This is a genomic window from Fulvivirga sp. M361 (assembly GCF_007097395.1).
Classification (GTDB): Bacteria; Bacteroidota; Bacteroidia; order Cytophagales; family Cyclobacteriaceae; genus Fulvivirga.
Genome location: NZ_VKDC01000028.1, coordinates 1 through 57,671, shown reverse-complemented (window position 1 = coordinate 57,671; position 57,671 = coordinate 1). Strand labels below are relative to the sequence as shown.

The window sequence follows — 57,671 nt, the reverse complement described above, 5'->3', positions numbered from 1 at the left end:
TTCTCATGGTCCTCAAGGTCACCTGACAATCGTCCATTATGTGCAGAAGGAGGATTAACAGGCCATATACCGTCCAGATCAAAACCGTCCGCATTACCAAAAAACTGGCGGGGGTCAGAAATGTCTTTCACTTTTATGAACCGGGAAAAATCTAACCCTGCAGATGCAAGATCAAATTTTCCATCGAGGCAGGTAGTACCTAATGAAGTAAACTCCTCACCATCTTCGGAAACAAATACCTCTGCTTTTTCCGGGTAGAAATAACAAGGTATGTCTAACCTGCCAAAGGTACTTTCATATATCCTGAAATCATTGCCTTCCAGGTCGTACAGCTTTTCATCCAGGCGTAATACGATCTCACCGCCAAACCCAAGGCTTACAAAGTTAAAATAATAGTTTTCCAAAGGTCTTCCCAGTGCTTTGGCCGGATTGCTTCTCCACCATACTACAGGTCTTCCGTTTCTTCGTTTCCCCTGTTTGAAAGAAACAACCTCTACCGCCTGAGCTGTGTTGAAGGTTACTTCAGGAACAAAGCTTAAACGTATGGAGATAGGCAAATGGTCTGATGTGGTGAAGCTATAGTCATTATCATAAAACTCGTACCCTGCCCTGGCAGAACCTTCTAAAAACTCATCAAACAATTCATCGGACAAGCTAATGTGATCAATTACATTTTCTCTGGACACAAAAGAACGGAACCCTCTTTCGCTCAATATTTCGGTCACCGGATTGTAATTTGCAGTGTCGTTTACATATACTTCGTATGAAGTGAGCGTAGAAGGTATGTCAGCTACCGTAAAATCTACATCGTCATTATAGTCTCCCAGCAAAACAAGGTTCACGTCACTGTAAAAGGCATCTAAGGTATCTTTTAGTACTTCAACATCAAACTTCCGCATGTCGTAACGATTTTGGGCATCCCTGCCGCTGTTAGCTCTGGCGTGTATAGCTACCAGGTGGATCTTTTTGGTGATACCTGCTATCTCCACATCGGCCACCATCAGGAAAGGCATTCTCCCACTGGCCCAAAAGCGGTCCGGCTCACTTGGATAACCTATTAATGCGGACGCATCACCTCCGTTGTAAAGCGGATGGACGGCGGTCAATAACGCTTTTGTTTCTGTAGTATCAGGTGTAACCGTACTTGTTTTGTATACAAACCCTACACGCTGTTTGGCCCCGGGGTCATTCGGCCTTGAAACAAAATCGGAAAGTATGTAATCATATCCGGGCAGCTCACTCACCATTTGGGCAAAAAGCACATCGTCCGTAATTTCCTGCACGGCGATTACATCAGCATCCAAACCCAGGATAACTGTTTTTACGCTGTCTTTTTGGATCTGGTCACTGTCAGGGTCTCCGGCTGCGGGTGAATTACTTTCATCACCAAACCATTCGATATTCCAGGTAACCACGTCAAAAGTTTCAGACTTGGGTATGTTAAGGTCATCGCCAGTAGGAACAAATTCTTCGGCACACGGCAGGTCTGCCTTTAATCTTGGCAACAGTTGGATAAATGTCTCAAAGCGCCCTACCACACCTGTTACACTGGCGCAGGTTTCCGGCTGCGCTTTACCTACTAAATCTTCTACATCATTGTCAATTCTCAACTGGCCGGTACCACTGGCATCGCTTAGTTCGAAATTGGCATTACCAAAAAGTAAGTCTCCGGGTAAAGGGAATGAAGGATTTAAAACAGTCACCAATTCACCGGGATAATCCGGCAACTGGCTTAACGTTATTACCCTGGGTACAATGGGTTGGTTTGCGGTACCAAAATCTATCAAATTGGTCACATTTTCAAGTTGTGCCTGCTGTCTGAATTCATCTCTTACAGCAGTGATCTCAACAGAATCACCTATCTGAAACGCTACATTTCCCTGCACCTGCGAGTCAAATACGGCTATCCCTCCTGTAGCATCCTGAACATAAGCGGGTCCACCCAGCTCTCCTGCTACAGTCAGCACTCCTCGTACAGTAACTGTTTCGTTCAACATGGCAGCCCGGGCCTCAGCTATAGTAACCAGCTCCGGGGTAACAATAACATCGTTAGCCACCCCGGGCGTGGGGAACACAGCCTCAAATGAAGCTGTGTTCCTTGCTCCACCTGCTCCATTGGGAATACGTGCTAATGACTCAGTATCTTTTACATTATTAGCATTTTCATCTACCTGAACCTGACCTGCATTAAGCAAAGGAAGCAAACCGGCATCTTCCGGGTCACCTGTTCCATACACCACAGCATCCAGTATGTTGTCCAGGGATATTGGCGTATCATTCGGGAAATCAATCGCGTCCCCCTGGTAAACAACTACAGCATCAGGGCCATTTTGAAGTGAATTCGGGTTTGTTTCAAAATCAACATTGGCAACCCCGGCATTCCCAAGAACAAAATACCCTTCGGCATTAGTGGTAAATCCATCCAGGTCATATGCCCCATAGCTTTGATCATCGCTACCATTATAAAGTACTACTACCAGTCCATCCAGTGCAGTATTTCCAACACCTCCGTCAAACAACTCAATGAACTCTGCCGAATCAAGCCCATCTGTATCAGAATCTATTTCATTAATGAACAGATCAGCCAATGGTTCTGTAGCTACTTTATTGGGCAATGCCGGTGTATTAACGGCTTCACCCGCATCGGCTATTACTCCAGGAAATAAAGGCAATCCAGCTCCACTAAAGTCATTTCTTACCCAGTCGGTGGCATTGTTTGTATCAGCGCCGTCAGGAATTCTTGACGCGCCACCCACCGTAAACGAAATCCCATCGTATCCAGAACTAAGCACTGTTCCGGCATAGGTAATATCACCGCTGCCTCCGTCATTGACAGATATGTCATCTACCAGTGTATCCCAGGGTTGGCTATCCAGAACACCATCATTGTCTGTGTCCAGATCATCTCCCTCAGCGCCTGTGAAATTTTCAACCAATAATAAAGAAACGGTGCCATTTTCAATGGCATTGGAAAGAAAAGGGGTAGTCCAGAAACCCTGACTGTCCGTGCTGCCTATTGTTATTACTTCATCTATCAGGCCGGCTGCTGCACCATCTCCTTCAATTTCTAAGATAGAAAAAGTACTATAGTCTGTACTACCAGCTCCAAATATTTCTATAAACTCGTTGCTGTCCGTCCCATCATGATTAAAGACAAATTCGTTAATCAGCGGGGTCTGTAGTGTACCCGTGCCGAAAGTTTGTCCGTTATTTACGGCATTATATGTGCTAGGGGCAGGAGTCTGCCAGGTAAAATCCGTATAAACAGATCCGGTTCCTGCTAACTGTAAAGACTCACTCGACAACGTGGTACTGTTACTTTCTTCAACACCGATATCTTCACTCATGAGGCCGGAAGCAATCCCGTTAGTCGCTGTGACGACACCTTCGTAGCTCAGGAACTGGATGATGACATCAGAAGGGTTTACAAGGACGATTCCGTCAGGAGACCCATTCTGAAGACCGGTTGCATTGAAAAAGCGTGTACCTATGCCACCTTGTTGATTATTTAACACACCTGATAACGCAATGGTATTGTAGGTAGTACCACCACTGCCGTTGTAAAGCACCAATGACCATCCTGTAAGATCTGTACCGGCAGGTCCTGCTATTTCTATACCTTCGTTAGCATCTCCGCTTATATTATCGTAATGTATCTCATTAATAAAAACACTTTGTGCCGGTAGCCGGGTAAGTCCGAACAAAAGCAGCAAAAGGGTAAAATGAATTGGTTTAGGGTATTTTTTTTTCATTTGATTAGATAGGTTAATAATTTAATTATTGAAATTACGATGATTTAAAAAGGAAATAGAGTATTACATATTAATAAAATATAAAGTTTTCAGTCACTCTTTATCAGGACCTTATTGAAAATTGCATTTTGAGATCTTAAGGGAAGCACACAGGACGAAGGGCCGGATACCGGATGTTGGGACTAACGAGATAAACTGCGAATAAGTGTGGTGAAAATGGTATGACTCCGAATTTCGGTAACTGGTACTAAGGCCTGTTGATGAAATCTATCGACTGCAAATAATTTTTCTTCAAAAGAAAATGGACTGAGCCAGCCGATAGGTATTGGCATGAGCCTCTATGATCAGGCGAATATCCTCTGAATACCCTCCACCCATTGAGGCTACCAGTGGTATTTGGCATATTCTGGCTGTTTCCAAAACCAACCTGTCTCTTTGTTTACACCCTTCAATAGTAAGTGACAGGCGACCGAGCTTATCTGTTTCCAAAACATCTACACCTGACTGAAAAAAGATAAAGTCAGGTTTTAAACGAACCATTAATTCAGACAGTGTTTTATCTAAAAGGTCCAGATATTCTTTATCTTCTGTACCATCCGGCAAGTCTATGTCAAGATCACTCTTTTCTTTATGTCCGGGGTAATTTTTTGCTCCATGCATACTAAAGGTAAAAACTCCTGGTTCGTGTTGAAATATCTGTGCAGTGCCGTTACCCTGGTGTACATCAAGGTCTACCACCAGAATTTGTTCTGCCTGATGGGTATCAAGCAAATATTGAGAAGCAATTGCGATATCATTTAAGAGGCAAAACCCTTCGCCACGATCCGTAAAGGCATGATGGGTACCTCCGGCTATATTCATGGCTATACCATACTCCATGGCATAGTCGGCACAAAGCAACGTCCCGTGCATGATGTTGATCTCCCGGTCTATGAGTTGCCTTGAAAGCGGGAAACCTGTTTTTCTTATTTCAGACCTGGAAAGTGATAAGGTATTCAATTTTTGCCAGTATTCCGGATCATGGACCTTTGTTATATGTTTTTCAGCAATAGGTGAAGGAGGAAATAAGTTAGCACGCTCTATGGTACCTTCATGCAGTAATTGCATGGGCAGCAACTCATATTTGCTCATCGGAAAACGATGGTTTTCCGGTAAAGGATGTGCATAGATATCAGACCAGGCTATTTTGAGCATTGAAAAGTATATCAATTAAAAAACAACAATCTTTAAGAGACCTGGTTCTATTAATTCTTCGCCCGACGTCTTCTTTTATCCGAGTCAAATATCCTCATAATGCGTTTTAATCCATCATAGTAAAGGGATACATAAAGCAATAAGGTCATGCACCATATCACTGTAATATTGAATGCAAGCGTATCAAAGTACTTCCCTGCCAAATGTTTTTCCGGCACGAAAAATTTAGACCTTACATCCAGTAAATGCCCGGGGTCATGGTCTTCAAAATAGATAGGATAGATCTTCTGAATCAAACGATCTTCCACCTCAATAACACGATGGACTGAAGTGCGGTTGGTAAGTGTGGTATAAATAGCTTCGTTTTGATAAACGAACCTCATTGAATCAAAGGACTTCTTCGTCTGAGGCGTAGCAGTCAAAGAGTCGATGATATGGTCCTTCTGTCTAACGGTGTTTGCATATCGTTGACTATAAAAACGCTCCATGGTAGTTAAGAACCGGTTGGCCTCCATATAACCAAGGGAATCAAACTTATCAATGTAAAGTCGGTCCATTTGGGTAAATTTATCAGCGCCTACTATCTCCAATTCATCTTCTATTTCATTTCTTACGATACTGAGCGACTTACTAATTCGTTCTCTTTTTGGTGTAAGTCGTTCTTTTAAATTATTAAAAGCATAGACCAGTTTACTCTGTACCGTTGGAATATGATAGAGCTTCTTATATTCTGCAAGTGCAGCCTGACGGTCCAAATGATAAAACTGAGATTCGAAAGCATTGTCTTTAAACTGTGTGACCATAGCCGCCTCAAAAGCCCACCTGGATGCCATAAACTCCCCTACCAATGGTACGCCATCCAGTGTAGTCACTGATGGGTTAAACTTATCAAAATTGATCACCACCCCACTTAACAAGAGCTGTGGGATCAATAATAACGGGATCAGAATATAGATGGTAACAGCGGAATTGAAAGTAGCAGATATGTTCAGCCCAAGTAAGTTAGCACAAGCCGAACAGCTAAAAAGGATCATCCAATAACGTAGTCCCATTCCTTCTATTTGTAAGATCATATCCCCAATCATCACAAAACTGATCGTTTGTACGGCTGAGATCATGAATAAGACCAGTATTTTAGAAACCAGGTAACCGCTCTTGCTTAGGTTAAGAAACCGCTCTCTTTTCAATATACGCCGATCTCGAAATATTTCTTCAGCACTCACTGTCAAGCCCATAAAAAGCGCCACTATGATACTCATGAAAAAGTATATTGGGATATTCTCGTTTTGATAAAATGAATAGGTCCTTTCTGAATCACCAATGGTGGAATAATAGCGAACCAGAAAAGACATGAACATAGCCAGCAGTGGGGCCTCCAACAAGTTGATAGCCAGGTACTGTCTGTTGGACATTTTAGCGAGTATATCTCGTGTTATAAACACTTTCAGCTGGCTGAACCAGCCGGGAATATGTTGCCTGGTTTTGATCTTTTCTTCCGAGTGTCTGACCTTCGGGATCTTGATCGAATCTCTGAAAAATTGATACCACTGACCGGGTGAAATTTTACGCACATTCGTGAGACGTCCGAATTCATTGACCACCCTGGTTTCTATGATGCTGAAAATTTGCTCTGCATTTACATTACCACATTCGGGGCAGGCGCTCTGATTTTTATTGGCAGCATTGACTATTTCCTTGAAGTAAGTAACGGCTTCAATGGGATTTCCATAATAGATCTGCAGGCCTCCAATATCAAGAATGAGTAAGTTATCAAACATTTTAAAGATGTCTGACGATGGCTGATGTATGACGACAAACACCATTTTACCACGCAGTGATAGCTCCTTGAGCAAATCCATGATATTCTCAGAGTCCTGAGATGATAACCCGGAGGTAGGTTCATCTACAAACAATACACTAGGTTCTCTCAATAATTCCAATCCGATGTTCACCCGCTTGCGCTGGCCACCACTAATGGTTTTTTCAAGAGGAGACCCTACTTTGAGGTTTCTTATCTCTGACAGTCCAAGGTTCAGAAGCACTTTTTCAACTAACCGTTCGGTAGTCTTAGCCGAATATTGTTCAAAACAAAGGCGCGCAGCGTAGTAAAGGTTCTCAAATACGGTAAGCTCTTCAATAAGCAGGTCATCCTGAGGAATATAACCAATCACTCCTTCCACTTTTTCAGGATATTCATGAATGTTGACCCCATTGATAAGTACACGCCCACTCGATGGACGTTCCGAACCATTCAACACATTCAAAAAGGTAGATTTACCCGACCCGCTGGACCCCATGATACCTATTAGCTTACCACCTTCAACGGTCAGGCCAACATTTTGCAAGCCCGCCCTTCCACTTTTAAAGTGGTAGAAAATATGCTCTGCAGAAAGAGTAAGATTCGTTTCCACCTGCCCTATCAAAAACCGGCTAACGATGTCGCTGTAATAAATTGTGTTGATCTTAGAGCCACGTATCGTACTACCCGTAGGGAATATGTCTATTTTCCGGCTTTTTAACTGGATGCTATTCAAGTATAAAGTAGAGATACCCAAGTACTTAATAAAGTAGGTCTCAATATCAGGAAGTCTGAGAATAGCAATTAGTCCCGTCAGGTTCTTTGCCACCATACTAGGCCCCTCGATTTCCAAATCACCAGATCCTTCATCGATAATAAGGATATTGCGAGATGATAGTTCATCTGGATCCTGACCAATAATAAATGACTTGATCGTCATAATATCCCGTCTTCCGATCTTTAACGCTTCGCTGATATAAAAGATAAGATTTTCCTGGCGTTCTGAAATATCACCATCCGCATAAAGGAGTTCAACGATCTTAACGATCATTACTACTTTCTGCTGCATGGTTAAGGCCTCATTCACCTGTTTGGCAATGGCCATGATCTTTGCCCAGTCGTCAACGAAAGCCAGTGTCTCAGAATCCAGGTTTTCAAGGTCCTTCGCAGCTTCTACTTCATATTCACAGCAATAGTCATCGAATAGTTTCAGGTAATAACCAATCGCTTCCTGGTTAAGGTGGACTAATAGAAAATCTTTAATATTAGCACGTTCATCCTCTGTCACCCGTTCTTTGGCTACAATGGCAAACATTTGGATAACAGCCTTTAAAAGCTCCTCACTCATACACTACGCGGACTATTCTAATTGACAACATGAATTAATAAAAGGTTACTGTGGTATCCAACAACCACACAAAAAATTATTCACCTTTATCATCTTCAAGGCTTTCTTTACGCTTTAACTCACCCCAACTTTGTCGTACATTCTCTGATCTAAAAAGGTGGTCAGAAGATTGCAATAGCTTATTTTTCAAATCGGAACGATACTTATTATGGTCATAGAGAAACTGCCTGACTGCATCTTCAGCTTCTTCGGACTGATGGTTTTCTAACGTTCGGTCGAGCCATCTTTTAGGAAAAAAGATGTCTCCAGTCTCAGCTATTTCTTCCAATAATTCCAGGCTCTCCTTAATGTATTTTGCAGATTCCGAAGTCCTAAGGGGATGATGCAAATAATACAATGCTTCCAATACCCATTCTTCATTTGATCTGTTGACCACGTCTTTCAAGCTATTAAAAAATGTATCTCTATCCTGTTCATCAGCAGACAGGGCCTGCATTACAAACCGCATCCGGTCTCTCCTGTCCGGGTTTTCTATTTTTTGAAATCGATCTTCCATAAGTCTTTGACATCCTTCCACCTCCCTCACAGCAAGTTCATAAGCCAGTTTTATTTTATCGTTCTCAGAAAACAAAAGGTCCGGTATTTCCATTTTATCCAGGTATATGGAATGCAGAAGTTGGGTGCCTTTTGCGGTAAATGTAAACGTTGTCAGCGCTCGAAAATAGGTGGTCCTTAAATTATCATTTTCAGTGCTCAAAAGTCGGTTCAAAAGTACCCCTTCCAACCTCGGAATTATCATATCACGCTGATTATCATTAAGATAAATCCAAAAGGTTTGCTTAAGTACGTCCATCAAATAAGAAACTATCAACGGCTCTTGTTCTGTCACTATATTATTCATCAATGCCATGGCAAATCGCTCAGGGTCTACCTTACCATACAACATGTTTTCGTACAAACTCATCCAGACTGCCCCACGGATCACCTCATCCGTTTCTTCATGGATATTTTCCAGGTAGTATTCAATGCTAGCGGATTTCATGCTAAAATATCCATACCCGGCGCCATCTGAGTTGGTAAATACATATTCAGGAAAAGGAAGCCCTATCCCCTCAGCTACATTGAGTCGTCTGGACGTTTTATTAACTTCAATATGATGCGCACTATCAGCCCACCCTAGGAGCAACTCCAATTTCTGAGGCCACCAAATATTGGACTGTTCATCCTTGCGGTAGGTGAAAAGATCGAATTTATTTATGGTGTCTCTCTTTTGCCTCATGTTATATCTTATATGAGGCATCTCAGGACTTTTTACCCAATGATTATTCCACCTATCCAGTTTATAGTCTGTATTTTGAGATAATATTCCAATGAGATCGTCCCAGGACGCATTGGCAAACTGGTATTTTTCCAGGTAAGTTCTTATTCCTGTCTGAAAAGCTTGCTCCCCCATATTATCCTCCAGCATACGCATCACTATAGGGGCTTTTTGGTAAATAATGGCTCCATAAAGTGATCCCGCCGCCTTTAAATTATCAAGAGGCTGCTGGATAGGGTGTGAGCCCTGGGTCCTGTCTACCGCATAGGCGCCCGGATAATGAGACATTATAAACTGCAAGTCATGATTAATCTGCGGATAGTTGGGTTGAACAATTTTTGCAGCCATAAAATTGGCAAATACCTCTTTCAGCCATACGTCGTCAAACCACTTCATAGTCACAAGATCTCCAAACCACATATGCGCCGTTTCATGTGCTATGAGCCGTGCGCGCCTCAACTCTTCTGTCAACGTATGTGATTCATCCAAAAACAGACTGGAGGACTTATAAAATATCGCTCCGGGGTGCTCCATACCTCCGAATTGGAAAGAAGGCAACAGTACGAAATGAAATTTCCCAAAAGGGTATGGGATGCCGGTATACTCTTCCAACCACTCCAATGACTTAATATGCCAGTCAAAAATAGCTCCTGAATTACGTTCTACCCTATCCTGATCCGTTTCCCTATGATACATGGTGAGTTCCCTTCCATTGATTTCTTTTGTAATGGCTTGAAATTCACCTGCTGCAAAAGCAAAAAGATAACTACTGATAGGTAATGTTTCCTGAAAAGTGATTTTTTTGCGGTTGGATGAGCTGTCACTTACGTGGGAAGGTCCATTAGATATAGCGCTCCAAGCAGCCGGGACCTGCAACGTCAAGCGATATTTAGCTTTTATATCGGGCTGGTCAAATACGGGGAAACAGCTGGAAGCCTTCGCCGGTACAAATAAAGAATATAAAAAATTCTCTTTTCTGTTAAGCGATCGATCACCCGCAATGAACTTGATATAAAAATGATTATGCGATGCCAGCGCCTCTCTTTTTATTACAAGATGTTCATTCTGTACACTAAAAGGCACAGGCCCGTTTTCATCCTGTACCTCTTGGACCAACTCATCTCCGGCATTAAAATCCAACACCAAATCACGGTCTGTTGATGATAATGTGAAAGACAATTTCAACTCAGCATTTATGGCAACATCCGGATCCTCTGGTAAGTTAAAGTTGAGGTCATAAACAACATCAGAAATAACAGAATTACGGTATTCTGCTAATTCCAGTGAAATACCAGGAGTCAATTCTTCTGTATTTTCTGTACACGAGGAGAGGTAATTGATGGCCAAATAAGCGCAGATAAATAAACGTCTAAAGGTCATACCTTTAAACATACACATAAATCAATTAACTGCTAACGCGTAGGAAGAATATACTATAGTGGGCGTAGTGCAGACATCCCTCCATCCACTCCCAGTACCTGACCAGAGATCCATGAAGCCTGTTCAGACAGTAAGAAAGAAGCTACGGAAGCTACATCTTCAGGCCTCCCAACCCTTTTCAGAGGATGTCGTTCTCCTGATTTTTCTTTCTTTTCGTCATTAGATAAAAGCTTAGCCGCCAAAGGTGTGTCCGTGATAGAAGGAGCAATGCAATTTACACGTACCTTTGGAGCCAGTTCAGCAGCAAGTGAACGTGTCAGACCCTCTACGGCACCTTTTGAACTGGCAACTGATGCATGGAATGGCATACCCTGCGCAACAGCCACTGTACTGAATAAGATGATGGAAGATCCTTCCGTCTTTTTCAACGCTTTTAAAAAAGTCTTTATTGTTTTTACAGCGCCGATCACGTTGATCTGAAAATCATTAAGATAATCATTTTCGGAAAGGCTTTGAAAGGGCCTTAAATTGATCGATCCGGGACAATAGACCAACCCATTTAATTCTTCAAGATCATTTTCAGGCATTTCATTGAGCACATCTACCTGTCTGTATTCGATGTTTTCATCCCATACGTCATTGGAACTTCTTGACAGAACACGCACTTTATTACCTGCTGCTGAAAGAGAGTTGGCAATACTCAAACCGATCCCTGAACTCCCGCCTACTATTACATATTGTTTCATGAACATTGAACCGCTGCCCGTTGCTATTGTTTAATAATTCAGCTAAAATCTATTTTTACTGGGTTAGTTCTTCCAAGTCACCTATCATTGTATGTTTACATTCAGTAAATAGGTTAATCTACAAATCGATATCATGAAATTTTCTCCTTACCTGGTCACACTACTTTTAACTATAGGTTTTGTACAAGCTCAAACTGCTGAAACTATTCTCAGGAAACATATTGAAAATAGTGGAGGAAAAGAAGCATGGAATAAGGTAAAAAGCATCAGGATCATGACCAAAATGAGCCTACCCATGGGCGAGCTTAAAACCAAAATCGTACAAATGAAACCTAACTTTATTTATACGGAAACAGACGCTATGGGCCATAAAATAGTACAAGGTTATGATGGGACTGACGCCTGGATGATCAACCCCATGACAGGAAGTAATGCCGTTCAATCCATGCCGGAACCTATGACAAAGCAATTACTTCAAAGCCAGCAAAGCCTGGAACCGGATTGGATCTATTATAAGGAAAAAGGTTATGAAGTAATTCTGAAAGGTACAGAAGAAGTAGACGGTGTGGAAACCTATAAATTGCAGATCATAAAAGATAAAGACAGCGCAGAAAAGGTCTATTTCTACTTCGATAAAGAAAACTACATGCCTGTCTCTACTAGTTTAACTATGGCAAGCGAGACTGGTACCAGCACTTCAATACAAACTAAATTAAGTGATTACAAAGAGACGAACCTGGGAATTCTCATGCCTCATCGATATGAAACAAGTATCATGGGGCAAAATTCTGTGATCATTTTCGACGAAGTAGTTATGAATGAATCCATCGACAAAAACATATTCAAGAGGCCTTCGGAATAACGTTTCTTTCCCTGCTCTCAAATAATTTTAGTGTGTTCATGCAGTTGTCAACTCAAAGACACGCCTAATCCTTAATACCTGTGTAGTTTTAAGTAAACTTTCAACATTAGCAAATATAGAATTATGAAAAGATCCCTGACAGCTATATTATTAGTATCTATTTTGGCTGCTTGTACTTCCAGCACACCTGACTCAGAGAATACAACCGTCGAAAAAGAAGTTGCATCTACTGATACTCCAATAGATATGAGCGCTTATCCTGCGTTGTTCCAAAACGTATTGAAAGCGCATGGAGGCTTAGACACCTGGAAAGGTTATGTAAGTTTGACCTATGCCGTTAATTCTACCCTTGGAGGTGATAAGGTTGAGACGCATACAGTGGACCTGTGGAACCGTAACGTCCGTATTGAAAGCGAACAATATGTATTGGGTATGGATGGAAAAGAAACCTGGGTAACACCTTCAAAAGAAGCCTTTGGTCCATTGCCTCCACGTTTTTATCACAATCTCTTATTTTACTTCTTTACCATCCCTCCTGTACTGGCAGATGACGGTGCTATCTATGAAGATCTGGGAGAACGAACGATAGAAGATAAAACATACCGTGCCCTAAAAGTGGTTTATGGCGAAGGCATTGGTGACGCAAGTAAAGACTATTACATTGCACATTTCAATCCTGAAACATTTCAACTGGAGCTGCTTTTGTATACAGTCACCTACTTTACTGATCTGGAAACAGAGGAATACAACGTACTTCTGTACAAAGAATGGCAAACCGCTGACGGCCTGTTAGTACCGGCTTATATCGAAGGTCACTTTTTTAAAGATGGCAAGATCGGAGACCTGCGTTATAAAGTAAATTTCACTGATGTTAAATTTTCCGCAAAACGACCTGAACCCTCTCTATTCACTATGCCGGAGGGTGCAGAAATTGACTCTTTAATCGTGCATTAGTTTTTATTGCATATCACTTAGTTCGAGGTTTAATGCTTTTGTACTTATTTGAATCTCCCTAAGTGATATGCCTAATGATACCAGTAAGAACAATATGCTGGCGCCAAAAATATAATTCCCCCATTTTTCGTTCTCGCTGAATAGCATGAACATGCTCAGTACACACAGGAAGAAGCTTGAAATACCGAAAATCTGCATATTTTTTATCAGGCTCAACCTCGTTTTAAGGTTTCGGATCTGACCTGATATAACCCCATGGTCCGGATATTCTTTATGTTTTTTATGAAGTCCCCTGATCAACGTTGCTATAGCCAAAAAACGATTTGTATAGGCTAATAAAAGCAACGATATTGCAGGAAACAGTAAAGCAGGTGTAGTAATATTAATAGACATTATAGAAAATATTTTTATAGATTCGCAATAATACCAGTTGTACCTTGTAATCAAAATTACTTATGAATAAAGCTGTACGGTTCACTTCAATGCTGTCATTGATCTTAATTTTTGTCATCTCTTCAAATGTAAGTGCTCAAAACTACAAGAAGAACGCCATTCTATGGGAAGTAAGCGGTAACGGATTAGAGACTCCCTCCTATATAATGGCTATACTCAAGTTTGTACCTGAAAGTAAGTACAGCATCCCACAGGAAGGCCTGGAAAAGTTAAAAGCATGCAAAATTTTATCTACAGAAACACTGTTGGACCACCATGCCAAGCACGAATTAAACAAGGCTGCCCATCTGGAACACCATGAGTCTTTAAAGGATTACCTGACCAAAGAAGAATTTAAACAGCTTGAAAAACTGTTTCATGACAAGTTGGGCGTTGGTAAGCTAAAATTTGAGATGGTATACAGCAAATTTAAGCCGGTAATGTTATCCACTACCATCACACGTCTGGCCCAAAAGGAAAAGGTCAGATACTACGAATTAGAGTTACTGCAACTGGCAGAAACAAACGGATTGATCTCCTTAGGACTGGAAACCGTGGAGCGAGAAGTAGCAGCGCTGGAAAAATTCGCGCTCGAAGATCAGATCCATTCTTTGAAACATACGATCAACAACTTTGAAGAACAAGTAGAGGACTATGAAAAAGTAGTGGAATACTACAAGCAGGGGGATTTGCATAATACTTTGGAATATACATTACACCCGGTGGAAGGAAATCGAAATTTCAAAAAGTATTTTATTGAAGAACGAAATAAAGAGTGGTTGCCAAAAATGATAGGTTACATGAATCGGGCTCCCACCTTTTTCGCTATAGGTGCCTCACACCTGGCCGATGATATCAGCGTACTTAAGTTATTGGCTGATCAAGGGTATGATGTAAAGCCCTTACCTTCAAAGTAACGGAATATCTTTGAAGTTACTTCAAATTGAAAAGGTCCGTAACTCCTATGTTGCGGTTAACGGTAAACCCCTCACCATAGGCCACTCCTATTGAATGACCCAGTTCTTTCCCACGGCCTTCTATCATTTCCATAAATTGAGGAGATGATATATACGTATCAGGCTCATCATTATCCGGGTCATGGAACTGGGATTTAAAAGCGCGTATGGCCTCCATTTTCTTATCCCAATGCGCACTTACGTCTACGATCAGGTCCGGTGAAATGAATTGACTCTGAATATAGTGATAGACTACTTGCGGGCGCCATGGGGCTAGCAATTGTCCATCGTCATCCTTCACCTCAATTTTTACCAAACCAGATAAAAATGTAGCCTCAACGGCAAGCTTAGCACCTCTTCCATGGTCCGGGTGTCTGTCTTTTATGGCATTTGCAAATAGTATCGTAGGGCGGTATGTTCGAATGGCTCTGACTAATTTTAACTGGTTAGTCCGGTCTGCTTCAAAAAAACCATCTTCCATTTCCAAATTACTACGAACGGCTAATCCGAGTATCTCAGCTGATGCTTTGGCCTCTTTATCCCTTATTTCAGGCGTTCCACGTGTCCCTAGTTCACCCCGGGTAAGATCTACCACGCCTACCTTATACCCTTTAGCAATATGTGATGCCAATGTACCCGCACAACTCAATTCTGTATCATCAGGGTGAGCGGCAAAGGCTAAAATATCTAGTTTTGTCATCGTTTTATATCTTTCCGGCAAAAGTTATGGTGTCCAGGTAATATTTCCGGGACAAAAAATAAGACCGGAATAGCTCCGGTCTTCACATTTATTCTTTATTACAATTCTGAAACTGGTTTAGTTTTCAGAAACCAATTCCATTTCTTTTGCCTGGAGAAATCTTTCTGCATCTAAAGCCCCCATACATCCGGTACCTGCTGCTGTCACAGCTTGCCGATAAACTTTGTCAGCAGCATCGCCTGTGGCAAAAACTCCTTCAATATTGGTTTTAGAGCTACCAGGTATCGTTTTTAAGTATCCTGTCTCATCCATATCCAGGTAGTCTTTAAATATACCTGTATTAGGCGTATGGCCTATGGCTACAAAAAAGCCTTCCAGGGCTATCTCTCTTTTTTCACCTGTCTGAGTGTCTACCACGCGCATGGCATTCACAGATTCTCCATCCCCTAAGATCTCATCGGTCTGCGTATTCCATAACACTTCTATATTTGGTGTATTCAACACACGACTTTGCATGATCTTAGAAGCACGCATTTCATCACGTCTCACCAGTAAATATACTTTAGGACATAAGTTGGCCAGATAAGTAGCCTCCTCTGCAGCAGTATCCCCTCCTCCTACCACTGCCACTACTTTATCCTTATAAAAAAAGCCATCGCATATGGCACAGGCGGATACGCCTTTATTATAATATTCCTTTTCAGAAGGGATACCCAAGTGTTTTGCACTTGCTCCCGTAGAGATAATGACTGACTCCGCCGTGATCTCATGCTTGTCATCTACAACAGCTTTGTGAGGATAGCCTGAGAAATCCACTGACGTGACCTGACCAAATCGAATATCAGTACCAAATCTTTCAGCTTGTTTTTGGAAATCCATCATCATTTGTGGCCCGTTGACACCTTCAGGGTATCCAGGGTAGTTCTCCACATCATTCGTCGTAGTGAGTTGTCCGCCGGGCTGTCCGCCGGTAATCATAACAGGTTTCAAACCCGCCCTGGCAGCATAAACAGCCGCAGTGTAACCTGCCGGACCTGAACCTATAATTAGTACTTTAACTTTTTCCTCTGTCATAACAGTAACTTAATGCTTATTCTTCTTAACCTGCATTTAAGAGAATTGGTTTTAATAAAACCAATCTATTCTTCAAAATGTCAGTCATTTAGCAAATACTAAAAAAAGGTCTCGTTAGTTCACGAGACCTCGATCTTATTACTTATAGTCTTATCATCAACCTAAATAAGGTTTGAGCGCTTTACTCCTGGAGGTGTGCCTAAGTCTTCTTATTGCCTTTTCCTTGATCTGGCGGACTCTCTCACGTGTAAGGTTAAATTTCTCTCCTATTTCTTCCAGGGTCATAGAATGTTCTCCGTTCAGCCCAAAGTACAGTGTTATTACATCCGCCTCTCGTTGCGTCAATGTAGACAGCGCTCTTTGAACTTCCCTGCGTAGTGAGTCATTCATCAACTCACTATCCGGCTTCTCTTCCAGGTCATTTTCCAGTACATCCAACAGGCTGTTCTCTTCCCCCTGAATGAACGGAGCATCCATGGAAACGTGCCTGCCAGATATTTTCATCGTGTCCACTACTTCAGAAGTGGTCACCTCTAATACTTCGGCTAATTCGTCAGGAGAAGGTTCTCGCTCGTACTTTTGTTCCAATTCGGAGAATGTCTTCGAGATCTTATTTAAAGAACCTACCCTATTCAGGGGTAACCTTACAATACGAGACTGTTCAGCAAGTGCCTGTAGAATGGACTGTCTTATCCACCATACGGCGTAGGAGATAAATTTAAATCCCCTGGTCTCATCAAAACGTTGTGCAGCCTTGATAAGCCCGAGGTTTCCCTCATTGATCAGGTCTCCTAATGACAGTCCCTGATTTTGATATTGCTTAGCTACCGAAACAACAAACCTAAGATTCGCTTTTGTAAGCTTTTCGAGGGCCAGCTGATCTCCCTCCTTAATGCGCTGAGCAAGTTCCACTTCCTCATCAGGAGTTAACAGATCTACTTTTCCTATTTCCTGCAGGTACTTGTCAAGTGATTGACTTTCCCTGTTCGTGATCTGTTTACTAATCTTAAGCTGTCTCATTCAATCCTGTCCATTATTAGTTATAGAACCCAAGTTCATAACGATTTTAACGAATTACAGATCAAATGGCAATAATTCACGGGAAAATTAGCTAGCTTTTTCTTCCTTTTTTTCTGGCTTAGGTAACAAAACTTTACGAGATAATCTGAATTTGCCGGTTTTCTTATCTACCTCCACAAGTTTTACCTTTACTTGTTCTCCTACTTCCATTATACCTTCCATTTTCTCTACTCTCTCCCATTTTATCTCAGAGATATGCAATAGGCCATCTTTACCAGGCATAAACTCTACGAACGCCCCAAATGGCATAATGGACTTCACCTTACCGTCATATACTTCCCCCACTTCAGGTATGGCTACAATGGCTTTCACTCTTTTCAAAGCTTCATCCATGGCATCCTTGTTCACTGCGAAAATGCTTACGATACCGTTTTTATCATCTTCCTCTATCACCACTGTAGCACCGGTTTCTTTTTGTATTTCCTGTACTACCTTACCGCCAGGTCCTATAACGGCACCGATCATGTCTTTATCGATTTTGACAATCTCTGAGCGCGGTGCGCTAGGTTTTAGATCCGCCGCAGGCTCTTCGATCGTTTTCTTCATTTCATTAAGAATATGAAGTCTTCCTTCACGGGCCTGTTCCAATGCTTCTTTCAACACATCATACGAAAGGCCATCGACTTTAATGTCCATTTGAGTGGCCGTAATTCCTTTTTCAGTACCTGTCACTTTAAAATCCATGTCACCCAGATGATCTTCATCTCCAAGAATATCAGAAAGGATGGCAAATTTACCTGTTTCGGCATCTGAGATCATTCCCATAGCTATACCTGAAACCGGTCTTTCTATCTTGATCCCGGCATCCATCATGGCCAGTGAACCGGCACAGACCGTTGCCATGGACGATGAACCATTTGACTCCAGGATATCAGATACTATACGTATGGTGTAAGGGCTTTCTGCAGGTAAAACTTCTTTTAAAGCTCTCCATGCCAGGTTTCCATGCCCTACTTCTCTTCTCGCCGGACCTCTGTTAGGCTTCACTTCACCTGTAGAAAAACCAGGGAAATTATAATGAAGCATAAATTTATTGGAACCGGAGTACATTGCACCATCAATGAGTTGTTCGTCCAGTTTTGTCCCTAACGTAACCGTGCTCAATGACTGGGTCTCCCCCCGGGTGAATACAGCAGAACCGTGTGTAGAAGGAAGATAATTTACCTCAGACCATATAGGGCGTATTTCATTCATTTCCCTTCCGTCCAGCCTCTTACGTTCGTTCAACACGAGGTTACGGCATGCTTCTTTTTGGATGCCTTTAAAGTACGCGCCTATCAGTAGGGCATTTACCTCTTCCTCTTCGTCAAAACTTTCAACAAACTCTTCCTTGATCTTACTAAAAGACTCTGATCTTATCGTTTTATCAGCAATTTGTTGTTGTGCCACTGCATACACTTTATCATAAAGTTCTGCGTGCATGCGGCTTTTCAATTCTTCATCATGTACCTCATGCGAGTATTCACGTTTTTCTGTTTTTCCCGCTTCTTCCTGAAGTTCAAGCTGTACCTGACATTGGACCTTGATCGCTTCGTGTGCCACTTTAATGGCTTCCAGCATATCATCTTCAGACACCTGTTTCATCTCTCCTTCCACCATCAGGATGTTCTCAATGGTAGCTGCCACGATTATGTCCAGGTCAGCTTCTTCTTTTTGTTCTTTGGTAGGGTTTACGATGAATTCGCCATTCACTCGTCCTACACGCACTTCAGAGATAGGCCCGTTAAAGGGTATATCAGATACTGCTAATGCAGATGAAGCAGCCAGGGCGGCCAATGCATCAGGCAGTGCGTCTTCATCTCCTGAGATCAAAGACAAAGCAATTTGGGTATCCGCATGGTAGTCATCCGGAAACATGGGTCGTACCGCACGGTCAACCAATCTACTGATAAGAATTTCGTAATCAGACAGGCGTCCTTCTCTTTTCAGGAATCCGCCAGGTATCTTACCGGACGATGCAAATTTTTCCTGGTAGTCGACAGAAAGGGGAAGGAAATCCACATCTTCTTTGGCCTCTTTCTTAGACACCACTGTAGCAAGCAACATGGTATTGCCCATTTTCACTACAACAGATCCATCCGCTTGTTTCGCTAGTTTACCCGTTTCAATGGATACTGTTCTTCCGTCAGGTAGGTTAAAAGTTTTATTGATAATATTCAATTGCATAAAAATATATTTTGTATTAGAGCCTGATATGATGCTCTGTGAAAGGCAAAAAGGGAATCTTAGCGATTCCCTTTTAAGTTTATTTTCTAATTTTTAATTCAGCTATGATAGCTCTATATCTCTCGATATCTATTTTTTGTAAGTAATTCAGCAACTTTCTTCTCTTACCTACTAATCTCAAAAGACCCTGCTGAGTAGAGTAGTCTTTTTTGTTCTGCTTCATGTGCTCTGTGAGGCGCTTAATGCGGTAAGTAAAAAGTGCTATTTGCGACTCGGCAGAACCTGTATCGCTTTTTGCTTTTGACCGACCATGATTTTCAAACAGCTCTTGCTTTCTCTCTTTTTGTAAATACATGCTTAGTTCAACTAAATGATAAATAAAATAAGGTGCAAATTTAGGAATGTCATAACCAATAACCAAGCATAGTGAATAGAATAAAACTGTCTTTTAATGCTTTGAAAATAAGATCAGTGAAAATAGAAACGATCACTACTAACCGGCATCAATCATAACTCTGAGGATGCTTTACTTTTTTTACGGTTGTACCAACTTTTTACACGTTCTATGATCACATTGTAAAAATCCGCATCAAACAAACGTGCGTCGTTCCGCGCCTGTCTCAAAAACAGCAACCCGATAGGAAATAAAATGCCATTGGCCGCCCACATACCTATTAACGGGTCAATAACATCTTGTTTGGCCCATTTTTCACCTGTCATGCTGATCACATAAAAGATGATGAAAAATATAATAGACATTAACACTGGCACTCCAAGTCCACCCCTTTTGATAATAGCACCTAATGGAGCGCCTATCAGGAACATAATGATACACGCCACAGAATTCGCCAGGATCTTATGGAATTGAACAGCGAAAACGTTTTGCTCATATTTCATTTTTTTAATGGTGGTGTTTGACGTCTGCAACTTACTTTTCGCCTGACGTGATAAGCTAAGTGCCGATTGAACTGTTTTCAGATCCGGTTCCATTATTATCAGCTCTTCTACAACCTCAAGTGCTGTTTTGGAGGAATCATTCGCCAATGAATCCTTTTTTGCCATGGATTCCAACATTTCAACATCTACCAGGGGCGCTACTATTTTTGGGTTATCAGGGCTATTACCCTTTAAGACTAAATCAGGACTAGCGTTTAACTTAGCTGCTTTGGACAATCGCAGTTTCTTTCTTGCCTCAAGCTCTTCAATTCGCGCTTTATTTTCTGCTATTTTATCCTGCTCATCTGAGCTGTATTTCGTTAGCTTTTCTGACGATGCTTCTTCCTCAAGTTTCATCAGTGAATCCTTCTCTTCGTACTTGCGGATTTCAGCCCTGAGTTTCTCCAATTCCAATGAATCCTTTTGTTCCTGATGCATACGCAGGTATTCCGGAAGCTCTATGGTATCGTCCCTCATATGGAAATAAAAAGCATAGGGAGCTTCTGAGAACACCTTCGCACGTCTATCGAGTATGCGGCCTTTCATAGAATCTATGTCCGTGGTAAGCTGTGAGACATTTCGCATGATGCGGTTTCCTTCAAAAAGACTCTGGTCGGTCCTGTCCAGTCCAAAAGAGGACAAGTCAAGGACATATTCACTACGACTAAAACTACTACGCGAAAGTGTTTCTTTTTTGCTTTTCCTTCGATTCGAGCCTGCTTCCGAACTATTTTCAAAGTAGAAATTACCACTAAAAAGTTCTAATTTTAAGTACCTGTCATTTAGAATGGTATACATGGCTCCGGAATCTGCCAGTGTCACTTTTTTATTGCCGTTTTCATTACGATGATCATAGATAATGATATCTTCCAGGCGCTTACCATCTTCATTACGCTTGTTTACCTTAATGCTGAAGTCAGGGATACCATTGTAAAAAGCTCCTGGTTTTAGGTCCAGCGCCGGTTTCTTTTGTTTGATGTCATACAGAAGGCTATAAGCTTCAAGAGCGGACTTGGGCACAAAATAGTTGTTGGAGTAGAAAGCAAGTACCGTGAGGGCAAGCACAAAAATAAATATAGGTAGTAAGGCCCGCAATAGCGATATGCCCGCACTTTTAATCGCGGTCAGTTCAAAATGCTCTCCAAGATTTCCAAAAGTCATCAGAGAAGACAGTAATATGGCCAATGGGATGGAAATAGGTGTCATGAACACTGCAAAGTGGAAGAAGAGCTGTGCGAGCACATCCCATCCAAGGTCTTTCCCCACGATGTCGTCAAAATACTTCAACATGTGTTGGGTCAGCAGTATGAACACCACTACCAGGAAAGTCAGGAAAAATGGCCCCAGGAACGAGGACAGGATCAGTTTATCTATCTTCTTCATTGCGAAGCATCACATCAAAAAACCGGCCAAAATTATCACAATTTGAAAGAAATACTCACCCTCCAACGGTTTCTTTCAGATTATCTACCAACCCGCTCCACAAATCGTGCAACTCATCGGTGTCATCCATTTCAGAATAGTCGGTAATTTTGATAAAAACGGATTGAGTAAGTTCGTTCATATCCAGTCTTAACTCAAAGTAAGCCGGATCCTCTGCATCTTCATCGTTTTCCGGCACAAACTCAAATTTCACATAGTTGTTCGTTCTATGCGCTACCAGTCGTGCCCGGTGATCTTCATCATCCCAGATAAAATTAAAAACCTTATCTTCATCAATCGTAACATCGTCTGCCATCCACTGCGACAACCCACTCGCGCTGTGCAAATAAGGATACAGCATCTTCTTAGAGGCGTTAATTTCAAAATCAGTGGTGAATAAATGCTTACTCATGTATTAAATATTAGGTATTTTAAGATAGAGTATTTTTATCAGGTTACAAAATAAATAAAAAATTAAAAGCTTTTGGAATCTCTAAAACAAACTTAGTAAGTTTGCGCTCCATTTGCAGGCAGAAATACGCAGAGGAAAAGATTTGGCGAGGTAGCTCAGCTGGTTAGAGCGTCGGATTCATAACCCGGAGGTCGGGGGTTCAAGTCCCCCCCTCGCTACTTGTACATCAAGCAGTTACATTTATTTGTAACTGCTTTTTTATTTTATGTACAACATATGTACAACAATTGGCATTTTTATTAGAACGAAAGAAAAGAGGGCCGCTTGAGCTGTTTATGGCTCTGCTTCCCTCTTTTCTGTATCTGGTAAAATCACGGGTTAGCCAGTCTGATTGACAAGCTCCTTATACGCGATGGGCTCATGATTATCATTAGTGGCTGTTTTAATCGTACGAGTATTATCATTCGCTGTAATTTGACAGATTGGTTCTGGTGAGGGTTCTTTGGGTATAATCATAAGTTGACTTTTGAGCGCATCCGCCCAGCAATAGAGATGAAAAGCTGTCGGACTTCTCACACCGCACTCCCAATGACTGACCAGCCTATCGGCAACACCAAGCGCATGATTAAGCTGATCTTGGGTGATGCCAAGCCTCTTTCTACGCTCAATCAATTGTTTCACAACATCCCCAAGGAAGTCAGTCCTTACCTTATGTGGATAATCAAATTTTATATGCATGTATATTCCTTTCCGTTTTTTACTGGCATATATCCATAAGTTGAAAGGCGGGGAATTTATACTGACAGATAGAAGGTTTCCATATTAAAATGAAGTAGATGGGCTAATAAATACGATTGGGTGTAGTTACCCAATTATCAACTTGTGGTCTATCCTATGAGTATGATTTCCAAATAGGTGTTAGCGAGTTAAAAGCCACTGTAAATACATGTGTCTGATGTTTTTATTTAAAGATTTGCCTAAATATCTCACTTAGTTCACAAACTTCATTATTATCGATTCGAGTTTTAGGAAGGAATGTTAAGTCATCCATTTCCTTAATGAGATTTACAGCACTTAACGCCTTTGTTGGTTTATCATCTCCTGTCACTTCCGAGGGGTAGTAATCTTCTATTACTCCCTTACTCAAAATGAAAATATTGATTTCTCTCAAATCTCTTAATAGTTCATGTTTTAAGTCCAGATCCCCTTCGGAATACCCAAGAACTTGCCTTCTCAAATTATTAGATTCTTCAGCAAACAAATAATCAATATCCGATTTATCATTTTCAGATAAAGTATGCCCTTCTTTAACACATTCTGCGAGTTGTTTTAAACGCTCATATTTTTCCTTCCAAGTATATCGCCTCGTTAATTCCTTTATTTTAGATTTTTTTAGGTCTGCTTCAAATTCATTAGATTCAGCTATATGGTCTAATTTTGAAAGTAGTTCTTCTCGCTTTAGTAATATTTCTTCAGCAACTGAGTATTTATCAAAACCATCAATTAGCATATCTAAGTCCACCAATGAATACACCTGGACTTCAAAATGTTCGTAAAAATTAGTATACCGTTTGAGATTTGACTTACCACTCATACGAATAATTGGAATATTATGATTGTCAAAATTCCAGTTTGGATTCAGGGTGCTTGCCAATTCCTTCAAATAGATTAAATCTGAATCTCCCTCTACAAGTAGAACTTTATTAGCAAAGAACGCAGGAGTACAATTTTCATAGCAAAGTATTTGAAAAGCATCTTTATAGGCCAAATCTCTTTCCAAGTTAACGGCAATTAATTTACCGTAAGGTTTACCGTCAATTGGATATTCTTTCTTAACCTTTATAAATGAGCCGGTTGAATTTGCCGAGAAAAAAAGTGGAGAATGTGTAGTAACAAAAACTTGGTTTTGTTCGTTGGAAAGGCTTTCAAGCGCTTCAAACAATATTTTTTGAGCGTTTGGATGAAGGTAAAGTTCAGGTTCTTCAAAAAGAAATATATAAGGCTGAGAATTGACTTCAAGAGTTTCTCCCTCATTCTTTTCTTCGAACTTCTGTTTCTTATGCTCCTTAAGTTGATCTACATATGTTCTTAACAATGAAAAGGTGAGAGCTCTCTTTATGCCATCACCTTTTGTATCAATTGTATCCTTTACTCCGTCATCTATGAAAATTTTAGAATTACTAAATACTTGCTTTAACTCCGGTTTGGGTACGCTTATTTCAACTTGAACTTTAGGGAAGTTTTCCTTGAGATAATTTTCCATTTGGCGTTCAATTGTAATGATTTGTTGAATTCTATCATCTGATATACCTTCATCCGTTTCAACAATATTTAAAAGTCCATGCAACCTTTCAAATGAATTAGAAATTTCTTCAAATTCTTTAGTATTCTCTAGAAATCTCAGCAGGATACCAAGAAGCTTTCCAAAAGTCGTAGACTCTTTAGTTTTAACATCATCTTTTAAATCTTTGACAGCGGCAATATAAATTGGTTCAGGTAGAAAATTTGTTATGCTATTTTCGATCCCGGTCGGGAGATTTGTGATCTGCATTTCCAGATCATCAGAAGTCAGGTTATTTACGATAGACTCGATTTTTTCTTTCGCTGCTTTTTGAGTTTTTAAATCATTAAGCTGGGATTCATATTCTGGCAGCAATGTGATTAAGTTGCTTGAAATGTCTGCCCCCTTTTTTCCCTTCAACAAGTTATTTATGTTGTCCTCAGATAGCCTTGAGTCTTTTGGACCTAGCTTCTTACAATATAATTTTGATTTTCCATCTTGGTCGTACAATCTGACCAATGTCAATCTGCCATCAATAATAATTTCCTCAATTCTCGGCTTATGTTCTGGGGATAACCTTAGAAGATCTTCATCTGAAATATCGGTAAACTCGAGTTCTATATATACCTCATTCTCTATATTGTAATAATCAGATTTGGATATTGTACTTCCTGAGAAAAACAAACTTACAGCAACTAAGATAGTTGATTTGCCAGCATTGTTTTCTCCAATAACGCAAGTTAATGGAGATGGAAAAAAATGAGCCTCTTTAATTCCTCGATAATTGTCTATTCTTACTCTAGAAATATTCATACAAGTCAGTTGTAGTTAGAATCTAACCATCATCCATAAACTGGACTTTTCAAATTCTCACAAAAGTATCGGACAGGAAGTTTCCTTTGCAAATAGCTCAATTAGTTATAGATGATAGTGATTATTAGAACTCATTATTCTTTCGTCAAACTATCAGGAAGAGCCTCTATTAACTTCAAAAGTTTCTCTTCAAGTTCTTGGTTCTCTTTTGCCAAGGCATCTAATTTCTTTTCAATAGCAACCGTCTTTGCAGAAACTTTCAATTGGTTGTCAAATTCACCGATTTTTAGGTAAGATCCTAAATAACTTTCTGTAACTATGGAATAATCTGATAAATTACTGCTTTTCAAATAATCACTCCTCTCAGACTTGAAAGATTCTATATTCTGCTCCATTAGTTTAATTCTGCTTGAATAGGTATTATCCAGTTTCTCTTTCAGCCCGTCTCTTAATTGAGTTAAAGTTGAAAATGTATTTTCAATTCTGTCAGTGTAAAAAGATTGAATCTTAGGTCCCACAATATTCTTCTCGATTTCTTGTTCTTCCATATAACCATTCGAACGAACCTTCTTGATTACTCTATCATTAAAAGTTAGGTCACTAACGAAATTGTTTCTAACATACTTTTCAAAATTAGTCTTTATATCGTTCAGGTCATTTTTAGAGGCTAAAGAAAGAGTTTCCAGATCATCAAAAGAGACAATGTTATTAATGCTCTGACTTTTTTTATAAGCACTGTCAATCTCATTAATTTTACCCTCATGTTTTTTCAATAAATCAGATACTTGGGTTTCAATTTTCTTATCAAATTTATCAAAGCTATTTAGTCCAAAAATTCCTAAACCAAGTCCAATTAAGGGTCCTATAACATAGATGACTTGAATTCTGGATCTTATGTTAACAATTTCCTCCGAAAGTTTTTCGTCAGACAGAATAACATATGCCTCTCGATTCTTTAGAAATAACCAGTTGAACAAGGCAAATCCAACTATTCCACCAATAAATGCAGATAGAGTTAAAATTAGAAGTATCAATGAACTAGACATATACTTAACATCTAATATTTTTGACCAAAATTCAGAAACGAACTCTAACTATTGAATAATTGGACTCCCATTGTCCGCCTTTCAAACTCACTTGTAAAGCCCCTGAATTCAAATCGTACGTTAAATTTTAGTATTCAAAGAACAAACTATTACCTAGATTAAAAAATACCCAAGGTTGGGTATTTTTTAATGTCATTACTATGTCAGTAAGTAACTTCAAACGTCTAGGTTAATTCTTTTTCATCGAAAACTTTGAAAAGGAAATCACATGGTACAAACAATCGAAAATAATTCGGTTATTCTCATCGACCCGGAAGAGGAACCTAAGGTCGTTGCCGCACTTATGCAGAATATGTTTTTCTTTCCTCACTCATGCTCAGTTTGCGCTAACGATATTCTTCGTACAAACTCAATCTATCAAACACTCGGGAAAAGGAATTGAAATCTAAGGAGAGAGCATTTCTTTGGGAGTTCATCAAAAGAAATTACAAATGAGCGCGTCGGGCTCGTATCCGCCGATTGGCGGACACAGCTTGGTTAGCTTTGGCTCATTGATACTTTTGTAACTCTGTTTCTCTACCGGCATGAATTACCCGGATAACTTCAATTCCCTTGGAAATAGGGCGGTAATATATTACATATTCACCGAATGGCCAACCTCTCAAACTTGGCACATAAATGCCTCTCTCTGTACCCATACCGGGAGTTTCTGCCAGTTTGGAAAACTCTGTGTCTATTTTATCAATAAAACGTCGGCGTTAAGACGGCTTCTTTTTTCGACTGCGATATAATACCAGATTTCGAAAAGGTCTTCTTCAACAAGTGGCGTGCGCTTAACAATCGCCATTTAGTCTAAACCTAAATCATCGGCCCGTTTATGCGCCTTTCTCAAAAACTCGTCTTTATCCCAGGTTTCGGAAGCGCCGCTTTCTACCCCCCGCTTAATCTCTTTTTCCATTTCTGTGATTTTCAGTTCTTTTTCTTCAAGCAACCGAAGGCCTGCCCTTACAACTTCACTGGCGTTACTATACCTGCCAAATTTAAGCTGCCGGCTAATGAATTTTTCTAAATGATCATTTAAGGACACATTCATATTTAAAGATTCCCTTTTTACTAAAAACAAAAATAACAACAAATAACAACTATTGTTATTTTGGACAGGTATTTTTAATCGGCTCCTGAATAACTTACGATTAGGTAAGCACAACCGCTTCGTTTGTCGTTAATTAATTTTATGGCTGTTTCACCCAAGTAATGAGCAACAACCTCCATTATGAATATTATAAATAATTAATCATATAGTTGAAAAATTTTCAAGATACCTTGGAAAATATTAGCATTTCATTCAAGCCTAAAAAGAAAAGGTTCGATCACTCGCCCCTCGGCGCTACTTGTACATCAGGCAGTTACATTTATTTGTAACTGCTTTTTTATTTTATATGCGACGTGTTAACCTTCCGGATTGACGCGCTTCTTATATATTATTGGATCATTATTATCGTTCGTTGCGCTTTTCGATTCACTAGTATTATCATTCACTGTAATTTGACAAATTAGTCCTGGTGAATATTCTTTGAGTATAATAGCGAGTTGACTTTTGAGCGCATCCGCCCAACAATACAAATGAAAGGCTGACGGGCTTCCTTGAAAATTGTATCACTAATGGCATATACAATAGTGCGCTTTATAAAAAGCACTACAGGGAAACACATTTAATGAGACAGATGTCAAAATAATGCCTATTCAACAAGTGGCATTAATCAAAGTGTCATATTATTTTAAAATATTCCATAGGGATCATACATCATTGCAATGATGTATGATTGATGTATACAATCATTTGCCATTCGACTCAAAGCACTATTTCTGTCCATTTGATCTAAGCTATTTTCTACCCCTGATGTAGTATTGATGTACCTGATATCTTCAAAATAAACTGTGATAAAATTACATTTAAGTTTCGCAACCGATTGCGGAATGTTTCACCTAAACTTCTAACTTATGATACCTCCAAGTATATATTCCAAATGGCTTCACCCATGCAGTCAAATAAAGAGACTCATATTGATCTTAGCCCTCATCTCATTTCATGCTACTATGTATGCTCAGATAGGTCCACTTATCTGGGAAGATAATTTTAACACTTTAGACAATAACATCTGGCTCCCTGACATTGGTGACGGTTGTGATATTGGCCTATGTGGCTGGGGAAATGCCGAGTTACAGTCTTATCAGGCAGATAACGTATACATAGCCGATGTTCCTGGCGAACCTGAAAATAAAGCTCTAGTGCTGGAGGCTCGTAATCAGCAGGCAGGATCGCGCGCTTTTACTTCTGGTAAAGTTACTACACAGGGTAATCTTTCGGTTCATTACGGCCTGATAGAAGTGAGGGTGCGCGTACCTGATCTAAACATGGGGTTATGGCCAGCAGTCTGGCTACTGGGAGCAAACAATCTCACCTGGCCGGCCAAAGGAGAGATCGATATGATGGAAATGGGTTTCTCTCAAGCCGGACGGGATTATCAGCAAGAGCCCAATTCTACCGTAAACAATTATGTCGGTGCCAATGCCTTTTTTGCCACTGAAGATGGTGGCGTGGGAAATATAGCCTTCGATGTCGACTACAATCAGCCGTATGTTGCAGCCACCCCATTAAACGACCGATTCGTTACCTACAGGATTTATTGGGAACCTACACAATTGCGATTTACTGTGGTTGACAATTCTATAGAACGCGATCTTTATACTAATCCGTTACCAATAGACCCTGATGGTGTGACCGGCGTATTTTCCAGACCTTTCTATATGCTACTTAATCTTGCGGTAGGAGGCACTTTGCCAGATGTACTTATTAACAATGAAGTGACAGCCCCGCTACCAGGCAAAATGTATGTGGATTATGTTCGAGTTTACCAATGGAATGGCCATGGCAGTGTAGCATTCAATTATGATGAACTGACAGCTGAAGTCGGTACTTTCGGAGTGTATACGGATCAAACGCCTACCAATAATGAACTGACATTTGGCGCTGACGCTCAGATATACGCGTGGGGAGGCACGTTGGAAGACGGGATTATCCCACCTTACGAAGGAAGCAACGTAATATCCTGGAAGACTACCGCTGCCAATAGCTGGTTTGGTGGAGGTATCGTTTCGCTGAGTGGAAAGGATATGTCGGGTTTTGTAGAGGAAGGATCATTAAAGTTCCGTATCAAGATCCCCGGCAATGTTTCTTTCAGGATCGGACTTACTGATAATTTTACCAATGAAAAATACATAGAGTTTCCCGCCGGTCAGACTAAATATGGATTGGTAAGGAACGGCGAATGGGGCTTGGTAGAGATCCCTTTGGCAGATTTTAGCGGACTACTGGCTTTTCAAGACATCGGGTATATGTTTGCCATTACCAGTCTTGATGGGGCCTTACCTTCGTCTATATTCGAGTTCGCTATCGATGATATCATATGGGATGATGGAAAGAGTACGGGTCCTCCCATAGTGAGTAGTATAACTGTTTCCCCAGCCAGTGCTACTATAGGAGAAGGACAGACCGCACAGTTGCAGGCCAGTGCTTTTGATCAGTACGGTGCGCCTATCAATACCACTTTCAACTGGAGTACTACCGGTGGTAATGTTTCTAATACGGGCTTATACACCGCTACATCGCCCGGCAGTTTTACGGTAACGGCTTCCAGCAATACTGTCAGTGGAAGTGCCTCGATAACGGTCAATGCCGCAACCAGTGGCTTCACCATACCTGGTGTGGTAGAAGCAGAAGACTATGAAGATTATTTCGATACGACGAATGGAAATACCGGCGGAGCATATCGGTCGGATGATGTGGACATAGAAATCACCGGTGATGCTACAGGAAGTTACAATGTAGGTTGGATTGCCAGGAACGAATGGCTGCGTTATACGCTTAATGCCACAGCCGGTTCAGGTAATTACGATATCATTTTCAGAGTGGCTTCATCGAATGGCAACGGACGTTTCCGCATGGAAATAGATGGTAACAACATAACCGGCACGTTAGCTTCTCCCAATACCGGGGGATGGCAGAATTATGTGGATGTAATTGTAGAAGATATAACGATAGGTCAGGGACAACATGATCTGCGCATCTTCTTTGAAAACGCCGGGCTTAATATCAATTATATCAGCTTCACGGAGGCTACAGGGCCATCAACGCCGAATGCATGCAGTCAATTGGCAGCGAATGGCGATTACACTGTAGTATTCTCCAGTGATTCAAATAACCCTACGGTCACATTTGTTCCTTCTGCATCAGGAATGGGCACGCCCACATGTATTCTATACTACAGCACTAATCCTGGTGCTACCTTCCCTGGCTATCCGGTGTCGCCTGATACACCTTTCACAATTAATGCGCAAAATGGGGAGACGGTGTATCTCTATTACACCTATTCTGTACCTGAAGGTGGAGAAAGGAATACCTCAGCCAACAGGCACAGTTTTGTAGTAGGCAGTTGTAATACTAACACCACTGCGAGGAGGGCCTCTGACGGAAGTTCCGATAATGATATCACCAACCAGATGACATGGGTGAGCGTTTATCCTAACCCGATAGGATCAGAACTGACTATTGATATGCCTGCTACTGAGCATTTTGAAAAATTGGCAATCATAGATATGCAGGGTCGGGTAGTCATCGAAAGAGCTATTATAGGACAGCGCACGATCAAGATCAACACGCGTCAATTGCCCGAAGGTATTTATATGGTAGAACTGTCCGGTGCAGCGCAGAGAATAGTCCGTAAAATAGTCAAATAGATAGGTGAACTTTCTTTATTGACAAAGAAAGTGTTGACCTATATGGCCTGAGCGACTGTAATTATATACCAGATACTTTTAATCTGAGGGCCGTCTCTACGAAGAGATGGCTCTCTTTTTTAGTTTTTCCATGGACACCCAGCGAACCTGTTGTTTGTAATGGCAAAGGCTATTTCAGTAGCTCTTATTGTTTGGAAGGTTACAAAGGCATGTTTGAAATCTTCAATCAGTATATGAGGTGAGGTCTCCAACTTCACATTCTACCATGAATCTGTATTCAAAACACTATTTTAAATCTCTTTCAGAGAAGTGCCCTCGGCGCTATTCTGAAAATCAGACAGCCATCACTAAAACAGCTGTCTTTTCTATTTCTTTTAAAACAGACTACGAATTAAAGTTTTCGTTTTTAGTGAGTTTGGCGTAAACGAGCTTAACTTACTTTCTGATCAAAGGTAACAGGTGCACTAGGCATTAAATTTTGATTACTCTTTTGTATGTTATACCATCTGCGCTCTCGGAGATGAGCAGGTAAATGCCGGAGGCCAGGTCTTCCAGATCAAGTACGACTTCCTCTCCCCTTTTTTCACCGACCAAAACCTTCCCGGAGAAATCTGTCAGGTAATTTTTCGATTCCTTTGGAGTAATCACTCTTAGCCCACTGGTAACCGGGTTGGGAAACAACAGGATATCGGGAGCGGGGGGTTGATGATCATTTACGGACAGAATAGTCTCTCCCGAAACGAAGGAAACCTCATTGGTATAGCCGGAGTTACCCGTAGCATTAAATGCAGCTACTCGATAGGAATATGATTCATTATCCTGGGCAGTTTGATCTGTATAACTGGTGTTATTGACAGGCGTCCTGGCTATCTCTTCAAAATTATCAGATCCTGATTTTCTCTCAATAACAAATCCGTCTTCGAGGTCACCATTATCTGTCCATGACAATTCTATGCTGAATGGGTTTACCCGGTTGCCTGCCAAATTGGTCGGAGCTTCAGGAACGTCTACTTCAGATGCTATTACAGTAAAATTACGGTCATTTACATTAAAGAATACATTGTTTACAGCCTTCACCATGATCCTGGCCTCTGATGTGGCAATATTCGGTAGCTTGACTGTAGCCTCTCCGTCGTTGGCAGTACTTTCTGCCAGCACAATATCGAACTGTTTACCACCATCCGTAGCGTAAAGGATCGTTACGTTTTCGCAGTTTACAGGAGCGGCGTTCGTATTGGCTACCTCCCATTGCACATTCACGTTGCTGAATCCGTTATAAGACGGATCATCCAAGACAGTCGTTACTACAAAAGGCCCCGCTTGGTCTGTTGAAGAAAAAGAAATAATATCCGTCGCAATACCCGGTCCCAAGGGGCTATTATCCCGCACAGTAACCACAAAATTAAGATCCCGTGTCTTATGGGGTATTACCTCATTCCTTGAGAAGTCACTACTGCTTCCAATTTGATTGACAAGAATGGGCAGATCTCCATTCGGAACGGACAACAGCGTATTATCAAGTACGCTATTAAGCTGAGGGAAAAACCTTCGGTTATCAGTGGTAGGCTCAAAACTCTTAAACAAGGGGCCATCCCCTTCCCATGGAGCGAAAGAATGTCCAGGTACAACTTCGTCAGGATTGGTACTCTGGTCATATTGTTCCCAACTGTACGTAAGTGGGTCTCCATCTGCATCGTTTCCTTCGGCCTCCAACACAAATGGCGTATTGACAGGGATGACAAACCCTCCCTCGGGAACGCTCACCACGGGAGGTGTATTCCCTGTCTCAATAAGCTCAGCACAACCCGTACGCTCGGCGCCGTCTATGATTTCAATGATAGAACCCACATGAAAATAAGGAACCGGAGTCGGTGCACTGGGTTTCATAATAGTTTGCCCTAGAGCAAACTCAAAACGAGTATCACGTTCAAGAGCACCTCTTGCAGAAGAATGATTGGTACCGAATTGATGGCCTAGTTCATGCGGTAAAACGAAGGAAAGGTCTCCCTCTCGACCATTGTCCCTTTGAAATGAGACCCCCTGTCCTTTAACATCATCTCGACAAATAGATAACACAGTTGCCTTCCCTCCGACACCTATTGCCAGTAAATGTCCGATATCAAAATTTTCACTACCGATGATATCGGTAATTACGTTGTGACTTGCTTCAATAAATGTACTTCCACTGGTAGGTGTAGGATCTTCTTCTTCCGTAAGGAAAATGAGCTGGTCGTTGTTTTCCACCAATTCAAAAGTAATACTTGCATCTCGTTCAAATATACCGATCACGACATCCAGCAGGGATACGATATTGCTGAGCACTTCCTCCCTGGTTCCCCCGATGTATTCTGAGTATTCATGATAAGCAACAATCGCAATACGGTATTTTCTTAACACCTCGCCGGTGGAAAAGGGTGTAAAATCTGCCTCCATCTGCCTCGCTCGCGGTGTACGATCCGATGATGGGATTTGTATGGCATCCGATGAAAAGTGCTCTTCATGCTCGCAAAAGAAATGCGGCTCTTCGCTATCGAAAGTGCTTAAATAATCCTTTTCGAAATAGCTCACGTAGCGGTTACCAGCCTTGCTTTGCGGTTTCACAAGATAAGTTTCATGCCTGCTAAATACGGCCAGGTTTAATCCATTTGCCCCAACATTACCCCTTACGAGTTCTCCTTGTGTGTTGACGCCTTTAAAGGTCTGTATGTTAGGGTATTTTGCCTGGAGCCCGGGAGCCATGACATTACTAGGTACTACTTCAAACATCTGCTCTCCTCCCGAGGGATGGGGAATCGAGATGTTTGTAGCACCTTTCGATTTAAGTTCACTTAGAACAAATGAAAGTGCCTCTTTATTGAGCGTTTTTCTATTGGCTTTGATCGCACTCCACTGATCGGAGACCCTGGCATTGGTTCGTTGTTCTTGCCAGAGATTACTCTGGGCTTCCAACTTTTGGGAAATCAAAAAGGCAAAAAATATTGTAAAGACGATAACAATCCTTTTCATAATGTGTCTGTTTACTGGTTGATCTTCTTCAATTCATTTCCGCCATTACATTCGTCTATTTCATTGGTATTGTTTTGACCTTGTGGACCACACACGTAATGTTTGAGTAGATGCATTCAACTTACCATTTATCTGTCCTTACAGATTGACACCTTTATGTACAGGCCTTGGCAGTTAACTGCTGATTGAATAGAACAACAAAAAGTTAATCAATACAAAAAATCACTTGTAAACTTATCCGTATTCAGAGACTACATCCAGTTTTGCCGGGTGAACGGAATATCTGATGAGTAAACACACAACATGATGAGGTAGACTGCTACTAAATCTTATGCTTTTATCATCAATTGTAGCATGAGCACATTAATGACAAGGCTTTCTTTAGGCACTTGTTGAGGGAATAAAAATTTAATTTTACTATATACGCTTATAAGCGTTAAATGATAAATCTTGGTTGTTTACTAATACTATGTGGTCAGCATAGAGAACGGAAGTGTGCAAGGTGGGTTCACCATCTTCATTGCATAAGTAATGGTGGGTTTATTGGTGAAACAGACAACTGAGTGAGTAAAGGCCTTTAAAAGATCGTCAAACGACTCATAAAAGTTTTTTTGTAGGCTTTTCCGATGGGCAGGGGCCGACCATTAATAAAAACAACGCTGTGTTCAATGCGATCTATTTTTCTTAGATTGACGAGAAAAGTTTTATGAATGCGACAGTACCCCTGACTTGCCAGTGTTTGCTCTATGAGCTTCAGGGTTTGAGAAACCACATGATGCTTTCCTTCAAAATGGAATATTGAATAATTGTCTGACGCTTCGATGTAAAATACTTCATTGAAATCAAGCGGAACGATCGCATTTCTTTCCCGAATAAACAGCTCTAATTGATCAGTATCCGACTGATTTACAGGTTTGATCTTTGTTTTGACCAGGGCCATATCTACCGCCACCTTGATATCTTCGTCTTTGAAAGGTTTTACTATATAGCCCGAAGGGCGGGTATTCTTCGCACGTGAGATTGTTGTCTTGTCGTACAAAGATGAAATATAAATAAATGGAATATTTGTTTTTTGTTTAATGCACTGCGCGAGCTGGACTCCATCCCTACCTCCTTTTATTTTAATATCCAGCAGTGCTAAATCGATCGTGCTCTGATCCAATACAGCCAGCGCTTGATCGGCTGTATTACAGATACTTGTAACCTCATGTCCCATCTGACCGATGCAGATCGCAATATCATCTGCAATAATAGGCTCATCTTCCACAATTAAAACCTGCATTTTTTTACTCATTGGGGGAACATTAGTTTAAAGGTGGTACCTTTTTCAGCTTGATCAGACATAAGGATCGTTCCATTTAATCCACGGGAAATGGACCGTATGATCCGGTAACCATACGATTTTTCCAAATCATCCGGAGAATTAATCCCAATGCCATCGTCTGAAACTTCCACTTCATGAACATCGTCTTTTTTGATCAGTGACAAGCTGATGGTTCCATGCTTTTCCGCTGGAAACGCATGTTTCAATGCATTGGAGACAAGCTCATTGATAAGGAGGCCTACCTGTAGCGTCGTATCAATGGAAAGGTCGATGGACTCTATGTTGCTGGCAAGCTTAATCCGATCTTCGGATACATCATACGATTGAAACAATGTGTTTACAAGCTCTTCCAAATATTCTTTCACATCTATTTTGGATAGGTTTTCGGATTGGTACAATTTCTCATGTACCAAAGCCATGGACTGTATCCGGTCCCTTCCCTCCAATACAGCCTTCCTGGCTGACTCATCATTTAGATACTTGGATTGAATATTTAATAAGCTACTGACAATCTGAAGGTTATTCTTTACACGATGATGGATTTCCTGTAAAAGGACCTCGCGTTCATTCAATGTTTCTGAAATGGTTTTATTCTTATGCTCTAAAATGCCTCGAGCTTTTTTTCCCAGCTCATAGTAACGATAAATTACCACGGAAAAGATCACTGTGATCACCAATCCAAGTATGGTAAGGTATCTGAGGTTTCGTTGCCTTTTGAGGTTGACGTTAATGGCCAGCAGCTCTGCCTGTTTTTGATATTCCAATGAATCCCGCTCCTGCTCAAAAGCAAAATTAAGCTCCATCGTAGTCAGCCTTTCGGTAAGGTCTTCATTGAATAATTCTTCTTTCATATCGGTGCTGATTTCGAGAAATTCCAGGGCCTTTTTCTCATTTCCCACGGCTTTATAAAAATCATAGAGCTTATTAGCTACTTCCTGGGTTTTTTCCTTTAATTGATGCTGACTGGCCGTCTGAAAGCCCTTTAACAAAGCCTCTTCCGCTTGCTTCTTTAGCCCCTTTTTCATGTATGCCTGTCCCAGTCCTGATAACGCCATGCTTAACGTTGATTGGTCTTCGCAAGCTATTGCATCATTGTAGCTACTTCGCAGATACATAAGTGAGCTATCTAACCGATTCAGCTGCAGATAGCTATATCCTATATTATATGCCGACTGCTTCCGCTTGCATTTTATATCCAATGAATCGTAGATCTCATAGGACCTCTTACAAAACCGTAACGCCTGGGTATAATCCTCCCGTTGCATGTGAGTCATTCCAATATTTGATAAGGTGGAAGCTACGATACCCAGATCTTTTAATCTTTTGATTTCCAAGGCCTGGCTAAACCTATCCAACGCCTTATCATAGTTTTTTTGAATGTAATGGATAAGGCCGATGTTGTTGATGGTCTTTGCTGCTCGTATACTGTCTCCCTGAGCAAGTTTTATGGTCAAGGATTGTTGATAATTATCCATTGCTTTTGCATAATTGCCCAGGTTGTAGTAAACCCCTCCGAGATTGTTTAATGTACCTGAAATGCTTCGTTCATCATTTATCTCTTTCTTTATGGCAAGGGATCTCTCAAAGTATAGCAGGGCACTATCCAGTTCATGTCTGATGAAGTAATACGTACCAAAGTGATGCCATGCATAAGCAATCCCCTTTTGATATTTAATTTTAGTTGCCAACTTTAATGCCTTTTGTGCATAAAACAAGGTGGAGTCATCACCTGATAAGTAAAAAGATTGAGAAAGAAGATTCAATACACTCACTTCCGTAGTGTCACCGGTTTGTTTTGACAGCACCCCCTTCAAACTATCCGGCTTATCCTGCGCGTGTATAGGGGTAAGCACTGTTAATGAAAAGGTTATGAAAAAAAACCTGATAAATTGAATCATTTTCACCTTTGGTGCATTACAAAATCATAAAAAAATCGAGTAAATCTAAGTTTTAAAGGGCTTAATTCATCAACACGAAATACATTATTATTTGAGACTAACAGCATGCCATATCTCCTGACACAACATTTAAAACATACCAATTCAATAAAAAGAGAACCGGTTCAAAAGACCCGGCGCATTATGCGCTTACAAAAAACGGATGGATATTTCTAATTTTTCGTATTCAATAATCCATTCCACTTTCTGCGACTGACCGAGCATTTCATTTATCATTGTTACGCTAATTTATATTCAACATTTCGCCGTGGAGTTAAAATTCAGACCTGACCATCCCAACTTCGGAACAGACCAGGTAGTAACAATCAAAATAAACCATTATGCCAGTTTCGTTTCACAGTGCAATTGACGTTGAATATTAGAGGATGAATTCTATTTCCATATTGGGAAACTCTTGACCCGTTAGCAATAGACAAAGGGCAAAGAGCGTGGAGCAGAGGGTAAATTGAAGTACTAAAAAGTATAAGTTTTATTACACAATATTGCCGACTGCCCTTTGCTTACCGCCAACTTTGGAAAGGAGACCGAAAAAATAGTTTGAACGCTACTTGAGGTGTGACATGACACCAGTTTCCAGTGTAACTATATTTTGAAGGAATTGAAAGTTCTTAATAAATGAGGGTGGATGCCTGATAAATCGTTAAATTCCTGAGATTATAACACTTACAAGCGTTAAAATTGTCTAAAGTTTAAAATCGTCATAAAAGAAGTATGGATAACAAAGGACCGATAGGCGATCTTCTACACACACATGGTTTGAAGAAAACGTTCATCCGAACAGAGATGCTGGAGCTATTCATGGAGCATGATGTTGCACTTTCCGCCAGCGATATTGTAGCCAAAATGACAGCCAGGCATGACCGTGTAACAATCTATCGGGCCTTAAGCTCTTTTGAGGAACATGGTATCGTCCATCGCGCATCGGAAGACAGACAAGGTATCAAGTATGCGATGTGCAGCAGCCATTGCGTGAACGAGTCACATACTGATAAGCACGCTCATTTCGTATGCGATGAATGTCACCAGACCTATTGCCTGGAAGATGTGGAAGTACCTGAAGTAGAGGTATCCAATGAGTTTTCCGTTCACCGGATCAACTATACCATTGGTGGCGTATGCAAGGTGTGCAAGGCATGACTGAAACACCGGAATCTATCACCATAAGTGCTTCTACTCTATCAATTACTGCTCCTTAAACGACTGTTTGGTACCATTGATCCGGATATCATTAAAATTCTGTAAGTTTCACTGTATTCATCTCCCAGAGTCTTCTCTATACGGAAAAAGCCCTACGTCTCAAGAGCATCTTGCCATGAAGTTTCCGTCAGCTTTCCATCTACCTTGTATCCTCCCTGGTATTGGCACCCCTGATTTCCAACGATGCTTTCAGTAGCAGGAATTTATCGGCTTACCGCGTAAAAATCCTTATGCCCGAATAAGAGTAATTGATAATAAAATAATTAGGTCAAGGAAGTTTTTTATTGAATTAAATTATAAATGCAACCTTATTGCACTTATTGAATGTACAAGTATATTTGTATAAATAAAGCGATCTACACTCATCCCAGATCATGATAAAAACCTCTGGTATATCGAAGAAATTCATGGTCTATTGGGAGCTAAAGCTGCAGGCAGATCGACAATCATCAATAATGCTGCTACGTCATACCTGGCCAGCCCACTACTCATGAAAAATGCAAGTAGAAAAATGGAAAGCAGGAAAAAAGAAATGGTTAATAAAGAAAAATTTCTTCACTATATGAAAGTTTTCACCCGGCAATGAATTTTCCAAACAGTGTCTGTTTCATTTTGCTATGGTCATGCACCTGTTTCCTGGCATTTGCCCAGCAAAAAAGCTATATAATAAGCGGGACTATCAAAAATACAGATGGTGAACCCGTGCCAGGGGCGACCATTCAAGTTAAAAGGCTAGGGATAGGCACTATAACAGACGCTAATGGCAGATACCAAATTAATGGACTCAATGATGGTATTCATAACCTTCAAGTCACCCATATTGGCTATGAGCCCCAAACCAAAACGATCACATTAGCCGGAAATAACCTCGTGGAAAACTTCATGCTTGTCCCTTCTTCACTTCAACTGAAGGAAGTACGGGTTGACGCTGATTTGTTCAAATCCGGGCCGAAGGAACAATCTCTGACTGTTCAGACTGTAGACCGCTCCTTTCTGGAAAAGAGTGGTAGTAATACATTTGTGAATGCTTTACAGAAAGTCCCGGGCGTCAATGCTATCAATACCGGTGTAGGTATTGCCAAACCGGTGATCAGGGGAATGAGCTTTAATCGGGTCATCGTCACTGACCAGGGGGTGAAGCAGGAAGGTCAGCAATGGGGGGCAGATCACGGATTGGAGATTGACCAGTATGCTCCCGAAAGGGTAGAAATCGTTAAAGGCCCATCCTCCCTTTTGTATGGCTCCGATGGCATGGGAGGCGTGATCAATATATTACCTGCACCGCTGCCTCCTTCCAATACTTTGAGTGGCAGCTTTCTGGGGACTTATAAAAACAATAATCATCTGTTCGGCACCTCTACTATGCTTCAGGGCAATAGAGAGGGAAAGTTGTTTCGGCTCAGGTTTTCTACCCAGGACTTCGGTGACTACCGGGTGCCTGCGGACAGTTTTACCTATAATCGCTTTGTTTTACCGATTTATGATCAGGCGTTGAAAAACACTGCAGGCAGGGAAAGAAATATTACCGCCATGGCAGGCCTGGAAAAACATTGGGGACAAGCAACCGTCACCGTAAGCAATTTTCATCAAAAAGCCGGATTTTTCTCCGGGGCTTTGGGTATTCCAAGAGAATATCAGCTGACACCTGACGGAGATACCCGAAACATAGCGTTACCCCGGCAGGTGACGGATCATTTTAAAATAATTGCCAATGGTATTGTTCATTTTGAGAGAAACTGGCTAGAGCTTGACATGGGCTACCAGAATAACTACCGCAGGGAAGAATCTAACCCTCACGCTCATGGAAAAGGGCCAAGGCCAGAAGGAACACTGGCTTTAGGTCTTATGTTACAGACATTTTCTGCCAACGCCAAATTTAATCACCAGGTCAGTGATAAGATCAAAAGGATCTATGGCTTCCAGACACAGTACCAGCTCAATGAAAGAAGCGGGTTCGAATACCTGCTTTCGGATTTTACTTCTGGCAATGCCGGTATCTTTGTTCATGAAGAATATCAAATCAATACAACAACTTCGGTGAATGGCGGTATCAGGTTCGATTATGGTTACAGAAACATAGAAGAATATACAGAACCGGTCTATGATGATCAGGAAAATATTACCGGATATTCTACAAGAAGCGGTAACGTTGAAAGGCAATTCTCTAATTTCTCCGGAGGGATGGGTGTTTCATTTTACCCTCACCAACACTTTAACGCTAAATTAAACCTGGGAAGTAGTTTCAAAATACCCACTGCTCCCGAGCTGTCTGCTAACGGTATCCACCATGGTACCTTTCGGCATGAATTCGGGGACAGCACATTAAACACGGAAAGAGGGTGGCAGGCAGATCTGAACCTCACCTATCGTACAGAAAAGTTCTATGCCAGCTTCACACCGTTTTTCAATTTTTTTGAACAATATATCTATCTGGGTCCGACATCTCAGTTTTCCCCTTTACCTGAGGGAGGGCAAATTTATCGTTACCGTCAGGATGATGCCATTTTTACCGGTACAGAAGCCACCATTGAATATGCTTTTTTAAAAGGTTTTCACGTAAAAACCGCTCTGGAGTATGTATGGAATTACAACCTCAACACCCAACTGGCGTTACCTTTCACCCCTCCCCTTTCAATATTGGGAGAAGCCGAATATCATTTACCTCTGCAAGGAATATTTTCCAATCTATACTTGGGAGTGCTTGCTCAGTACTTTGCGTCACAGATGCGGGTAGACCGCAACGAAGAACCTACTCCCGGCTATACGCTGATGAATTTTTCTTCCGGTATTGACATTAACATAAGTAATCAGAGGATAGAACTGATGTTTTCTATTCAGAATTTATTCAACACCAACTATTTGAACCACCTCAGCAGATACCGTCTCCTGAATCTTCCTGAGCAAGGAAGAAATTTTAACATAACGTTAAAATTTCCTTTCTCGCTGGTGGAAAATAACTAACCGTTATTGAAAATCAATGGTATACGTTTTCTCTGTTAAATTATTATACCTGTCATAGACCAGGATAACAAATTGATGTTTTCCACTGGTGGCAAAATCCGGTACTTTGAAAGTCAGATCAACTGTAGCTTCGTCACCCTGCGAATCGGGAAAAATTTGTTGTACCGGAAAAAACTCAGCCCCTTCGGGATCTGTGTAAGTGATTTCAATCTTTCCTGTACCCAACGAATGGTTATCTTTGATCGTCCCCCGGAAATTGATTTCCGAACCTTTTGAAACAGTAAAATTATCAGAAGATGGTTCTGAAAGCATCAGTTCCGGTGGTATGTTATCAATAGAGTTTTCTACCTGTATACTGTAGATAATGGGTTCAGCTTCATTTCCGGCCCCATCTATACACAGGATTTGTAAATGATAGCCACCGGCCAAAGCATCTTCCGGTACAGCAAGTACTTCATCTAATACCACTTTTTTGCCTGAGACATTTTCTATTTTAAGCATCTGCCAGGAAGAGGTAGTCCTTCCATGTGCGTGGCAGTCAAAATTATTATGAACATCAATTTTGTACTGGGACAGGTCGCGATCATCAGAAAATATAAGGTTCAGGGTGAGCTCAGTACCTGTTGCAACACTAATAACACTTGATTCTTTGAATCCGCATATCACACCTTCCCCCGCCTGTGGCGTCGATGAAATCACTTCGATAAGGGGGGCTTGTTTATCGGGGCCTTCCTCCATAGACCCATCCTCAGTACAGGCCCACAACAAAAACAGCGGAATACATTTTAGAATCGTTGTATGTCTTCTATGTTTCATGGCTTTATCTTTTTCATCACTTTACGAACACCTTTCCTGTAAGCTTCATATTGTCTGACTCAACCCCATAGATATAAGTCCCACCGGGGAAATTTTGAATATTAATGCCTTGCTGATACTCTCCCACAGTTTGTACTCCCAGGTTTTTCCAATAGAGCTGCCTTCCCTGCAGATCGTGAATATGAATTGAAATATTTGAAGCCTTGCTCAAGGAATAGTTTATCGTGAACTCATTTGTGGCCGGGTTAGGATACGTTGGAAATAAAGTCAGTTGTTGTTGCGTCATCAGTGGTCGTTCTACTCCGGTAATAGTTCCGCCTAATTCAACCATTGGAAACAAAGCAAAATGAGTGGCAATGGGTGTGAAGTTCTGCGTATGAAAGTCCTTCCAATCCTCCCTAGCGTGATTATGAGCCTGAACAGCATTTCGACCAAAGTTTTTTAAATCACTTTCTTGCCGTGAACCAGGCTCTCCGGCCATAAGCCCCAGGGTATCCCCTTCAAAACCGCCATGCAAATAATCCAGCACGTTGAAAGTAACAAAAAAAGAATTGGCTACCGGTAATGGAGAAGCGAAAGTAACGGTCATCGCATTACCGGAGAGATCCAAGTCTTTATAAAAAAGTTGCCTCCCTCCAATACGTGAGCCGGGTAATCCGTTAGAGGCTACCTGATATACATTGAATTCCACATAATTTTCGGGGTTCTCATAAGTACCATTCAAATGAACGATCAGTCCTTTGACGATTGCCTCCCCTTCTATATCATATTTTTCAGCGAATTGTTGCCGGAAAGATGAATTTTGGCCTAATACATACCCCCACTGCCCCGGACCACTATATTCCGGGGAGTAAAGTGTATTACCGTCTGGTATGTTAGACAAAGTATCGATCTCCTGAGCATATAGCAAAGGTGTTATCAAGACTATTGCACCAACACAAATTAACTGTCTGATCATCCCTCCAATATTTTTATTTGCGAATCAGCACTTTACCACTTCTAACCTGGCTACCGGCCATAAGCTGAAAAGCATATACTCCATTCTCTAAACTGGGGTGCACAACCCACTGGCCTTGCCCTGCTACAAAGAAAAGTTCTTCCGTGTAAATCAGTTGGCCAGAGAGGTGAAATACCTGCAATGTTCCTTTTCCATTGAAAGAAGAGGGTAAAGCAAAGGTAGTCTGATAAGAGACAGGATTAGGAAATACTTTGGCTACCGAACTTTCTTTTTCAAACGGGAATAAAATTGAAGTAACCGCATCAAGATCTTCACCAAAATATAAAACGTTGCCATTGGAGCCTACTGCCCAACCTTTATCAGGTGCAATGAACAGTATATCGTTTAGCGAATTCCCCGAAGGAGTATCCTGCTCTTCCCATGTAAGACCACCATCTTCTGTAACCAAAACAAAACCACTCCCAGTGACAAAGCCATTATTGGCATCTAAAAAGAAACCGGAATTTAACCTGGAAGATTGACCACTCACTTGTGGTGTCCATGTGGTTCCTCCATTGTCGGTAAACAAGATTTGCCCGGAGTTCCCTACAGCATAACCTGTAGTTTCATTAATAAAAAACACATCGTTTAAGTGGGAAAGGACTCCGGCATCCTGAATCGTCCAGGTCAAACCACCGTCGGTCGTTGCAGCCACCAGACCTGACCTGCCCACCACATAACCCGTAGTTGCACTGGCGAAATGTACAGCATTAATATTATTTTCGGTATCGATCGTCGCCTGTGTCCAGTCCGTACCACCATTTGTGGTTTTAAATACAGCTCCTGCGTTTCCTACCACTACGGCATCTGTGTTATTCCAGGCATAAATTCCGTTAAAATTACCCGTATAATCAGTATCCAAAGCCTGCCAGGTTGCTCCTCCATCACTTGTTTTGAGCACGGTGCTATCTCTCCCCACTACCCAGCCGTTATTTTCGTCAATAAAACTTATGTCAGTCAGCGTGGAAGCGGTCGGTGTAGATATAATATCCCAATCCCGCCCGTCATTGGTAGAATGAAAAACCTCTCCTCCACTTCCTGACACAAACAACTCTCCTGCCACCTCATCTATGGCATTCCAGGTGTTTACAGGATCTACAGGTAATACCAGGTCAAAGGTGGTACCATCATTGGTAGTATAAATCTCCATCCCGGCAACCGCAATACCCTGATTTTGAGCATTAAACTGTATAAATGATTTGCGACCGGTGCCATAAGTTCCTTCACAGGTACGGCTCCAATTAACTCCACCATCCGCAGTCTTGTAGAGGCAACCGAAGCTGCTCACCCATCCCGTATTCTCGTTTAGAAAAAATACTTCCGAAAACCAATGCTCATTTTGCTCGTCTAAATCTGCATTAACCGTCGTTGTTTCCCATGATTTACCATAATCGACAGTTTTTAAGATATAAGCGTCAGGGCCAACCAGAAAACCGGTACTATCATTTACAAAATCTCCGCCTTCATAGAACCCCCCGGTAGATAACGGCAGGTGGGTGGTATCCCAATTTACACCGCCATCAAAACTACTGAAAAAAGTATTATCATAACCGGCACTAAACACGGTATCCGCGTTGATAGCTTCGACAAAGAACATTCCGTAAAATGACGCTCCGGCCCGGATGGGCAAGTCAGCCTTCTCCCAATTTCCTCCGCCATCGGCCGTTCTGAAAAGGACATTTTCTGCAAAGCCGGCATGCCCTACGGCATAGCCGGTATTTTCATCGTAAAAATGAATATCTTGTAGCTCTGGGCCTGAGGCATCTTCAAATTGTAGCGTCCAGGTAGTACCCCTATCGGTAGTATGCCATATTTCACCTTCGTTCGTAGCAGCCCAGCCTTTACTCGCATTGATGAAGTGAATTTCTCTTACCCTGGCAGTTGTAGGAATATTGGATGTTTCCCAGGTCGTTCCAAAATCTGCTGATCGCAAAAATTGCCCCTTGGTTCCCGAAACATATAGAGTTTGATCATCTATCCAGGCTACATCAGAATGGCTGTTCCCGGAAGGGAACGGATTTTGCCATGTCCAGGTAAGTTCTTGGGCATGCACGCTAATGGCTGAAAGCCAGAGAAACGTTACTGGTATAAGTTGTTTCTTGATTTTACAGTTTAGAAGTAAAAATTCGATCATATATATTTAAAGTTTTTATATTGTTTTCTATAGTTTCTGTGATCATTACCTGATACGCCTTCTGCTCTACCATTTTCGGTGCTTTCCTCGAGCTTAAAATCCTTTGTCAGGGAGTCGTCCGAAACAGAAATATTGACGACTGGCCCATCTGCCCGTTGAATCCGGTTAAGGTTACTGGACACAAAGCTCCGTGAATCGCTTTCAAGCCAAACAATAGGGTCCGTATTCATGGCGCGAATAGTCAGGTCTGTAAAAGTCCAGGTAGAATCATTCCATTTATCCAACGACTCATCGTCTCGGTTAACCGTTCCGTTTGCACCTATCCCCCAGGTTCCTATAAGCTTCTGTAATTGTATTTGTTCGGGCACGTATCTCAGACTATTATCCTTGGTTTTGCGAGTGGTGGACAGCCATAAAGTGAATAATGAAACAATTAATGGAGGTCCTTTTTTCATGTAGATGATTTTTAATTGCGTAACTTAAAAGCAACACTGTTGCAATAATATTAATAGTTTGCCATAATTGCAATTAGCTTGCGTTTGTAGTCATGATCAAAAAAAAATTCCCCTTTGTACGACAACTAGACGTCATGGATTGCGGTGCTGCTTGCTTAAGCATGGTGTGTAAGAGCTATGGAAAAACATATCCACTGCATCATTTACGACAGAAAGCCAGTATAGGAAAGGATGGATCTTCCTTAGCCGGATTGATGCAAGCCTCAGAAAGCGTTGGCCTAAAGACCTTTGCTGCCAAGCTAGATCCCAAGCAATTGATAAAATTGCCTTTGCCTGCTATTATGCACTGGGGGCAGGTACATTATGTTGTACTTTACAATATAAAAGGAAATAGCTACTTTATAGCTGACCCCGGCTCCGGTAGAGTTAAATTATCCAAAGAAGATTTCCTGTCAAAATGGTCAGTAGAAGGCGATGGTTCTGGTATAGCCTTACTGCTGGAACCGAACAATAGTTTTTATGAAAAAGAGATAACCACTGAAAAAAACGGGTTAGGTTCATTATTGAATTATCTCCGCAGCTACTACAGTTTATTTCTACAGGTGTTTATAGGGCTCTTACTGGCTGCCGTGCTCGGAATGATACTTCCCTTTCTCACCCAAGCTATTGTGGACATCGGTATTCAAACCGAAGATATAGGGTTTATTTATTTGATCTGTATGGCGCAGCTTATGGTTTTTGCAGGACGCGCATTTGTGGAACTCATACGCTCACGTGTGTTAATGCATATCGGGAGTAGGGTAAGTATCGCGCTTCTCTCAGATTTCCTGTATAAACTTATGAAACTTCCTGCCCGTTTTTTCGATGCCAGAAAAACGGCCGACATTATGCAGAGGATGCAGGACCACAGAAGAATTGAGATATTTCTGACCAATTCTGTCATCAATACGTTGTTTTCGGTCATCAACCTGTTGGTATTTTCAGTGGTATTGCTCATTTACAGCTATAAAATAACCTTGATCTTCTTTTTAGGCACCTTATTCAGCTCCGTCTGGATATTATTTTTCCTAAAAAAACGAAAACAGATCGACTATCGTAAATTCAACCAACTTTCAGAAAATCAAAACACCCTGATTGAGATCGTGCAGGGGATGCACGAAATAAAGTTGAATGGGGCTGAAAAGCTAAAAAGATGGGACTGGGAGGAAAAACAGGCAAAACTGTTCCGGCTGAACTTTGCAAGTTTAAACCTCGAGCAGTATCTCCAGGGAGGAACATTATTAATTGGTGAGCTAAAGAATATTCTAATCGTAGTAACCGCCGCTACATTAGTTTTACAAGGAGAATTGACCTTGGGGATGATGTTATCCATCTCTTATATCACCGGTCAGTTAAACAGTCCGGTCTCCCAGTTCATTGAATTTTTTCGCAGTTGGCAGGATGCTCAAATGAGTTTCCAGCGCATGAATGAAATATTTAATCTTGAAGAGGAGGATCAACATACCACGAATTCTTTATCTGAAGATATGGCGCATCAGGATATATCGTTACGCCATGTATTCTACAAGTATAACAAACCTGGCAATCAGTGGACACTAAAAGATATAACGCTCAATATTCCCAGGGGTAAAGTAACAGCAATAGTAGGCGCCAGTGGTAGTGGCAAAACCACCTTGCTTAAGCTCTTACTCAAATTTTTATCCCCTGATAAGGGGCAAATTAACATTGGAATTCAGGACCTGAAAAACTTGCATGCCGTTCATTGGAGAAAGAATTGCGGGGTTGTATTACAGGGAGGATATATCTTTTCAGATTCAATAGCCGCCAACATTGCACCCGGCGAGCAAAACATCGACGAAGAAAGGTTAAGGTCCGTTGCTAAACTGGCAAACATTGATGATTTTATCGCTACGCTTCCCTCCGGCTATTATTCAAAAATTGGTATTGATGGGGTCGGATTGAGCGAAGGTCAAAAACAACGTATTTTAATTGCAAGGGCTGCTTATAAAAACCCTGACTATATTTTTTTCGATGAAGCTACCAATGCACTGGATGCCAATAACGAAAGGGAAATCACCAACAACTTAAATACATTTTTTGAAGGCAAAACAGTGGTAGTGGTTGCTCACAGGTTAAGTACAGTCAGAGATGCAGACCAGATCATTGTTCTGGATCATGGTAAGATCATTGAACAGGGAACACACGATAGTCTCATTGCACAGGAAGGAAGCTATTTTAAATTGATCAAAAACCAACTGGAGCTAGGAGTATGAACTCAAGAGCGGAAGAATTTTATCGGTTAGAAGAAATGATTGAAGTGATACCTTCCTGGTATGAACGATGGGGAATCACTTTATTGAGCTTTGTGGTCCTTTTGTTCTTACTACTTGCAGCTTTTATCAAATACCCGACGGTGTTGAGCGCACGAATAGATATTGCTACCGACCTTCCTCCCGTGAATATTACCGTAAGGCATTCGGGCATTTTTGTTCCTTCTGCTCCGGAAGGAGCCATTGTAAAAAAAAGAGAGCTACTGGGACAGATATTAAACCCTGCTAAGTTAGAGGATGTGTTAGCCTTAAAAGAGGTGTTAAACGAAGGAATGAACGAACAGGAATTTAATCACCTGGAGCGGCTTAATGCCACTCTGATTTTGGGTGAATTACAAGAACCACATTCCGAGATGACAGAAAATTATTATGAGTATCAGTACCTCACAAAAACATCCTATCCCAAGAAAACAGAAGATAATTTAAGGTTCCAAATCAATAAGTTGGAAGATCTGAACGCGGTTTTGGAAAGCAAAAAAGTCATTTTAGAGGAAGAAAAAGTAATCGTTGATAAGGCGTATGAGAGGCAAAAAAAACTGTTTGCTAAAAAAATCATAAGTGACCAGGATTTTGAAGATTCTGAATTGGAATGGTTGCGCAGAAAGAAAGACCTCGAAGATATTTTTCTTGAGATCCATCGTAATGATTTACAAAAACAGCAGCTTATTAAAGAGCAGATCAATTCGCAACAAGTACTCTCAGATGATTTGTACAATACACGTTTACGTTTAAGCGGATCGATTAAGCGTATGATGGCAGCAATAGCAGCATGGGAGCAGAAATACCTTCTAAGAGCACCTATTTCCGGCCAGGTTTCCTATTTAAAAAAATTTAGTGAAAATCAGTATCTGTCTGCTGATGAACCTTTGCTTTCTGTAGTTCCCAATTCGGGGTCTTTTGTAGGAAGGGTGGAATTACCCGTCAGCGGATCCGGAAAAATAAAACCTGATCAGAAAGTAACCATTCGCTTAGATAACTACCCCTATCATGAATACGGTACACTTTATGGCACTGTAAAAAATGTTTCACTAGTACCCAGTCAGGGGCATTACCTCGTTTCCGTGGAATTACCGGCCCGTCTCATCACTTCGTATGATCGTGCCATCCCGTTTAAACAACACCTGAGTGGGTCAGCCCAAATTATTACAGATAATCTAAGCCTGCTACAAAGAATTTTTGGCCACTTAAGAAGCTTATTCGATAAAAATTTAAACTCATAACCCCCTGAATGATGCTAAAATTGTATCCCGTAATTTTCCACAGAATTTCTTCCTCCAGCTTTTCTGAACTGGACGCCCTTCACCCAAAAGAGTTACTTTATCTAATAGAGCAAACAAGTATAACCTATGAAAAGCTAGCACAGTCAAAAAGTAAATTGACAGATGTCCTGTTTAAAAAGATCAATCAATGCTCGGATGCAAAAGTGAGGAACAAGCTTCTAAACGGTAAAAGGGCCATACACAACCTCCGACCATTGAAGTCTAAAGAAATAAAGCTTATCGGGTCCTATCTGAATGAGGAGGAAATTCCGCTTTTTGACAATTACCAGGAGGAGTATACAAGGCGACATTTGCTTTATGAACAAAGTGCTGCTCAGTATACTGCCGGCATGGAACGGATACGCAACAATTTCAGGAACATGATCCGTAGGAATGTAGAATTTCAAAAATCATTACAGATCTCTTCCCAATCCCTGTTTGATCAGCTTTTCCCTTATTTAAATGTTCATTCAGCAACGTTAAAAAAGACACAAGTACAGACAGAATATTCCTTGATAAAGTATATTACCCGTCAGTATGCCAAAACTTCTCCCTTTAGCCGTTTTACTTACCTTGCAGTGTCAGGCCAAACAGGAGACCATAACAAGAGTAAAGTCCACGTAAGACTGAACAACTACATTTTCTCTTACCTGAAAGGATTATTATTTCAGGTCCCTGATATTTTAAAGCAAATTCCATTAGCCTTAAACCCGACATTCAAGGCAACTGATTCACACTATGATTTTCTGATCAACTTCAATAATGTTGAAGTCTTTCAAAATGTATCGCATAGCAACGTAACCGACCTTACGATTGAGTTGATCGAAACGCCTAAGAGCATTGATGAGATCATCCGCTTATTACTTCTCAAGTACCCGGAAACTTCACCGGAGGAACTTGAAAAATATTTGATGAAACTCATAGAAATAGGACTACTAACTCCTCATATTGGAATATCCGGTACAGATCCGCTATGGGCAGGTAAATTCATTGTTTTTTTGGAAAAATTGAGCAAAAAAAACAGCAATGTCATTCTGTTGAAAGAGTGTTTACAGAAACTTCTCGTAGCAGCAAAAAAACTGGAAGAGGCTGATATTCCTTCACGAAATGAAGTTCTACAAGCATCCTACCTGCAACTCAAAGAAAGCATACGCAAATTCTGTCAGAAACATCACCTTCCATTTACGGAAGGGTTGGACAGACAAAAAGCTAAAAAAGAGTTTCTTGAACGTATTGATGAAAATAGCACTTTCGTTATCAGGTATTTTAATGGTTTTTATTTTACGGTGGAAAATATTTTTTACGAAGATGCCCATACCACCGTTCCTCAAAACTTTACTGACAATGATCTGAAGACATTGGTCGAAAGGTTAAATACTGTATATACAACTTTACTTTCTGCAAATTCCTACCTTCAAGAAAAGTACAAGCTATTGTCTTTTTTCGATCATCATTATGAAAAAACTAACGAGGTGCCACTGATAGATTTCTATCGGCAGTTTTATTCTCAACACCGAAAAAATGAAAAAAAGGTTAAACGACAGAAAGTTTCTTCCGGGGTACTTAATTCGGAGTTCAGCCAAATCTTAAAAGACCAGGAAAACCTTGGCAACAGGATTAAAAAAGTTAGTAAACAGAAATTATTTACGCTGCTCGGTACGAGAGAATTTACTCACCCAACCGGATTAAATTTCAGCGAATCTGAAATTTCCAACATTTTTGGAATTGATACCAACCTGAACAAACCGTATTCTAAAGCTGCTCATCTTCAGCTTTATAAACCACACCATAAGGACACCTATCATGCCGTGGTCAACGGTATTTTTAATGGTTATGGACGCGGTTATGGTCGCTTCCTTCATTTGTTTCCGGATAAAATCACTGAAAAAACACGTGAAATAAATGAACAGTTATTCGAAGGTTTTTTTGCCGCTGAAATTAAAGATGCTTCTTGCTTCAATGCCAACATTCATCCCCCTTTAATGCCGTATGAAATTGTCATTCCAGGCGGAAATGCAGATTTACCTTTGCCCCATCAAATTGCACTTACGGATATTGTTGTAAAAAAAGCAGGTGAAGACTTAAAACTAATTCATCAGCCCACCGGAAAGGAAATACTTCCGTTTGACCTTTGTTTACAGACTAACTCCACACGTTCCGAGCTATACCAACTCCTTACCTTATTTTCCCCTTCAAAACCTATTAGTGTATATACATTACAAAACTGGGTATACGAGTTTATAGAACAGAATCATTCTCCCGACGAAGTGGTCAGGTTCCCAAGAATTTCAATAGATGAAGTATTGGTCCTATCCAGGGAATGCTGGAAAATACCCCTAACATGTTTACCTGAAGATGAGCCTGCTGTTTCAGATTTTGATTATTTTATCAAAGTAGAACATTGGAGAACGTACTACCAGATCCCCCGTCATAGTTTCCTTTTTATTAATCCTTCCAATCGGTCGGAAAGCAATGCATCCACCCAGGACGATTATAAACCGCAATACATAGATTTTCAATCACCGCTTCTGGTCAGACTCTTTCGGAAGGCCTGCCGCAAAGCAGGGAAATACTTACGCATAGAGGAAATGTTACCTGCTCCTGAACATATGGAATCAGACAAAGTATCTGAATCGCTAATTCAGTGGTATGATGAATAATTCAGAAAACTGGCTTTCTTATCATATCTTTTTCGAAGATGATCGGGATGTTTTCCTGCAAAAAGCCATTGTCCCACTTATTGAAGAATTAAAAGCGAAATTAGGTATCCAACAATTTTTCTACATTCGATACAATGAAGAAGGGCCACATATCCGGCTCCGCATTTTAAGTACGCATAAAAAACAAACTACATTAGGTAAAATTATTGACGCTACATGCAGGAGTTATTTCGGTACCAATGACTTTGAACTTCGGGAAATGGCTTACCACCCGGAAACGGAACGTTATGGCGGCACCACTGCTTTACCTTTCGCAGAAGCACACTTTGTGCTGTCTTCAAAAGTATGCCTTACTGTACTGACAGAACAGCCTGAAGATGTGCTGTCCCGGGCATTGCTATTGCACTTTTGTATGATAGCAGTTTCTAACTTATCTACAGTGGAAATACATAGATTGTATGATTCATATGTCCAAAGTTGGTTTCCTCATAGCGGATTATCTGAAGCAGGCACAAACTTCAGAGAGGTGGCTTTTAAGCATTATGAGCCTGAATATCAAAGGATGCCACAAAAAGCCTTATTCGGAGAGGTTAACAAACGGATAGAAGCAAATGAGGAAACCGGGATCTCCTGGTTAGACACCTGGATAAGGGGAAATAAAAACATATTATCAGATCTTTTTAGATCAGTAGGATACGAATCCAGGTTCCATCGCATTTTAGAGAGCCTGATCCACATGACCAATAATCGCTTAGGTGTTAAAAATTACGATGAAGCTTTCTTAGCCTACCTTTTAAAACGAACCATTGAAGATGCATCCACACCTGAATCTGAGCCAGCAAAAAAACCTTGATCATTGGTTGCAACAATTGAATGAGAACCTGATGCAGGAATGCATTTATGAAGGTAAACTTACTTACTGGAAAACGCTGGAACCGAATAAAGCCGACCATAATAAAAGCTATTATAACGCAGATACTACCATCTATAAGGGGAATGCCGGCATCATTCTTTACTTGTTAGCGGTGTATTACTATAATCAGGATGAGGTTTACTTAAACCTGGCCGTAACAACCACAGAATGGTTAATAAAGCAAGTAAACCAGGACTTGAACTCGCACACGGCTTTATATACAGGTAAATCCGGTTTAATTTATGTATTGGCCTGCATGTATGAAATTACAGAAGAAGAGAAGTACCGCGAACATGCTATATCTTTCCTCTCTCAAAATAAGAGGTATTTCAAGGATCATTACAGCGATGATCTACTAAGTGGTAATGCAGGAAATTTACTGGTCCTGGATAAAGCATACCAGGCCAGTGGGGAGTTATGGATCAGGGACCTGTTTTTAGAATGCGTAAACGACCTGATTGATAATACTTTTCTCTCCAACCAAGGCATAAAGTGGAGGTACCGCCCCAACTTTATTGACAGCCTTTGTGGTTTTTCACATGGAGCTGCAGGCATTGGATTTGTCTTGTTAGAACTCGCAAATGCACATCAATCTTCCGGTTTGTCATGGTTAGGTGAACAGGCCTACCAATATGAAAGCCAGCATTACTCGGAAGATTTTAAGACATGGCCGGATTTCCGTATTCATCCCAAAAAACTGGAGCAGCCTAATTTAGTGTCAAACGTAGAAGACCTCATGCGGGGTGAAGAAGTAAATGGTTGGGCCCATGGTGGCCTGGGCATAGCCATGACCAGGTTAAGGGCGTATGTTTTGACGCATCAACCTGAATATAAGAAAGAAGCTTTAAAGGTAATTGAACATGCTGTTCGTAAATACTCCGATAAAAAAACAGCCAATTTCACTGTTACGAACGGACATGCCTCTTTAAGTTATTTATTAGCCTACGGAGGGGCTGTGTTAAACAATAAAGAACTGACACTAGAGGCGTTCAAGGTCATCCGGGACGCCATGCTCCTTAGGGCAAGGTTAGGGTATTTGCCTTCAGGTTGGGATATCAATAAACCTGATCAGTCCATATTCATGGGACAATTGGGAATAGGATATTGTTTGCTTCGTTTGTTGAAACCGGAAAGTCCCAATGATCCTTTATTACCCGCCGTCACGAAACCTCCTGAATATGTAATCAAAAACACCCCCACAATTTCAGCAATAAAACGAAAGATCGTCAAGCGTTATTTCCCAAATACGCTGGCCTCGTGTTCAGGCCTACCGCTCTTTGATAATGTGGATGAATCCCTTCATTCAACTATTCAAAAAATCAGTGACCACATCGGAACGTCAGAAGAAGTTCAAAATGAAGCCAAAAACCAGTTTGTCATCGAGAATGAGAAGCTCAAACTGGAATTAGAAAAACCTTCCTTTGAATTTTTATGGAGGGCTTATCAACAGGTTATGGGTATGCCTACCTCTATGAATTACAGCGACTCGACACTTTCCTTAAATGACTATGTGAAAATTATTGCTAAGGACAGTGAAAACCCCTGCCTCATCGTCAAAAGAAGGTACGGTGTGGAAGAATATGCCTTGGAACCTTTTGGCTGCAAACTATTGACAACCATTGAGCAATGTGAGAACAGGACTTTTCAGGAATTGCTCAACGATTTCCACAGCAGCGTTTTTGATCAGTTTTCATTTACGCAATGTGAAAAATTCCTGGCTTTGCAGATCGAAGAGTACCTCAAAGCAGGTATAATTAAAGCAGACGGAAATACCTCCGCCTGCTGATTTTCGCCCGACTAACCAGCTATGAAGTGATCATGGTCATGATTACCATTATCGCAAGTACAAGTTTCATGTGTGTCGGTTTCCTCAGTGTGAGTGGGGTGACTGGCAGCTCCACCAAGAATCTTCTGAGCTTTTTCTTCGTCAATACTTGTAACGAAGCTTTGCACTTTTAATTCTTCGATACTGAGTTTACTATTCAGATTTTTCATAAGAAAAAATTTAAAATGATGCCTACTCTGTTGAAGGTTTTCAGCATACCCTTTACCGTTGCAACAGTATCACATATATACTCAATTGACACACCAAAAGCAACATAGTTGCGTTTAAGTTTTGGTGATTATTTTATTATCTCCTTATCCCTTTAACCAGTAAGCATTTACTATCAAATACCTGTGCAGATAAATGTGTTTAGAGGTAATTTCTTTATGAGGCTACGCATTTTTTCTCCCTTTTCATCCACCTTGCTTTCCAATGTAAAATCGGCAGGATCAGGTAAACTTTGGACCACTCATAGCGGATATCATGATGATCAACGCTTCCTTATATCCAACGATCAAACTCCTCTCCCGGCTTATATTACTGCTTCTCTGAGTTCCATTAACTCATCACGCAGGACATACCGTTGGACCTGGCCATCGGTCATATTCATGTGCACCTACAGCGCCTACCCGGCATAATACAGCCGGGTGTATGGCCTGATTGTCCTCTTCTTCCTGAATTCATCCTAATTAAACAGGTCAATACAAAGGTTATTGTTCACAGCATCTAATAGCAGATTTTTTTTTAAATATCAAGACTTAGGGTACCAAGAAACCTTAAAAACGGAACGCGTCAACGGTCAAAGTTGGCCCTGGTAGGATCTGTACATAAAAACAAATCAACTCATCAAATACCCAAACGCCTTTGGCCGCTCCATTTGCTCTAAATAGACATTCGCAAACCGATCTGTAACTTTGATTTCCAATGTAGAGTCAGGAGCAGAAGCTGCTACACGAAACAAATGTGCTGTTTCAGTAGAAACAAATGCTCTTGTAGGTGTGGTCGCAACCGGCGTAAGTCTTCCTGTGTAGTAGGGCCTGAGCCACGCATTGGCCACCAAACGAGTTTGGCCTACAAAGGCCATTAAGGGGTGATGAGAGTTTCTGCCACGCTTATTGGGGTTATAACCTTTAGTGCTGCCTTCCTGATCACCATAACGAGTGATGACCGTACTATCAAAATCAACGGTGATATTATCCACACCGATCTGGTTAAAAAACCAATTTTGTAAAACAGGAAACACTTCGGTGTTCCGCTTCTGGGAAAACTTCCCGAAAAAACGACTGTAGGTACTTTGAGACGGCATTTGATCCCAACTGAAAATAGATTGTAAAACCGTATCATATCTTAGCCAGTCACAATGAATATAGCAAGAAGCTCCAGTCCAGATACTCAGCCAAAAAGATTCTATGACCTGTTCGGGATGATAGCCACGATTTGATCCCGGCTTCGGTAAATCAAGCTGGCTTAGAAAGCTTCTCATACCGGTCTGATCTATAAAGCGTTTCATTAAACTCATGCCTCCATAAGGAGTCACTTGCTTATCACTGTATTCTATGGGTAAGTTAACCATTTGGGTTAATTTAAAACTCATTCAAAACCACTCTTTAATTCCTTGTAACAAAGAATTATCCCAATTTCTGAAATCCTATTGAATAATCACGGTTTAACCAGGCGGACGCCCTATCCGGTTTTAGATCGTAGCACCACTGCGTTCATGCTACGACCAGTTGGGGAGGGCCAGGCGTAAATTGTTCAACAGTGGTATTCACCTTAGAGTTAGCTTGATATTCTATTTAACGTGAATATCGGATAAGTGAGGCATTATTTAGTTTATGAAAAAAGGCTGTTTTTGGGTATATTAAAGTTGTGATTTTCAATATATCTAATCCCAAAAACAACCCTTATGCTTAAAGATAAAGTTATTGAATTTTTCGTAGAAGTGGACGACTTTTGTATCACCTTTGAAACGGAAATTGCCCACCACCTCATTGCATCGAAAAAGGAAGGGGCTCGACTAAGAAAGTCGCAACTCTCTGATTCAGAAATTATTAGCATTCTCATGCTTTTCCATTTTGGTCAATTCACCAATTTCAAAGCGTTTTATACACAGTATGTTTGCCATCACCTAAAGGACCTCTTCCCTAATCTAGTCTCCTATCAAAGGTTCGTAGCCCTTAAGAAAAAAGTAGCTGTTCCGTTAATGATGTTTCTCAAAACCAAGGGATTAGGAAAGTGTAGAGGCATAAGTTTTATCGATTCAACGCACTTGAAAGTATGTCATAATCGAAGGATACATCAGCACAGAACCTTCAAAACAGTAGCGGAAAGAGGGTTTTGTTCCATTGGATGGTTTTATGGCTTTAAGC

Annotated in this window: 40 protein-coding genes and 1 tRNA gene (1 of these 41 running past the window's edge); 14 read left to right on the top strand and 27 right to left on the bottom strand. The window is 41.0% G+C overall.

All coding sequences use genetic code 11. The features are described from left to right. From FNH22_RS23670 to FNH22_RS23650, 5 genes are all read right to left on the bottom strand, one after another. Positions 1–3,752: the 5' portion of an endonuclease/exonuclease/phosphatase family protein gene (locus FNH22_RS23670; RefSeq protein WP_143400932.1), read on the bottom strand. 280 nt of this gene lie to the left of the window's left edge; the window shows 3,752 of its 4,032 coding nt (coding positions 1–3,752); the start codon lies at positions 3,750–3,752; its stop codon lies off the left edge, out of view. Positions 3,753–4,043: 291 nt separating this feature from the next. Beyond that, on the bottom strand, positions 4,044–4,946 hold the full coding sequence (locus tag FNH22_RS23665; RefSeq protein ID WP_143400931.1) for a histone deacetylase: 903 nt from the start codon (positions 4,944–4,946) through the stop codon (positions 4,044–4,046). 50 nt (positions 4,947–4,996) lie between these two features. After that, positions 4,997–8,092: an ATP-binding cassette domain-containing protein gene (locus FNH22_RS23660; RefSeq protein WP_143400930.1), complete on the bottom strand. Its 3,096-nt coding sequence runs from the start codon at positions 8,090–8,092 to the stop codon at positions 4,997–4,999. Positions 8,093–8,168: 76 nt separating this feature from the next. After that, positions 8,169–10,790, bottom strand: a complete 2,622-nt coding sequence (locus FNH22_RS23655) for a M1 family aminopeptidase (RefSeq protein ID WP_185154379.1) — start codon at positions 10,788–10,790, stop codon at positions 8,169–8,171. A gap of 53 nt (positions 10,791–10,843) precedes the next feature. Continuing rightward, complete coding sequence (locus tag FNH22_RS23650) at positions 10,844–11,536, bottom strand: SDR family NAD(P)-dependent oxidoreductase (protein ID WP_143400928.1); 693 nt, start codon at positions 11,534–11,536, stop codon at positions 10,844–10,846. A gap of 133 nt (positions 11,537–11,669) precedes the next feature. Between FNH22_RS23650 and FNH22_RS23645 the strand changes: the two genes are divergently transcribed. Beyond that, positions 11,670–12,398, top strand: a complete 729-nt coding sequence (locus FNH22_RS23645; RefSeq protein ID WP_143400927.1) for a hypothetical protein — start codon at positions 11,670–11,672, stop codon at positions 12,396–12,398. 123 nt (positions 12,399–12,521) lie between these two features. Continuing rightward, positions 12,522–13,352: a DUF6503 family protein gene (locus FNH22_RS23640; RefSeq protein WP_143400926.1), complete on the top strand. Its 831-nt coding sequence runs from the start codon at positions 12,522–12,524 to the stop codon at positions 13,350–13,352. Positions 13,353–13,355: 3 nt separating this feature from the next. Here the strand turns inward: FNH22_RS23640 and FNH22_RS23635 are convergent, their stop codons facing one another. Continuing rightward, positions 13,356–13,745 carry a DUF2721 domain-containing protein gene (locus FNH22_RS23635; protein WP_143400925.1) on the bottom strand — a complete coding sequence of 130 codons (390 nt, stop codon included), beginning with the start codon at positions 13,743–13,745 and terminating at the stop codon, positions 13,356–13,358. Between the two features lie 62 nt (positions 13,746–13,807). Between FNH22_RS23635 and FNH22_RS23630 the strand changes: the two genes are divergently transcribed. Beyond that, positions 13,808–14,701: a TraB/GumN family protein gene (locus FNH22_RS23630; protein WP_143400924.1), complete on the top strand. Its 894-nt coding sequence runs from the start codon at positions 13,808–13,810 to the stop codon at positions 14,699–14,701. Positions 14,702–14,717: 16 nt separating this feature from the next. Here the strand turns inward: FNH22_RS23630 and bshB1 are convergent, their stop codons facing one another. The 7 genes from bshB1 to FNH22_RS23595 all read right to left on the bottom strand — a co-directional run bounded on the left by bshB1 (position 14,718) and on the right by FNH22_RS23595 (position 22,530). After that, positions 14,718–15,440: a bacillithiol biosynthesis deacetylase BshB1 gene (bshB1, locus tag FNH22_RS23625; protein WP_143400923.1), complete on the bottom strand. Its 723-nt coding sequence runs from the start codon at positions 15,438–15,440 to the stop codon at positions 14,718–14,720. A gap of 117 nt (positions 15,441–15,557) precedes the next feature. After that, positions 15,558–16,514: a thioredoxin-disulfide reductase gene (gene trxB, locus FNH22_RS23620; protein WP_143400922.1), complete on the bottom strand. Its 957-nt coding sequence runs from the start codon at positions 16,512–16,514 to the stop codon at positions 15,558–15,560. A 156-nt stretch (positions 16,515–16,670) separates the two neighbouring features. Next, positions 16,671–17,534, bottom strand: coding sequence for an RNA polymerase sigma factor RpoD/SigA (locus FNH22_RS23615; protein WP_143400921.1), 864 nt, complete (start codon positions 17,532–17,534; stop codon positions 16,671–16,673). 87 nt (positions 17,535–17,621) lie between these two features. Further along, the gene (pnp, locus tag FNH22_RS23610) at positions 17,622–19,760 is read right to left on the bottom strand and encodes a polyribonucleotide nucleotidyltransferase (protein ID WP_143400920.1); all 2,139 of its coding nucleotides are present in this window, start codon (positions 19,758–19,760) and stop codon (positions 17,622–17,624) included. A gap of 79 nt (positions 19,761–19,839) precedes the next feature. Further along, positions 19,840–20,115 carry a 30S ribosomal protein S15 gene (gene rpsO / locus FNH22_RS23605; RefSeq protein ID WP_143400919.1) on the bottom strand — a complete coding sequence of 92 codons (276 nt, stop codon included), beginning with the start codon at positions 20,113–20,115 and terminating at the stop codon, positions 19,840–19,842. 152 nt (positions 20,116–20,267) lie between these two features. Beyond that, the gene (locus FNH22_RS23600; protein WP_143400918.1) at positions 20,268–22,079 is read right to left on the bottom strand and encodes an LptF/LptG family permease; all 1,812 of its coding nucleotides are present in this window, start codon (positions 22,077–22,079) and stop codon (positions 20,268–20,270) included. A 55-nt stretch (positions 22,080–22,134) separates the two neighbouring features. Continuing rightward, positions 22,135–22,530, bottom strand: a complete 396-nt coding sequence (locus FNH22_RS23595; RefSeq protein ID WP_185154378.1) for an START-like domain-containing protein — start codon at positions 22,528–22,530, stop codon at positions 22,135–22,137. A gap of 144 nt (positions 22,531–22,674) precedes the next feature. Between FNH22_RS23595 and FNH22_RS23590 the strand changes: the two genes are divergently transcribed. Further along, positions 22,675–22,748 (top strand) — tRNA-Met (locus FNH22_RS23590). A gap of 160 nt (positions 22,749–22,908) precedes the next feature. On the opposite strand, the gene FNH22_RS23585 is transcribed toward FNH22_RS23590, so the two are convergent. From FNH22_RS23585 to FNH22_RS23565, 5 genes are all read right to left on the bottom strand, one after another. Then, positions 22,909–23,268, bottom strand: a complete 360-nt coding sequence (locus tag FNH22_RS23585; RefSeq protein WP_143400917.1) for a helix-turn-helix domain-containing protein — start codon at positions 23,266–23,268, stop codon at positions 22,909–22,911. Between the two features lie 223 nt (positions 23,269–23,491). After that, complete coding sequence (locus FNH22_RS23580) at positions 23,492–25,624, bottom strand: AAA family ATPase (protein ID WP_143400916.1); 2,133 nt, start codon at positions 25,622–25,624, stop codon at positions 23,492–23,494. Between the two features lie 134 nt (positions 25,625–25,758). After that, positions 25,759–26,670 (bottom strand): hypothetical protein, encoded by a 912-nt coding sequence (locus FNH22_RS23575; RefSeq protein WP_143400915.1) that lies wholly within the window; start codon positions 26,668–26,670, stop codon positions 25,759–25,761. Between the two features lie 548 nt (positions 26,671–27,218). Further along, positions 27,219–27,416, bottom strand: a complete 198-nt coding sequence (locus FNH22_RS32980; RefSeq protein ID WP_143400944.1) for a type II toxin-antitoxin system RelE/ParE family toxin — start codon at positions 27,414–27,416, stop codon at positions 27,219–27,221. Positions 27,417–27,517: 101 nt separating this feature from the next. Beyond that, entirely contained in the window at positions 27,518–27,763 is a 246-nt protein-coding gene (locus tag FNH22_RS23565) for a type II toxin-antitoxin system ParD family antitoxin (protein ID WP_143400914.1), read from the bottom strand. 971 nt (positions 27,764–28,734) lie between these two features. Here FNH22_RS23565 and FNH22_RS23560 point away from each other — a divergent pair. Then, the gene (locus FNH22_RS23560; RefSeq protein WP_185154377.1) at positions 28,735–31,467 is read left to right on the top strand and encodes a carbohydrate-binding protein; all 2,733 of its coding nucleotides are present in this window, start codon (positions 28,735–28,737) and stop codon (positions 31,465–31,467) included. Between the two features lie 471 nt (positions 31,468–31,938). Here the strand turns inward: FNH22_RS23560 and FNH22_RS23555 are convergent, their stop codons facing one another. The 3 genes from FNH22_RS23555 to FNH22_RS23545 form a co-directional block, all read right to left on the bottom strand. After that, positions 31,939–34,473, bottom strand: coding sequence for a reprolysin-like metallopeptidase (locus tag FNH22_RS23555; RefSeq protein ID WP_143400912.1), 2,535 nt, complete (start codon positions 34,471–34,473; stop codon positions 31,939–31,941). A 577-nt stretch (positions 34,474–35,050) separates the two neighbouring features. Continuing rightward, entirely contained in the window at positions 35,051–35,767 is a 717-nt protein-coding gene (locus FNH22_RS23550) for a LytTR family DNA-binding domain-containing protein (protein ID WP_143400911.1), read from the bottom strand. Continuing rightward, positions 35,764–37,650 (bottom strand): tetratricopeptide repeat protein, encoded by a 1,887-nt coding sequence (locus tag FNH22_RS23545; protein WP_185154376.1) that lies wholly within the window; start codon positions 37,648–37,650, stop codon positions 35,764–35,766. The genes FNH22_RS23550 and FNH22_RS23545 overlap by 4 nt, the downstream gene beginning before the upstream one ends. 816 nt (positions 37,651–38,466) lie before the next feature. On the opposite strand from FNH22_RS23545, the gene FNH22_RS23540 reads away from it, so the two are divergent. Both FNH22_RS23540 and FNH22_RS23535 read left to right on the top strand, forming a co-directional pair. Continuing rightward, positions 38,467–38,892, top strand: a complete 426-nt coding sequence (locus FNH22_RS23540; RefSeq protein ID WP_143400909.1) for a Fur family transcriptional regulator — start codon at positions 38,467–38,469, stop codon at positions 38,890–38,892. 642 nt (positions 38,893–39,534) lie between these two features. After that, entirely contained in the window at positions 39,535–41,913 is a 2,379-nt protein-coding gene (locus FNH22_RS23535) for a TonB-dependent receptor (protein ID WP_143400908.1), read from the top strand. Positions 41,914–41,916: 3 nt separating this feature from the next. Here the strand turns inward: FNH22_RS23535 and FNH22_RS23530 are convergent, their stop codons facing one another. From FNH22_RS23530 to FNH22_RS23515, 4 genes are read right to left on the bottom strand one after another with little or no spacing between them, the layout of a single operon-like run. Beyond that, positions 41,917–42,729 carry a DUF4625 domain-containing protein gene (locus FNH22_RS23530; protein WP_143400907.1) on the bottom strand — a complete coding sequence of 271 codons (813 nt, stop codon included), beginning with the start codon at positions 42,727–42,729 and terminating at the stop codon, positions 41,917–41,919. Between the two features lie 16 nt (positions 42,730–42,745). Next, a complete protein-coding gene (locus FNH22_RS23525) occupies positions 42,746–43,687 on the bottom strand; it encodes a T9SS type A sorting domain-containing protein (protein ID WP_143400906.1) in 942 nt (313 codons plus the stop codon). 13 nt (positions 43,688–43,700) lie between these two features. Beyond that, the gene (locus FNH22_RS23520) at positions 43,701–45,860 is read right to left on the bottom strand and encodes a YCF48-related protein (protein ID WP_143400905.1); all 2,160 of its coding nucleotides are present in this window, start codon (positions 45,858–45,860) and stop codon (positions 43,701–43,703) included. Beyond that, the gene (locus FNH22_RS23515; protein WP_143400904.1) at positions 45,857–46,315 is read right to left on the bottom strand and encodes a hypothetical protein; all 459 of its coding nucleotides are present in this window, start codon (positions 46,313–46,315) and stop codon (positions 45,857–45,859) included. Before FNH22_RS23515 ends, FNH22_RS23520 begins: the two co-directional genes overlap by 4 nt. A gap of 92 nt (positions 46,316–46,407) precedes the next feature. On the opposite strand from FNH22_RS23515, the gene FNH22_RS23510 reads away from it, so the two are divergent. From FNH22_RS23510 to FNH22_RS23490, 5 genes are read left to right on the top strand one after another with little or no spacing between them, the layout of a single operon-like run. After that, on the top strand, positions 46,408–48,588 hold the full coding sequence (locus tag FNH22_RS23510) for a peptidase domain-containing ABC transporter (protein WP_143400903.1): 2,181 nt from the start codon (positions 46,408–46,410) through the stop codon (positions 48,586–48,588). Further along, on the top strand, positions 48,585–49,865 hold the full coding sequence (locus tag FNH22_RS23505) for an HlyD family secretion protein (protein WP_143400902.1): 1,281 nt from the start codon (positions 48,585–48,587) through the stop codon (positions 49,863–49,865). Before FNH22_RS23510 ends, FNH22_RS23505 begins: the two co-directional genes overlap by 4 nt. 8 nt (positions 49,866–49,873) lie before the next feature. Then, a complete protein-coding gene (locus FNH22_RS23500; RefSeq protein ID WP_143400901.1) occupies positions 49,874–52,564 on the top strand; it encodes a lantibiotic dehydratase in 2,691 nt (896 codons plus the stop codon). Continuing rightward, a complete protein-coding gene (locus FNH22_RS23495) occupies positions 52,554–53,417 on the top strand; it encodes a thiopeptide-type bacteriocin biosynthesis protein (protein WP_143400900.1) in 864 nt (287 codons plus the stop codon). The genes FNH22_RS23500 and FNH22_RS23495 overlap by 11 nt, the downstream gene beginning before the upstream one ends. After that, complete coding sequence (locus tag FNH22_RS23490) at positions 53,377–55,263, top strand: lanthionine synthetase LanC family protein (protein WP_143400899.1); 1,887 nt, start codon at positions 53,377–53,379, stop codon at positions 55,261–55,263. Before FNH22_RS23495 ends, FNH22_RS23490 begins: the two co-directional genes overlap by 41 nt. An 11-nt stretch (positions 55,264–55,274) precedes the next feature. On the opposite strand, the gene FNH22_RS23485 is transcribed toward FNH22_RS23490, so the two are convergent. Next, the gene (locus FNH22_RS23485) at positions 55,275–55,472 is read right to left on the bottom strand and encodes a pinensin family lanthipeptide (protein WP_143400898.1); all 198 of its coding nucleotides are present in this window, start codon (positions 55,470–55,472) and stop codon (positions 55,275–55,277) included. 216 nt (positions 55,473–55,688) lie between these two features. Here FNH22_RS23485 and FNH22_RS23480 point away from each other — a divergent pair, with 216 nt between their 5' ends. Continuing rightward, on the top strand, positions 55,689–55,940 hold the full coding sequence (locus FNH22_RS23480; RefSeq protein WP_143400897.1) for a hypothetical protein: 252 nt from the start codon (positions 55,689–55,691) through the stop codon (positions 55,938–55,940). A gap of 200 nt (positions 55,941–56,140) precedes the next feature. On the opposite strand, the gene FNH22_RS23475 is transcribed toward FNH22_RS23480, so the two are convergent. Then, on the bottom strand, positions 56,141–56,896 hold the full coding sequence (locus FNH22_RS23475; protein ID WP_143400896.1) for a transposase: 756 nt from the start codon (positions 56,894–56,896) through the stop codon (positions 56,141–56,143). A gap of 312 nt (positions 56,897–57,208) precedes the next feature. On the opposite strand from FNH22_RS23475, the gene FNH22_RS23470 reads away from it, so the two are divergent. Beyond that, positions 57,209–57,671, top strand: a 463-nt coding sequence (locus FNH22_RS23470; RefSeq protein WP_305038370.1) for a transposase, incomplete at its 3' end; no start/stop codon positions are given.

Excerpts from the sequence above, each read along its gene's own strand:
- FNH22_RS23575 (WP_143400915.1), bottom strand. The coding sequence starts at position 26,670 with ATGTCTAGTTCATTGATACTTCTAATTTTAACTCTATCTGCATTTATT.
- FNH22_RS23540 (WP_143400909.1), top strand. The coding sequence starts at position 38,467 with ATGGATAACAAAGGACCGATAGGCGATCTTCTACACACACATGGTTTG.
- FNH22_RS23475 (WP_143400896.1), bottom strand. The coding sequence starts at position 56,896 with ATGAGTTTTAAATTAACCCAAATGGTTAACTTACCCATAGAATACAGT.
- FNH22_RS23510 (WP_143400903.1), top strand. The coding sequence starts at position 46,408 with ATGATCAAAAAAAAATTCCCCTTTGTACGACAACTAGACGTCATGGAT.
- FNH22_RS23585 (WP_143400917.1), bottom strand. The coding sequence starts at position 23,268 with ATGCATATAAAATTTGATTATCCACATAAGGTAAGGACTGACTTCCTT.
- FNH22_RS23525 (WP_143400906.1), bottom strand. The coding sequence starts at position 43,687 with ATGATCAGACAGTTAATTTGTGTTGGTGCAATAGTCTTGATAACACCT.
- FNH22_RS23600 (WP_143400918.1), bottom strand. The coding sequence starts at position 22,079 with ATGAAGAAGATAGATAAACTGATCCTGTCCTCGTTCCTGGGGCCATTT.
- FNH22_RS23480 (WP_143400897.1), top strand. The coding sequence starts at position 55,689 with ATGAGGCTACGCATTTTTTCTCCCTTTTCATCCACCTTGCTTTCCAAT.
- FNH22_RS23520 (WP_143400905.1), bottom strand. The coding sequence starts at position 45,860 with ATGATCGAATTTTTACTTCTAAACTGTAAAATCAAGAAACAACTTATA.
- FNH22_RS23665 (WP_143400931.1), bottom strand. The coding sequence starts at position 4,946 with ATGCTCAAAATAGCCTGGTCTGATATCTATGCACATCCTTTACCGGAA.
- FNH22_RS23580 (WP_143400916.1), bottom strand. The coding sequence starts at position 25,624 with ATGAATATTTCTAGAGTAAGAATAGACAATTATCGAGGAATTAAAGAG.
- FNH22_RS23505 (WP_143400902.1), top strand. The coding sequence starts at position 48,585 with ATGAACTCAAGAGCGGAAGAATTTTATCGGTTAGAAGAAATGATTGAA.
- FNH22_RS23595 (WP_185154378.1), bottom strand. The coding sequence starts at position 22,530 with ATGAGTAAGCATTTATTCACCACTGATTTTGAAATTAACGCCTCTAAG.
- FNH22_RS23640 (WP_143400926.1), top strand. The coding sequence starts at position 12,522 with ATGAAAAGATCCCTGACAGCTATATTATTAGTATCTATTTTGGCTGCT.
- trxB (WP_143400922.1), bottom strand. The coding sequence starts at position 16,514 with ATGACAGAGGAAAAAGTTAAAGTACTAATTATAGGTTCAGGTCCGGCA.
- FNH22_RS23495 (WP_143400900.1), top strand. The coding sequence starts at position 52,554 with ATGATGAATAATTCAGAAAACTGGCTTTCTTATCATATCTTTTTCGAA.
- FNH22_RS23550 (WP_143400911.1), bottom strand. The coding sequence starts at position 35,767 with ATGAGTAAAAAAATGCAGGTTTTAATTGTGGAAGATGAGCCTATTATT.
- bshB1 (WP_143400923.1), bottom strand. The coding sequence starts at position 15,440 with ATGACAAAACTAGATATTTTAGCCTTTGCCGCTCACCCTGATGATACA.
- FNH22_RS23530 (WP_143400907.1), bottom strand. The coding sequence starts at position 42,729 with ATGAAACATAGAAGACATACAACGATTCTAAAATGTATTCCGCTGTTT.
- FNH22_RS23500 (WP_143400901.1), top strand. The coding sequence starts at position 49,874 with ATGATGCTAAAATTGTATCCCGTAATTTTCCACAGAATTTCTTCCTCC.
- FNH22_RS23485 (WP_143400898.1), bottom strand. The coding sequence starts at position 55,472 with ATGAAAAATCTGAATAGTAAACTCAGTATCGAAGAATTAAAAGTGCAA.
- FNH22_RS23535 (WP_143400908.1), top strand. The coding sequence starts at position 39,535 with ATGAATTTTCCAAACAGTGTCTGTTTCATTTTGCTATGGTCATGCACC.
- FNH22_RS23660 (WP_143400930.1), bottom strand. The coding sequence starts at position 8,092 with ATGAGTGAGGAGCTTTTAAAGGCTGTTATCCAAATGTTTGCCATTGTA.
- FNH22_RS23555 (WP_143400912.1), bottom strand. The coding sequence starts at position 34,473 with ATGAAAAGGATTGTTATCGTCTTTACAATATTTTTTGCCTTTTTGATT.
- FNH22_RS23515 (WP_143400904.1), bottom strand. The coding sequence starts at position 46,315 with ATGAAAAAAGGACCTCCATTAATTGTTTCATTATTCACTTTATGGCTG.
- FNH22_RS23490 (WP_143400899.1), top strand. The coding sequence starts at position 53,377 with ATGCATCCACACCTGAATCTGAGCCAGCAAAAAAACCTTGATCATTGG.
- FNH22_RS23615 (WP_143400921.1), bottom strand. The coding sequence starts at position 17,534 with ATGAGACAGCTTAAGATTAGTAAACAGATCACGAACAGGGAAAGTCAA.
- FNH22_RS23630 (WP_143400924.1), top strand. The coding sequence starts at position 13,808 with ATGAATAAAGCTGTACGGTTCACTTCAATGCTGTCATTGATCTTAATT.
- pnp (WP_143400920.1), bottom strand. The coding sequence starts at position 19,760 with ATGCAATTGAATATTATCAATAAAACTTTTAACCTACCTGACGGAAGA.
- FNH22_RS23650 (WP_143400928.1), bottom strand. The coding sequence starts at position 11,536 with ATGAAACAATATGTAATAGTAGGCGGGAGTTCAGGGATCGGTTTGAGT.
- FNH22_RS23655 (WP_185154379.1), bottom strand. The coding sequence starts at position 10,790 with ATGACCTTTAGACGTTTATTTATCTGCGCTTATTTGGCCATCAATTAC.
- FNH22_RS23635 (WP_143400925.1), bottom strand. The coding sequence starts at position 13,745 with ATGTCTATTAATATTACTACACCTGCTTTACTGTTTCCTGCAATATCG.
- FNH22_RS23565 (WP_143400914.1), bottom strand. The coding sequence starts at position 27,763 with ATGAATGTGTCCTTAAATGATCATTTAGAAAAATTCATTAGCCGGCAG.
- FNH22_RS23645 (WP_143400927.1), top strand. The coding sequence starts at position 11,670 with ATGAAATTTTCTCCTTACCTGGTCACACTACTTTTAACTATAGGTTTT.
- rpsO (WP_143400919.1), bottom strand. The coding sequence starts at position 20,115 with ATGTATTTACAAAAAGAGAGAAAGCAAGAGCTGTTTGAAAATCATGGT.